Below are 57,671 nucleotides of genomic sequence, written 5' to 3'. Positions count from 1 at the left end.
ATGACAGAAGCGTATGACCCGCATGCCCATGACTGTGAGAGAGCAGCCTGATGTTCGATCTGTTGATCTCACCATTCGTTGAATTTGATTTCATGCGCAGGGCCCTGTTTGGCAGTTTCTGTATCGCACTGGGAGCGGGCCCTGTTGGTGTCTTTCTCATGTTGCGACGGATGAGCCTCACGGGAGATGCCATGTCCCATGCCATTCTTCCGGGAGCTGCCATTGGCTATCTGATTGCCGGTTTCTCTCTTCCCGCCATGAGTATTGGTGGTGTTATTGCGGGTATGATTGTTGCGGTTCTGTCCGGCCTTGTTTCCCGTTCAACCCATCTGAAAGAAGATGCCTCACTTGCCGCATTTTATCTGATCTCACTGGCGCTTGGTGTGGTTATCATCTCGCTGCGCGGCTCAGGTGTTGATCTCCTGCATGTTCTGTTTGGCTCTATCCTGGCTCTTGATGATCCCAGCCTCCTGCTGCTGACAGCCGTTGCCAGTGGTACCATTATCATTATCGCCTTGATTTACCGGCCTCTGGTTCTTGATTCTGTTGACCCGGTTTTCTTACGGTCCGTCAGTCGGTCCGGGCCGATTGTCCATCTCATATTCCTGAGCCTCGTCGTTCTTAATCTTGTCGGCGGTTTTCAGGCACTGGGTACTCTTCTGGTCGTCGGTATTATGATGCTGTCTGCGACAGCTGCACGCTTCTGGAGCAATGACATCACAAAGATGATTATCATTGCCATCATCATCGGTGCGCTAGCCGGATATGGCGGACTGCTGCTCTCATTTCATGCAGAACTGATTTCACCTGATGCACGTCAACTGCCTGCCGGCCCTGCCATCGTTTTAATTGCGGGGTTCATCTATATTCTGTCTGTTATTGGCGGCACGAATGGCAGCCTCATTCAGAAATTGCGCCCACGTAAACATCTGTCAGCATAAAGACCTGATGAAAGGAACACCCATGTTCTGGATCAGAAAACATATTTTAATCCCTTTAGTCAGCCTCCTGCTGGTTGCTCCCCTACTGACAACCGCAAACGCACAACAGAATGCTCCGAAGAAAATCGTCGCAACCTTTTCCATCCTTGGTGATATCGTACAGAATATTGCCGGAGACAGGGGCCAGGTATCGGTTCTGGTTCAGCCGGGCGGAGATGCGCATGTCTACTCGCCAAGTGCGACAGATGTCCGGACGATTAAGGAAGCAGATATTATTTTCGAAAACGGTCTGTCTTTCGAAGGCTGGATCAAACGTCTGATCTCATCATCTGGCACAAGTGCAAAAGTCATCACAGCAAGTAAAGGGATTACTCCCCTCGATATTCATCCGCACAGCCATGACGGGCACGATCATGCATCTGACCACAATCATCATGATGATACAGACCCTCATGCATGGCAGGATGTTGCAAATGTAAAAATCTATGTTGCAAATATCCGTGATGCGCTGATTGAGCTCGATCCGGAGGGCAAAGAAACCTATACCCAAAATGCTGATCATTATCTGGAAAAATTAGATCAGGTTGATCAGGAAATCCGCACGGTCATTTCAGCCCTTCCCATTGATCATCGCAAAGTCATCACACCCCATGATGCGTTCGGTTATTTTGCGAATGCCTATGGCATAACATTCATTGGTGTTCAGGGGATTTCTTCTGCATCTGAAGCATCTGCCAAAGATGTTGCCAAGATTATCCGTCGTATCAAAACCGAAAAGATTCCGGCTGTGTTTATTGAAACACTCTCCAATCCAAGACTCATTAAACAGATATCCCAGGAGACTGGAGCCAAGATTGGTGACCCTATTTTCTCTGATAGTCTGTCACCAAAAGATGGCCCGGCCCCTACGTACTTGAAGATGATGGAGTACAACATCAAAGCTCTTCAGAAGGCCCTTGCCAAATAGATTTTAATCACAGCCTCTTGAATAACCGGATTTCCATAACGACATTTAACGTCTAGAAATCTTATCCAAGTTTACATCTGCTATGCTGCGTTCTGCAGCTTTATGGAAACATCATGTCCGAGAAAATTCCTGTCACAGTACTCACCGGTTATCTGGGTGCTGGTAAAACCACCCTCCTCAATCGTATTCTCACCGAGAACCACGGAAAACGCTATGCGGTGATCGTCAATGAGTTTGGCGAAATCGGTATTGATAACGATCTGGTGGTCGGGGCAGAAGAAGAAGTCTTCGAGATGAATAACGGGTGCATCTGCTGCACCGTACGGGGCGACCTGATCCGCATCCTTGATGGACTGATGAAGCGCAAAGGCAAGTTCGATGCCATCATTGTCGAAACAACGGGACTTGCAGACCCTGCCCCTGTTGCCCAGACATTCTTCATGGATCAGGATGTTTCAGATACGGCCCGTCTTGATGCCGTCGTTACAGTTGCAGATGCCAAATGGCTTGCCGAACGCCTGAAAGATGCACCAGAAGCTAAAAACCAGATTGCTTTTGCGGATGTCATCCTGCTCAACAAAATTGACCTCGTCAGTGATGAAGAGTTGCAGAATGTTGAGCGTATGATCCGTGCTATCAACCCCTATGCCAAGCTGCATCGTACGAAGAATTGCGATATTGCTCTGAGTGAGGTTCTTGATCGTAATGCTTTCGACCTTGATCGCATTATGGAAATCGAACCTGACTTCCTCGAAGATGGTCATCACCATCATCATGATGACGATATTCAGTCGATCTCCGTTTCCTATGATGGTGAGGTCAATCCTGAAAAATTCATGCCATGGATTTCTCAGATCACTCAGGAACAGGGACCTAACATTCTTCGTTGTAAGGGCATTCTGGCTTTCCCGAATGAACCAAAGCGCTTCGTGTTTCAGGGTGTCCACATGATCCTTGATGGCGATGTCCAGCAGGATTGGAAGCCGGGAGAAAAGCGCGTTTCACGGGTTGTCTTCATTGGTCGCGATCTGGATGCAGAAGCAATTCGACTGGACTTTCTGGCAACAGTCGCCGAATAGTGCAGCCAACAGCCTATTGCAACGGAAAGATCAATGTCGTCCAACTCACTGCGGGATAACGTCAAACCTATCACTACCTCTGCCCATGTGGTAACCGCCTGCTGGTTGCAGGATAAGGCCGCCCTGGCACTTGCAGATGGCACCATCGTGCTGAGTAATGGCATTGAAGATGCCCATACCCTTGAAGCGCATCCCGATGGTGCTGTCCTTGTCGGGCATTCTGATGGATCGCGTCTGCTGACCGGTGGTGATGACGGGCGTATCGTTTCATGTGATACCTCAGGAAACATCAAGGAAGTTGCCCTCAAGCAAGGGCGGTGGATTGATGCAGTCGCTGCAAAAGCAGATGGCAGCTTTGCCTATAGCTCTGGCAAAGATGTCTTTGCGAATGACGGCAAAGGTAAAGAGAAAACGCTCTCTGTCCCCTCCTCTGCCCGCGGCTTGGCCTTTGCTCCCAAAGGACACCGTCTGGCAATCAGCCACTATAACGGTGTAACTCTATGGTTCCCGAACATTGAAGGAACGCCTGATATCCTTGAATGGAAGGGCTCACACCTTGATGTTGTCTGGTCTCCTGATGGCCGCTTTGTTGTAACCTCCATGCAGGAAAGTGCTCTGCACGGGTGGCGGCTGCAAGACAAAAACCATATGCGGATGACCGGTTATCCTTCTAAGACCCGTTCATTCTCATGGTCTAGTGATGGCAAATGGCTGGCAACCAGTGGTGCCGATGCTGCGATTGTCTGGCCCTTTGACAGCAAAGACGGCCCGATGGGTAAGCAGCCACGAGAATGCGGTGTCCGCCCGGCACGGGTCTCCTGTGTCAGCTTCCACCCGCGCGCACTGGTTCTGGCAGTGGGCTATGAAGACGGCTGCATCCTGCTTGTTCGCTTTACAGATGCCAGTGAACTGCTTGTTCGTGCAGAAACCAAAGGGAGTGCTGTCACTGCCCTTGCATGGGATAAACTGGGCATGAAACTTGTCTATGGCTGCGAAGATGGGCAAGCCGGTATCCTGACCCTTCCGAGCTGATGGCAAATGGCAGCCCTCTCCTCAATTTTTGGACGCTTCAGAGCCGCAAAGCCGGACCGTGAAACAATCCAGAAAATTAAACAGTGGGCAATGCTGCATCCAAAATGCACACCAGAGACCAGCCTTGCCGTCAATGAAATTGACTGTAATGATCCTGCCTGCCCCGGAGTGGAAACAATCATTCTGATTATGGCAAAAGGCAAAAAAACTCAGGCCTGCAAAATTCCAAAAGCAATGATAGATGTGCAGGCAGAAGATGTCGCTTCCGCGCTCGCTGAGGTCGAGATATAAGAAACGCGCCAGATCACTGACGCGTTTCTTATATTAATGAACGAGAATATTCCTGAACTGCCAGGGATCAGACGTATCAATATCTTCAGGGAAATACCCGGGTCGCCCTTCAAGCGGTGTCCAGTCTGTATAATAACCTTTGACTGATCCAAGATAGGGGCTCTGTACCTCAAGGCAGCGCTGGAAATCTAACTCATCAGCTTCGACAATCCCGCAATTCGGGTTTTCAAGCGCCCAGACCATTCCAGCAAGCACAGCAGATGAAACCTGCAAGCCTGTTGCATTCTGGAGGGGCGCCAGACGTCGTGCTTCCTCAATAGATAAATTAGATCCATACCAATAGGCATTCTTACCATGCCCATAAAGCAGAACACCCAGTTCATCTGCTCCATCAAGAATTTCATCTTCATTCAGAAGATGATGTTTCTCCTGCGGCTGCGCACTCTGACCAAACATCTCATGCAGCGAGAGAACAGCATCATCACAGGGGTGATAAGCGTAGTGACAGGTCGGACGGTAAACCACCTTATCGCCTTCTCTAACCGTAAAATAATCCGAGATTGAAATGGCTTCGTTATGCGTAATCAGAAACCCGTAATGAGCACCCGTGCTCGGTGTCCATGTCCGCACACGGGTATTGGCGCCCGGCTGCATCAGATAGATGGCAGCACCATTACCCTTGTCGTGCTGACCAGCATTATCCGGCAACCACTTTTCGTGCGTGCCCCATCCCAGTTCAGCAGGCTGCACACCCTCTGCAATGAACCCTTCAACAGACCAGGTATTCACAAAAACCTGTTCAGGCTTTGGCTGACGGGCACGCTGGGTATCGCGTTCAGCAACATGTATTCCCTTAATGCCAACACGTTGCATCAAAGCGGCCCATTCAGAGCGTTTCTGCGGTATGTCAAATGTAATGCCACTATCCCGCGCAATATTGAGAAGGGCCTGCTTCACAAACCATGACACCATTCCCGGGTTTGCACCACAACATGACACAGCTGTCATCCCACCCGGTGAGCGGCGCCTTGCTTCGAGAATAATCTCGCGCAAAACATAGTTCGTCCGATCGGCAGCACCTGCATCTTTATCGTAGTAAAAACCTTCCCAGGGCTCGGCAACTGTATCTATGTAAAGGGCGCCCAGCTGACGACAAAGTGTCATGATATCGCGGGAAGACGTATCGACAGAAAGGTTGATACAGAAACCCTTCCCCCCTCCGGCGGTTAACATCGGGGTCAAAATATCGCGATAATTTTCAGGAGTTAACTTGACCTGTTCGTAGCGGATACCTCGCTCATCTAACAGATAGCGATTATCATCCTTGGGATCGATAACGACCATACGGGTCTTGTCGAATTCAAAGTGACGTTCAAGTAACGGCAACGTGCCTCTTCCGATCGAACCAAAACCGATCAAAACGACCGGTCCTTCAATACGACCGTAGACGGGCCAAGCATCCATTCATTTTCTCCTGATATTTACTACACGCATCAAAGATGCGAACGCACCATAGTGCCTCCTGTGGTAATCACGGAGCCGCAAAACATACGGCCCCGCAATCAATGATATTTACTCAGATGACGTAACTTTTAAGCGGCGGAAAACCATTAAAAGCAACCGCCGAATAAGTTGTTGTATAGGCCCCTGTACCTTCGATCAGAACCTTATCACCTATTTCAAGTGAAACAGGCAGGAAATATGGCTCTTTCTCATAAAGTACATCGGCTGAATCACATGTGGGACCAGCAAGGATACAAGGTATTTTACGGTCACTGTCATGCTTGGTATGGATCGGGTAACGGATCGCCTCATCCATAGTCTCGGCAAGTCCGCCAAACTTGCCGATATCCAGATAAACCCAGCGGATATCATCCTCATCAGCTGACTTCCTGGAAATCAGCACAACTTCACTTTCAATGATACCGGCATTTCCAACCATACCGCGGCCCGGTTCAATGATTGTCTCTGGAATGTGATTTCCAAAGTGCTTTGACAGAGCCTCGAAAATTGCATTGCCATAGGCTTCAACAGCAGGAATGCTTTTCAGATACTTGGCAGGAAAACCACCACCAAGATTGACCATGGAAAGAGCAATACCACGCTCGGCACATGCCTTAAAAACTTGAGATGCAGACGCAAGTGCACCATCCCACGAGCCTGTATTACGCTGCTGCGAGCCAACATGGAATGAAATACCATATGCCCTGAGACCAAGGCGATGTGCATGTTCAAGGACATCAATCGCCATCTCTGGCACACAGCCAAACTTACGGGACAATGGCCATTCCGCTCCTGCCCCATCACACAGGATACGGCAAAAGACCTGAATGTCAGCAAGTGGAACACTCGCAGCCAGTCCGGCACGTTCGATCTTCTCGACTTCTACTTCACAGTCAACAGCAAACAAACGGACACCCAGCTCCAGTGCACGGAGAATATCGCGTTCTTTCTTGATGGTATTACCGAAGGAAATACGATCTGGTGTTGCACCGGCAGCCAGAGCCAACTCGATCTCAACAACAGAAGCTGTATCAAAGCATGAGCCAAGCTCAGCCAGAAGTGACAAGACTTCCGGTGCAGGATTAGCCTTCACAGCATAGAAGACCCGCGTATCCGGCAGAGAACGGGCAAACTTAATGTAGTTATCTTGAATGACTTCACGATCAACAACGAGGCATGGACCATCCTCGCGTCGGTTACGCAGAAACTCACGGATGCGCTCTGTCATGGCGCTCTCCCCACCAAAGGTTCAAACCGGCATAAAGCCGTAAATTGAAAATCAGACGGCAAGCCGCCCGGCGTCAACGAATACAGAAACAGGTTTCATCCCCGTGCGTTGGAGACACGGCGACTAAACCGGCCTATATCCGGCGATGCTGCCTTGGATTGGATGGGGAACTCCCGTCCGCACGCCTGGCAAAGATAAACAAGCCTCTTCGGTTGTCGGCATTTTGGAAGGCCGACAGAGACCAAAAAAGCCCGTTCGTCGTTACTTTAAGTCACGTCCCCCGTTTGAGAACGAGGTGCGCCGGTTTCGCCTCCGGCTGCCGGTTATGGTGTCGAACGTTTTCCATTCGGGAGGTTTTCCGGCCTCTTGTCCGGAAGTCCTCCAACCGGCACGCGACCACAGGCACGTGCGAAATTGGGCAATACGGCAAATAGGGTTGTTTACACGGGATATCAAGTGTTTTTTTAATTTCTTGAACTATTTTATCAGCAATCTTCAGCTTTTGTTCAGGGCTATATGGAAATATGTTCCCATAGTCCCAACACGAGATATATTTTTCTACCATGACATCTTCAAAACAGCTGGAAAATCAAGCATCTTTCCTGTCTCGCCGCTCAACCCTCAAAGGGTTGGCCGCATTGTCGGTCATAACGGCCGTTATTCCGGCAATTCCGGCACTGGCCCAGAAAGCTCCTCAAGGTAATGGCCCGGAACCTTTCCGCTTTGAAGATGTCCTGAAACGCGCCCGTGATGCAGCGAGTGCTCCTTTTGAAAGCAACCAGCCTGCATTACCAGAGCCCCTCAACCGGCTTGACTTTGACACCTACAGAAATATTCGTTTCCGTCCCGACAAGGCGCTTACAACAGGGGCAAACAGCCCGTTCCTGATGCAGATGTTCCATCTCGGATTCCTTTATCAGAGGCCGGTTACCGTCAATATTATTAAAGACGGCATCCCTGCTCCTGTTCCTTATCAGTCAAACCTGTTTGACCTCGGTGGGTTCAAGTTTGAGAAGCCACTTCCTGTCAATCTGGGGTTTGCCGGCTTCCGCCTGCACTATCCGCTCAATAAGCCCAATGTGAATGATGAGCTGATTGCATTTCTTGGCGCCAGCTACTTCCGTTTCCTTGGCCGTGACCAAAACTACGGCCTCTCCGCCCGTGGCATTGCCGTTAATATCGGTGAGAATGACCCTGAAGAGTTTCCAAGGTTTCGTGAATTCTGGGTTGAGCCGCAAAACAGCGATACAGCCTGCGTCACAATCTATGCAATGCTTGATGGGCCATCTCTGACGGGGGCCTATCGCTTCCGCGTTTATCCTGAAGATGAAACAACGATCGAAGTGACAGCAACCCTGTTCCCACGGAAAGAAATTACATCAATCGGTATTGCTCCGCTGTCTTCCATGTTTTTCCGTGGCGAGAATGATCGTCACGCTGCCGATGATTTCCGTCCGGAAGCCCATGATTCAGATGGCTTGTTGATGCAGTCTGGTAGTGGGGAATGGATATGGCGCCCACTTCGCAACCCGGACCGCAAGCGTGTATCATCATTCGTGGACAACAACCCACGTGGCTTTGGCCTGATGCAGCGTGATCGGGTCTTTGAAAACTATCAGGATCTGGAAGCTGCCTATCACAAACGTCCGGGATACTGGATTGAGCCAATTGGCCAGTGGGGTGAAGGTGCTGTTGAGCTGCTTGAATTACCGACAGACAATGAAACCCATGATAATACAGCCGCATACTGGCAGCCCAAGCAGCCATTGAAACCCGGTCAGGAAACGACGCTTTCCTATAAACTGACTGCTGTTTCCGCTTACAAGAAGCTGCATCCGGGGGGACGGGCCATCAATACATTCCAGACACCGGCAAGGGCCAGTGGTTCCAATGAACCGAGTGATCCGACAACAAGGCGCTTTATGATTGATTTTGCGGGTAAGGATCTCACCTATTACCTGTCTGATCCAAGCCTCGTCGAAATTGTGCCATCAACTTCAAACGGTAAGATTCTACGTACATTCATTGTACCGAATGAACATATCGGCGGCTTTAGGGCTGCTGTTGATGTCAAACTGGATATTGGCCAGTCAACAGACCTGCGTGTCTATCTGAAATCAGGCAACAGAACGCTGACTGAAACATGGACATATCCATGGGATGCCAGCTAACGCTATGCACCCAGTCGTCGCTCAAGGAATGAACTAACGACACGCAAAACGGCCTCAGGCCTTTCTCGATGAGGAAGGTGACCACACTCATGAAATATCTCCATTTCTCCCTGACAAAGAGGAGAACTGGAGATTTTCTCAGGATGGATGAGCGATCCATATTCGTCAAAATCACCGTGAATAGCGAATACCGGGCACCGGACCGCTGTAATGGCAGGCTCAAGCGTCCATGATGCAAATTCAGGTGAGAGCCAGCTCTTAACCCACGCATCAAGAACCCATCTGGCCTTTGTGCCATGGTATTTAGCCAAGCGCTCAACCTGCTCCGGTATTTCAAAAGCAAGCTGTGCATCTTTAATGCCTTCAACAGTCCGGTCTTCAACAAAGGCCTGCGCAGATTCCGTAATGACAGCAACGACACGATCAGGCATCGCGGCGGCGGCTGAAACTGCCATACCGCCACCAACACTATGTCCAAACAGGATTATCTGGCTAAGTTGAAGATGCTGGCGAAGAGCTGCAATCCCCTCAACAGTCTCCTTGCTGATAAAATCGAGATCAAGGTAATCCGAACGTGGATCAGAGTTACCAAAACCCAGCCGGTCATATGCAATAACGGTCCGTTTGGTTGCAGCCGACAATGCTGCCGGAAAGTCACGCCACAACTCTACGCTTCCGAGAGAGTCATGCAGTAGAATAATCGGCGCCCGTGTCTCCAGATTATCGGCATCTCCCCATATCCGGACAAAGAGCTTTCCCTTGTCTGTCTCAACAAAAGTGTCTTTTATCTTACCGGCAGCAGATATCGTGAAGGGCATATTTGTCTCGTCAAACTTGATAATTATTGGAAAAACGTTCCATTTCCGAGCAACCTATATCCAGAGAAACAATACGTCACGACGGCCTTTGGTCGCGTCCCGAAAAACAGGTTCTGTGTATACAGGCGGCATATTTATATTACGCCCGGGACAAGAACTTTACAGACAGCAACATAGCCATCTTTCGTATTTACCTATTCTATGAAACTATGTTTCAAATATTGAATACATTATTTACAGGGGGTGACTATGGATACCAAACGAAAACACCCGACTGAAAAAAGCCTAGGCCGTCTCATTATCCAGGCTGCCCGCCTTCATCGTAACCGCCTGAATAGCCGTCTGACAGATTACAATATGGTTGCCGGGCAAGAGCAGATCATGCAAATCCTGGCAACATCAGACAAGCCAATCAGCATCAGTGAATTGGCAGCATTACTTGGCGTAAAACCCCCAACTGTCTCAAAGACGGTTTCACGTTTATCCAATCTCAAACTGGTCAAACGACTTTCAACATCTCAAACAGATAACCGAGTTATCCATGTTGCTTTGACAAAAGAAGGTCAGAAGCAGATTGATTGGATCAATTCGCTCTGGGATAAAACAGAAGCAGAACTATCAGCAGGTTTTGATGAGAAGGATCAGCGTCGCTTACGAAAGCTCTTGCGCCGCATCATCCGTAATTTTTCGGAACCTGACACATCCAATGTGACTTCTTCTGACGAAGACTCTGCGACGTGATGCCCTGAAATCGCACGGCAGAATTGCAAAATAATACGTGATCAATCTGAGATAACTCGTATATCATGGCATAATCAAACGGTTATCCAATTATGCCAGCTATGGAGTTCTACCTTGTCAAAGATTGAGATATTACAAACCGGTGCCTTGATGCCGGAGCCTGACGCCAATCTTGAAAAAAACTTCATTATCCATCGTTTAGATAAAGCGACTGACAAACATGCCCTTGTGGCAGAAGTTGGTCCACGCATTCAGGGTATTGTCAGTGCCGTTGGTAAAAATCCGGTCACGGCAGATATCATGCGCCAATGCCCGCAGTTAAAAATCGTTTCAGGCTTTGGCGTCGGTTACGACAACATTGACACCGGCTATGCTGCTGAAAACGGGATTATCGTTACCAATACACCTGATGTTCTGAATGAAGAGGTTGCAGACACTGCACTTGCCCTTCTTCTTGCTACATTACGCCTGATTCCGCAGGCAGACAGGTTCGTCAGAGAGGGCAAGTGGCTGAAAGGCGGCTTCCCATTATCACCAACCTTGCGGGACAGAAAAGCGGGCATCGTCGGCCTTGGGCGCATTGGCAAGGCTATTGCCAAGCGACTTGAAGCGTTTGGTGTTTCCGTTGCCTATCACGGCCGCAGAAAACAGGATGATATATCCTATCCTTATTACGGTACTATTAAAGAGCTCGCAGCAGTAGTTGATACCCTGATCATTATTATCCCGGGTGGGAAAGAAACCTATCATGCGGTGAATGCTGACGTCCTGAAGGCTTTGGGTCCAGACGGTGTTCTGATCAATGTCGCACGCGGTACCGTTGTTGATGAGCAGGCTTTGATTACAGCTCTCAAAAACAAAACAATCCTTGCTGCTGGCCTTGATGTTTTCGAGAAAGAGCCACAAGTGCCGCAAGAACTGATTGACCTCGACAACACAGTATTGCTTCCCCATATCGGCTCAGCATCCGTACATACCCGTAATGCTATGGGGAATCTCGTTGTCAAAAATATCGAGGCTTTCTTCTCAGGCAAAGCCCCATTAACACCAGTACCTGAAACGCCCTGGAGCAAATAAAGCAATGGCATTGATGGTTATATGATACTTCCCTCCGAAGCATCACGCTATCCAGCCCGCTGTGACAGGTAGAACCCGCCTGTCTCTACATATAAAAAGAGCCGGGAAATTTCCCGGCTCTGATATGTGAATGAAGTCTCTTAAAAGCGTACAGAACGGGCCCGCTTAACTTGCGGGATGCTCTCGATCTCACGCAACAGCTCCTGCGTTACTTCTTGATCGACAGATGCCAGACAGATGGCATCACCGCCCTGCTTCTCACGACCGAGAGCAAAGGTTGCAAAGTTGACATTATTGTCACCCAGTAACGTTCCGAAGCGCCCAATGAAGCCCGGCTTATCGGCATTGCGCACATAGATCATGTTTGGTGTGAATTCCGCATCAACCGAGATGCTACGGATTTCCAGAACACGTGGCTTACCATCCTGGAAAACAGTACCACCAGCATCCCGGGACATATCCTCTGCTATAACAGTCACGTGGATAAAGCTGTCATAATCCTTCGTTCCCTTCTCACGGGTCAGCTCTTCAATCGTAATACCACGATCACGGGCGACAACTGGAGCAGACACCATGTTGACATCCTGAAGGAACGGCTTCAGGGCACCTGTTACAGCAGCAGATGTCAGCGCCCGGGTATTCATCTGGGCAACAGCCCCTTCATACTCAATGCGGATGCCCTTGATCGGTGCTTCCGTCAGCTGGCCCAGGAACGAGCCAAGGTTCTGAGCAAGAGCAACAAATGGCTTCAGACGCGGTGCTTCTTCAGCAGAGATTGATGGGAAGTTGACAGCATTGCTGATTGCACCCGACAGGAGGTAGTCAGACATCTGTTCAGCCACCTGAAGCGCAACATTTTCCTGAGCTTCACTTGTAGAGGCACCAAGATGCGGCGTGCAGATTACATTCGGCGTATTGAACAGCTCATTATCAGTCGCTGGTTCAACAGCAAACACGTCAAGGGCCGCACCTGCAACATGCCCATTCAGAAGAGCGGCACGCAATGCATTCTCATCAATCAGACCACCGCGGGCACAGTTAATAATACGAACACCCTTTTTCATCTTGGCAATAGCGTCGGCCGAAAGAACATTCCGTGTTTTATCTGTCAGCGGCGTATGCAGCGTGATGAAGTCAGCACGCTTAAGCAGGTCTTCAAGCTCAACCTTCTCAACACCAAGCTTAACAGCCCGCTCTGGTGACAGGAATGGATCGAAGGCAATAACTTTCATACGCAGACCAATCGCGCGGTCAGCGACAATAGAACCAATGTTTCCGCAACCAATAACACCCAGTGTCTTATTGGTAACCTCAACACCCATAAAGCGGTTCTTCTCCCATTTGCCAGCACGGGTTGAGGCATCAGCGGCAGGGATTTCACGCGCCAGCGACATCATCATGGAGATGGCATGTTCTGCTGTCGTAATCGAGTTACCAAATGGCGTGTTCATGACGATGATACCGCGCGCCGTTGCCGCTGGAATATCAACGTTATCGACACCGATACCGGCGCGACCAATAACCTTCAGGTTCTTGGCATTCTCAAGAATCTTCGGTGTGACCTTGGTGGCAGAGCGAATTGCCAGACCATCATAATTACCAATGATTTCGGCCAGCTTGTCTTTGTCCTTGCCAAGTTCAGGCTGAAAATCAACTTCAATGCCACGATCCTTGAAGATTTGGACAGCAGCAGGCGAAAGAGCATCAGAAATAAGTACACGGGGGGCCATAATAAACCTCACTCCATAAATTTCATGGGAAGCCTGCTTATGCAGACCATTGCAGGGGAGCACGCCACCTGAAACGGCAACAGCATGCATCCCTCTCGTCGTATTTGAAAAATCAGGCCAGCTTGGCTTTTTCTTGCTGGAAGGCCCAATCAAGCCATGGTGTCAGGGCATCAAGGTCAGACGCTTCAACCGTTGCACCACACCAGATACGCAACCCGGACGGCGCATCGCGATAGGCACCGATATCATAGGCAACGCCCTCTTTATCAAGCAGAGAGGCAATGCCTTTGGCAACCTGCGCAACCGCTTCCTCACCCTTAGCAACAACTTCAGCATCCTGAATTGAGAGACAGACACTGGTATTTGAAGCCGTTTTTGGATCTTTTGCCAGATTGGCAATCCAGGGCGTTTTGGCAACCCATTCGTTGATGACGGCAGCGTTGCGCTCGGATTTAGCAATAAGAGCTTCCAGACCACCGATTGATTTAGCCCACTCAAGAGCATCAATGTAGTCTTCGACAGTCAGCATCGAAGGTGTATTGATGGTCTCACCCTTGAAGATACCTTCAATAAGTTTTCCGCCTTTTGTCATACGGAAAATCTTCGGAAGTGGCCATGCTGGTATATAGTTTTCAAGACGTTCAACGGCACGTGGCGACAGGATCAGAACACCGTGGGCACCTTCACCGCCAAGAGCTTTCTGCCAGGAGAATGTCACAACATCAAGCTTAGAGAAATCAAGCTTCTGTGCGAATGCGGCAGAGGTTGCATCACAGATTGTCAGACCTTCACGGTCAGCAGCAATCCAGTCCGCATTTGGGACACGAACACCTGATGTCGTACCATTCCAGGCAAAAACCACATCATGGTTCTTGGTATTGACGGCTGTCAGATCCGGAAGCTCACCGTAAGCAGCTTTCTTGACAATGACATCATTGAGTTTCAGCTGTTTGACAACATCTGTAACCCAACCTTCACCGAAGCTCTCCCATGCAAGCATTTCGACTGGCTTAGGACCAAGCATTGTCCAGAGAGCCATTTCAACAGCACCAGTATCAGAACCGGGAACAATACCGATACGGTAGTCGGCGGGAACCTGCAGCACTTCGCGTGTCAGATCAATCGCAAGCGCAAGACGCGACTTACCGATCTTTGAGCGGTGCGAACGACCGAGTGATTCAGTTTTAAGATTAATCAGATTCCATCCAGGGCGCTTCGCGCACGGACCGGACGAGAAAAACGGCACAGCTGGCCGCTCTAAAGGCATATTCATCATTGTAACCATCCTTACAGATGGGCGCTCCTCGTTGGGGAGGAGTGTCCCGCGTACGGATATGAAGAAAGTACCTTCAAAGGTCAAGTAGAATTTTTACGGATTCTTATTTCAAAAATCACCACAACAACAATTACTAATCAAATACAATAACTTAGTCAGAAAATTCTTTTTGCATATTAGTAGACACTGGAAACTAAATCTTAGTTTCACACTTAAACATATGCATCATCAAATAATATCGGAATATTTATTTGGAATAATTTAGTTTAGAGAGTTCCAGAAAAATAATCTGGATATTGCTCCACTGCCAGACTGATGCCTGGCCGCAAATGCATCATGTGTTCCCGCATGGCGGCAGAAGCTGAAGCAGCATTCTTTTCAATGATTGCAGAAAGTATTTTCTTATGTTCAACTAGAACAATTTCCATATGACCTGGAACATTCAATGTTAACTGGCGAAAACGATCAACCTGCATTTTTGCATTCAGGATAATGCGCCAAATACCGGGGTATCCTGCAATACTTGCAAGAGCAGCGTGAAACTCCTCATCAGTCTTATGAAAACCTTTTTGATTGTGATTAATCACAAAGGCTTCTTGCTCTTTCAAAATACCTTCAATAGTTTCAATGCCTTCAGGCGTAATAATTTCACAAACACGCTCAACCACGGCGCATTCAAGTGCCTCACGCATGAACATTGCTTCTTCAAGCCCACCGAGAGGAATCTTCGATACGAAAGTACCAAAGCGAGGCCGTACCTCAATCAGCCCCTCTTCTGCAAGCTTCTGAACAGCTTCATGGACGGGTGTACGGCTTATACTGTGCTCAGAAGCAATATCTTGTTCGACAATGCGGCTTCCCGGAAGAATAGCCATGCCAACAATCTTCTGACGTAAATCCAGATAAACACGCTGGGCGGCACTGATTTTATATCGCACAGTTTTCTCCGTCCTCTTCCAGTCATTGCCATCTATCATGGCAATGACTGAATATCGTTCCTTCAATATTTTTATGAAGCAACTTTGGTAACGACCGCAACAATATCATCAACAACACTGTTGACCAGCGCCCTGTCTTCTCCCTCACCCATGACACGGATAAGCGGCTCGGTACCGGATGGTCGGATGACCAATCGACCATTGCGGCCAAGACGTTGTTCACCGGCTTCAATTGCGGCCTTAACATCCTTATTCTGCAATGGCTTCCCGCTGGAGTAGCGAACATTCTTGAGAATTTGCGGCATTGGTTCAAAGCAATGACAAACTTCACTCACCGGCAGATCGCGCTTTTTGACGACAGAAAGCAGCTGTAAGGCTGCCAGAAGGCCGTCCCCCGTTGTGGCATAGTCAGACAGAATAATATGGCCGGACTGCTCTCCACCCAGATTATAACCTTCCCTACGCATACATTCGAGAACGTATCGGTCACCAACGGCAGTACGTTCCATCTTCAGGCCCTGCCCTTCGAGAAAACGCTCTAATCCAAGATTGGACATAACTGTTGAAACGATACCCGGCTTTGAGAGCATGCCATCTTCTCGCAATGAGCTTGCAATCGCCGCCATAACCTGATCACCGTCGATCAGTTCACCTTTTTCATCGACAATCAGCACGCGATCAGCATCGCCATCAAGAGCAATACCGATATCTGCTCGTACTTCATGAACTTTGGCAACAAGCGCTGCTGGTGATGTGGAACCAACATCCCGGTTGATGTTAAAACCATCTGGCTTTACGCCGATAGAAATAACTTCAGCTCCCATTTCCCAAAGGGTTTCCGGAGCAACTTTATAGCCAGCACCATTGGCACAATCGAGGACAATACGCATTCCCTCGAGTTCAAGCTGCCGGGGAAGACTGCGCTTGGCAAACTCGATATAACGGGCATGTACACTATCAATACGTTTCGCACGTCCCAGTTCGGAAGGGCCCGCAAGCTTGGCAGTAATATCCTGATCCAGAAGCGCCTCAATCTGCATCTCAACTTCATCAGAGAGCTTATAACCATCCGGGCCAAACAGCTTAATGCCATTATCTTCAAAGCTGTTATGAGACGCAGAAATCATGACACCAAGGTCGCAACGCATTGAGCGCGTCAGCATCGCAACGGCAGGTGTTGGCATCGGTCCAAGCTGGAGCACATCAACTCCAACTGATGTAAAACCAGCAACAAGAGCGTTTTCAATCATATAACCGGAAAGGCGTGTATCCTTACCAATGATGACACGGTGGCGATAATCACCACGCTTGAATGCAAGGCCAGCGGCCTGTCCCACTTTCAACGCCAAGGTTGATGTGATTGTGCCATTCGCACGACCACGGATACCATCAGTGCCAAAGTATTTACGGCCCATGATTACGCACCTTATTTCACGAAAAATTATATAGGCAGAAAGCAGTACCAGCCCTGCCGGGTCAAGTAAGAAGGTATAAATTACCATCACACTTAATGTGAAAATATTACACCACTTATAAAAAGGCCCGCAAAACGCGGGCCTTTCATTAAGTCACCAAAGTGTCTTACGGCTGCGGCTGAGGTTCCATATCCTCGTCCTTATCATCATCCGTCTTGGCTGGCTTACCCCAGCCACCGGTAGACGGCACAGCCGATCCACGTGGTGTATTTGTCGGCTCATTATCCCGGACAGGAGGATTGCCCTTGATCAGCTCTTTGATTTCATCACCACTCAAGGTCTCGTACTCAAGAAGGCCCTTAGCCAGAGTTTCAAGATCTTTCTTCTTCTTGGTGAGAATTGTACGGGCTTCCTGTAAACCTTCATCAACAAGTCTGCGAACCTCAGCATCAATAGTTTGTGCTGTTGCCTCAGAAATATTCTGCTGACGTCCAACAGACATTCCTAAGAAGACTTCATCCTGATTCTCACCATAAGCAACTGTACCAAGCTCCTTAGAGAAGCCCCAGCGGGTGACCATCATCCGTGCAAGACGTGTGGCCATCTGAATATCAGCCTGAGCACCGGATGTGACTTTATTTTCACCGAAAGTCATTTCCTCCGCAATACGCCCACCCATCAATATGGCTAGACGCGAAGTCATCTGCTCAAAGCTCATGGAAATTTGGTCGCGTTCTGGAAGCTGCATGACCATACCAAGCGCCCGCCCACGCGGGATGATCGTTGCTTTATGAACCGGATCTGTCGCAACCACATTCAGAGCAACAATTGCATGCCCTGCTTCATGGTAAGCTGTATTTCTTTTCTCCTCATCGGTCATAACCAATGTACGGCGTTCGGCTCCCATAAGGACCTTGTCCTTGGCATCTTCAAACTCAAGCTTGGTTACAATCCGCTTACCACGGCGTGCAGCCAAAAGAGCAGCCTCGTTAACAAGGTTCATCAGATCAGCACCAGAGAAGCCCGGCGTACCGCGTGCAACAACCTTCAAGTCAACATCAGGAGCCAGCGGAACCTTGCGAACGTGAACCTTGAGAATACGTTCACGACCAATCACATCAGGATTGGGAACTGTAATCTGACGGTCAAAACGGCCTGGACGCAAGAGAGCAGGATCAAGAACATCCGGGCGGTTTGTGGCCGCAATGATGATCACACCTTCATTCGCCTCGAAGCCATCCATCTCGACAAGCAGCTGGTTCAAAGTCTGTTCGCGTTCGTCATTACCACCACCAAGACCTGCGCCACGGTGACGTCCGACAGCATCAATTTCGTCGATGAAGATAATGCATGGTGCATTCTTTTTGGCCTGCTCAAACATGTCACGGACACGCGAAGCACCAACACCAACAAACATTTCAACGAAATCAGAACCGGAAATCGTAAAGAACGGAACATTTGCTTCACCCGCAACAGCACGGGCGATCAATGTCTTACCAGTACCGGGAGGGCCAACAAGCAGAACACCACGCGGAATACGACCTCCAAGACGCTGGAACTTACCCGGTTCACGAAGGAACTCGACAATCTCCTGCAAATCTTCTTTTGCTTCATCAACACCGGCAACATCATCAAATGTTACCCGGCCCTGCGCTTCAGTAAGCAGCTTGGCCTTGGATTTACCAAAGCCCATTGCCCGGCCAGCACCCCCCTGCATCTGACGGGACATAAAGACCCAGACACCAATAATCAGCAGAACTGGAAGCATGTTGAACAACAGGGCAAGGAACCAGTTGGTATTACCTTCTGTAGGCGGGTTAGCCTTGATGGTCACACCCTTCTCTTCAAGCCGTGAGACCAGATTTGGATCATTCGGCGCATAAGTTGAGAAGCCACGGTTTCCATCACGGTACTTACCGGTAATCTGCTGGCCGACAATTTCGACCTCAGCTATTTTTCCGGCTGCTGCATCTGTCAGCAACTGGCTGTAAGGAATTGACCCTTCAGCAGAACGTTGCCCCTGCCCCTGAAAGGCAGAAACGAGGGCTAAAACAAGAAGGCCAATAACCACCCACAGGGCGAAATTACGCAAATTCGGGTTCATCTGTTGTTCGTCGTTCCCTGTACTTGGGGTAGAAAGCTTTCTGCAACAGCACAATATTGCAGAAAACATGTTGTCTGTTTTATGTCGTCTTCACCCTGAGCTGAACATCCGAGAAACCGTATATTCAGAAAGGCCCCACAAGGGTCGTAAAGATACATCATATACATTTAGGTGTTGTAACCATTCTTGCCAAGGGTGAAAGCCCCAACTGCGATGATTTGACGATCACGGTTAATGAGATTCCGCCCCCCTTCCCCGTTGCCGGACGGGTTCTTTTGCCAAGGTTAAAACACTATTTTTTTTCAGAAAAAGCATTACTCCTCCAAGGGTTCTGCGTTCGGCCAGGTTATTTTCCAGAGCAGATAAAAGGGCAGCAATATATCCCTCAACACGCTGCAGCCTCAGATGATCTTTTTTTCCTGAAACCTGTAAAATTGCCTGAACAAGCACCCTGAGAATAATTTCTTCAGGCTCCTGCCTTAACTTATTGAAGTCAAGCTCCAGATTATCTTCCGTTTTTTTAGATACCAGAGCCCTTTCAAAAGCCTCTGTAGCCTTCTGATCAAGAGCATTCTCTGCCCTTTCAATTCGTTCAGAAAGCACCATAAGTTTCTGTGCTGTCAGCCCTTCATCAGCCAGAACTGGGAGCAACTTGCGCCAACGCACACGCGTGTAATGGTCATTAACGTTGGAGGGGTCATTAATGAAAGGAATATCCCACTTCTCACATGTCGCAATAAGCCGTTGTTTAGAGATGTGGAGCAGTGGTCTGATATGCTTCACACCTTCCAGATCACGAACAATACGCATAGCCTGCAAGCCCGACAGGCCAGAACCGCGGGCCATCCGCATCATGAACGTCTCTGCCTGATCATCAAGCGTATGTGCAGTAAGTAAAAAATCTGCCCTTAAGTCATGACATAGCTTCAACAGTAATCCATAGCGCGCATCCCGCGCCATTTCCTGAATACCTGTTTCGGGCTTCTCACCTGTCCAGGTCAGCAAATGGAATGGCAGACCCAATTTATGGGAGATATCTTTAACCATCTCGGCTTCCTGCCGGGACTCTTCACGCAATCCGTGATCGACAGTTGCAATATGTATCTTGAGATCAGGGGCATATAGCTCATGGAAACGCGCAACGGCTGCCATTAACGCCATAGAATCCGGCCCACCAGAGACAGCAACCACAACGTGTTTTTTATTACCAATATGCCTGAAAATATCCTTCAGCTCATCATCCTGTAATGCAATGATTGGAGCGCCTGCCTCTGTATCTGTCATTCTACGCCTCAAGGACAGTTCGCACGTTTTTGCTCACGTACGACTTCATCCCTATAGGATGCGGAGGCTTTCGGATATTTACGAAGCGCTTCACTGAAAATAGCACAGGCCCTGTCCGCTGCTCCAATATTCACCAGAGATGATCCAAGCTTTAACAAAGCAGCTGGCGCTTTGCTTGAATTGGCATGCAATTTTGAGATTGCAAGAAACTGTTCACCGGCCTCCCGTGCACGATCCGTCAGGAGATATGTCTCACCAAGCCAGTACATCGCGTCGGGCACCCGTTCATCGCGCGGGTGTGACTGCAAGAACTGACGAAAGCCCATTTCAGCATCCTGATAATTGGTCTGCGTAAAGGCTGTGTAAGCCGCATCATAATCTGCTTTTGGATCTCCAGAGCCTGTTGCGGCGACACTCGGACCAACAGGGGCAGCAGGCTTGGTTGCATTTTCGGCACCCGGCCCGGCTGGCGTTTCTGGCGGTGTCTTTACCGGCTCTGAAACAGCGCCGCTTGGCATCTGGTAAGATGGCTTGTCCGCTTTAATTTCCTGCTCTGACAGAGGCCGTGAAGGCTCTGTTGTTCCAAGAGCCCGTGGTGCGCCGGGCGCATCAGGCTGAGAAGCCGGATCAAAAACATCACCCATACGGCGCTGAGAAGTAACGGGAACCCGCTCAAGAACAGGCTGCTCATTCACCCGAGCAGTAGCCGAATTGGTTTGTGCAGCAGTATTATTTCCGACGGGTGCTGCTGGAGCTGGAGCGCCACCGACACCTGCAGGCTGAGCACCTAAGGCACGCAACTGATCTTTCAGCTGCTGATTTTCATGCTGAAGCATCTCAATCTGCCCGGTCATCTGACGGACCTGTTGTTCCATCTCGCTCATGCGGACAACAATATCAGACTGATCTTCCTGCGCTTTGGCAGGAGCGCAGGCCAGAGCCAACAAAATAAAGAAAGCTGGTAAAATGCGATAAAACATTGTCAATTGATCCGCTCTATTCGTAGAAATATATAATGCTGGCAAAGCTGAACGCAAGCTGACCAAGAAGAACTGATAAGCCTTAAACAGGCATTTTCAAATAAAAAACCGGCGCACACGGCGCCGGCTTATCTCATCAGGAAGGCAACGTGGCTTATGAGCCAGCGCTACCATCAAGAACTGTGACCGAACGGCGATTCTGTGACCAGCAGGAAATGTCGTTACAGACTGCAACAGGACGTTCCTTACCATAAGCAATCACACGCATACGCGAAGAATTGATACCACGGGATGTCAGATAGTCACGAACAACCTGTGCACGACGGGCGCTGAGTGAGTAGTTGTACTCACGTGTGCCGCGTTCGTCCGCATGACCTTCAACAACAAAGGTATATTTCGGATACTGCTGCAGCCACTGAACCTGCTTGTCCAGAGTTGCTGTAGCCGTAGGTGTCAGGGATGTGGAATCTGTTTCAAAGAAAACACGGTCGCCAACATTGACGACAAATTCCTGCGAACTACCCGGAGCGGCGTAACCACCTGCCCCGAAACCACCGTTAGCGCCATCGGCACCATCTTTGGAACAGGCAGCAAGGGTCATCGCAACAACAATGGCGGCTGCCAGTTTTACGGGGCGCGATGTTAACATTCTCATGAACTCCTTCAACACGAAGATATTTGTTACCTACTCATACCCTTAGATGGTTAACCAGTCGTTTCATAAACGGTTCCGGATGCTTAAACCTTAGTCTTCAGGTCGAATAATTTATTCAAATCACGGTTATGGTTAATCGTTGGTAAATGCGGCGGAAAAGCGCCATTCTGAAGTGTAATCTGTGATCCTGTTTTATATTGTGACGCTGTTGCAGAAAGAGCACATTTTTCCAAGCAATAAAAAAGCCGATCAAAGGATCGGCTTTCTCAGGATTAATCAGCGACCATTGCCACTCAGCAGCGGTGACCATGTTGGGTCGGATGCTGACGTTGGTGTTGGCAATGGCATTTCTACGCGGCCTGTAACGTCGACCATGTAGAGACGACCACCACCCTGACCACCCGGGTCACGGAAGAAGATGATATACTGACCGTTTGGTGCCCATGTCGGACCTTCACTGTGGAAGCTCTCTGTCAGGATACGTTCTCCGGAACCATCAGGCTTCATCACACCAATCGCGAAACCGCCAGAACGCTGTTTTGTAAATGCAATATAATCACCACGTGGAGACCATGCCGGCTGAGAGTAAGAGCCTTCACCAAACGAAATACGCTTCTGGCCGGAACCATCCGTATTCATGATGTAAATCTGCTGACGACCACCACGGTCACTCTCGAAAACAATATTGCGCCCATCAGGTGAGAAAGATGGCGATGTATCAATAGCCGCGGTAGAGGTCAGGCGCGTTGTTGTACGCGAACCAAGATCCATCATATAGATATTGGCATTACCACCCTGCTGCAGGCTCATAACGATGCGTTGCCCATCTGGTGAGAAGCGCGGACTTGCCGTCATGTCCGGGAAGTTGCCAACAACCTGACGAGCACCCGTCTCAAGATTAATCAACTGCACACGGCCCTGCTCACCATGCTTCTGGGCCATAAAGGTGATGTCCTGTGAGGTTGGCGAATAACGCGGCGTCACAATCGTAGCTTCACCCTGCGTAATATAGCGAACGTTTGCACCATCCTGATCCATCACAGCCAACTGTTTGCGACGGTTTTCCTTTGGCCCGGTTTCCGCAACATAGGCAACGCGGGTATCAAAGAACGGACCAACACCAGTAATCTTGGTATAGACGGCATCAGAAATGATATGCCCGATACGGCGCCAGTAGCTAGGGTCTGTAAAGTACTGCTGACCTGTAATCTGCTGACCTGTAAAAGCATCATAGAGACGGAACTCGGCTTTCAAACGGCCAGAACCATCACGCGAAACGCGCCCGGTCAGAATAGCTTTAACGCCAGTATCGTTCCAGACACCTGCTTTTGGTGGAACCTCAAACGAAGGGCGCTCAGGGAAACGGCTCTTATCGACAACGATAAAATAGCCAGAACGCGTCAGGTTATTGGTAATCACACCTGCTACCTGACGTCCAAGTTCGCCATCGCCAGAAAAGTCAGCAATCGCAATTGGCGTCGGCTGAATGTTACCTTGAGTAACATCAACATCTAACTGAGCAGATGCAGGGATACTCCCCATGGCCATCGCCAATCCCAGTCCGAGAGCAGCTAATGCTGTCAGAAGCGAAGATTCTTTCAACGGCTTTTTGGTACTGATAATAGCAACCATATCTATTAACTCATCACATTTCTGAAGGATTAAACCTAATATTCAGCTCTTTCCAAGTAGTGCTATAATAAGGAGCAAACTGAGCAGGAATCTGTAGTGGTGTGCATTGCTGAACTGCACGAATAGCACTCTCCGCAGCTAAAGATACTAAAGCTGGATTACCACCTTCAGAACCAGTCATCTGTGGCAGACCAATAAGAGCACCGTCCGGTTGGACATAAAACCGGATTTTAACAACAGGTTTGACAATAACGGATTGCACAGCAACTGGTACATTCCAGCATTTTTTTAGCTGTGTCATGATAATACCAACTAATTGCTGCTGCATGCTTGGACTTAACTTCGCAGCACTACCTGTCGCGGTCCCAAGCGATGAAGTCCTGTTCACCTCACGGCCAGAAGAACCTGTCGATCTTGAAGCTTCTTTCGAGTTCAGAGCAGAGGATGCATCGTCAAACAGTTTTGCCATTTCGGCATCACGCTTGGCTTTCGCCTGCTTTTCAGCTTTTTCCTTATCGGCTTTTGCCTTGGCCTCAGCCTTCAGCTGAGCCTCTTTGGCAGCCTTCGCTTCCGCTAATTTCTTGGCAGCCTCTTCAGCCCTTTTCTTTTCAGCCAGCTTACGCTCTTTTTCCTGCTTGGCTTTCGCTTCAGCCTTAGCCTTTTCCTCAGCCTTCTTTTTCTGCTCAGCAATCTCAGCTTCCTGCTGCTGCTTCAGCAAAGCCTCAGCATCAGCCTGAGACTGTTTGTCTGGCTCTTTTTCCGGAGGAGGTGGTGGCGGCGGTGGAGGTGGCGGCGGAGGCTCACTTTTCACGGGCTCCGGCTTATCATCAACCTCCATATCCTCTGTACGCTTGGACGTAGATAAGAGGTCACTTTTATCTTCGCTGTTATCTTTCTTCTCAACGACATCAGACTGGCGAACAGCAACTTCCTTCGGGTTTTCCTGAACTTTATCAGCCGTCAGTTCACCACGTGTAATTGTCCCGAGCATATCCTCAGAAATCACATCAATCGGAACAGCCTCTACGGCATCAGGGAAGCTGGCAGCAGGCATGCCGAAAAGCAGTATCGCAAGCGCTGATACATGCAGCACTCCCGATACAATAATTCCCGGCTCTGTCTTCTTAAAGTTCAACACGAAGATACCTGCTTTTATTCCTGTTTACTGCTCGGTTGCGGTTACAAGGCCAACCTTGGAGTAACCACCACCTGTCACTTTAGCCATAATCTGGGCAACACGGCCGTAATCAAGTTTCTTGTCTGCCCGAATAAAGATGCGTTCTTCAAAGCCGTTCTTGGAAGACTGAGCCAGTTTGTCGAGCAGGGTTTCATCCTGAATTTCATCATCACCGACGAAAATCTTGCCGCCTTCCTTGAGGCTGACAACCAGAGGCTTAGCATCCGCATTTAGCGGCGTTGTCCCACCTTTTGGCAGATCAACCGGCACACCTGATGTCAGCAATGGTGCTGACACCATGAAGATGATGAGCAGCACCAGCATCACGTCGATAAATGGTGTCATATTGATTTCGTTGATGGCACCACCACCCCGACGACCTCGACGGCTGCGGCGACCTCCTCCAACTGAACCAAAATTAACAGACATACCCGTTCTCCCGCCTTAGGCAGCCAGTGCAATGCGCTCGTCAATCTGGCGAGACAGAATGGCAGAAAATTCATCAGCAAAAGCTTCAAGGCGTGACTGCAACTTGGAAACCTCAGCCTGCAGTTTGTTGTAAGCCAGAACAGCCGGAATAGCGGCAAACAGACCAATAGCTGTTGCAAACAGCGCTTCAGCAATACCGGGCGCAACAACAGCCAGACTGCTGTTCTTGGAGGCAGCAATCGAGGTAAAGGCTGTCATAATACCCCAGACCGTACCAAACAGACCGATGTATGGGCCTGCTGAACCGATTGAGGCAAGAAACAGAAGACGACCTTCAAGACGCTCAACTTCACGCTGGATCGTTACATCGAGAACTTTATCAATACGCTGCCCAAGGCTCTGAACCGAACGGCCGGAACCTTCAAAAGAGCGCTTCCACTCATTCATGGCTGCAACAAACAGTGAAGCCAGACCTGTCGTCGGGCGCCCCTGCAAATTGCGATAGAGATCTTCCAGAGACTGACCAGACCAGAAAATTTCTTCAAAACGATCCATTGCCGTTTTTGTACGGCGGAACAGAAGCGTCTTGTCGATAATGATCGCCCAGCACCAGATCGAAGCACCTAAAAGCCCCATCATGACGAGCTTGACAACAAAGTGTGCTGACCAGAACAATCCCCAAAGGGTAATGTCATGAACTGCTTGTGTAGCCGTCTGGGCAATATCGGCTGGAGGCATTTGTTTTAATCCTTAAACATACGTACCGGATTGGCTGCAATCTTGCTGGCTGACCGGAAAAATTCTTTATGCTAGCTCGTTCGTCCCTAAATCTGTCGAAAATAAGGGCAAACGAAATGAATCATCCTGAGTCGTTAACTCTAAATGCCCTTTTGCCATCATTATGGTTAAAGCTTGGTTAGAAATTATCGGTTGAGAGACAATTAGTAGAAATAAAAATTACGGCGCTCATGAGGAGCGCCGTAGCAATGGAAACATTTAATTAGCTCAAAAGCTTACATCTTAACCCCAAGGCCCACGTCTACGGGTGTTCGGCTGCCCTGATGGTGGCGGTGTATAGTTTGAGCGGGTAGCAGTTCCGCTTAATCCCATCTGCCTTGCCTGCTCAGTCAGGGCTGCAATACGGTTTTCTGTTGCCGGGTGGGTGGAAAACAGATTATCCACCCCGTGACCGGACAACGGATTGATAATGAACAATGAGGCTGTCGCAGGATGATTCTCTGCCTCAGGATTTGGAATATGCTGTACACCGCTCGCAATCTTCTGCAATGCGGATGCCAGCGCCAGCGGATTACCTGAAATCTCACCGCCTTCCCTATCTGCTTCATATTCACGTGAACGGCTAATGGCCATCTGGATAACCATTGCGGCAAGCGGAGCTAAAATTGCAGTTGCAATCACCACAATAGGGTTTGGGCGATCATCTCCACGGCCACCGAAGAAGAAGCCGAACTGCGCAAGCGATGAAATTGCACCAGCAAGTGCGGCACTGATTGTCATCGTCAGGGTATCGTAGTGCTTCACATGCGCAAGTTCGTGGGCCATGACGCCTGCCAGCTCATCATAGGTCAGCTGCTGCATAATACCTGTTGTTGCGGCAACAGCTGCATTTTCAGGGTTACGTCCTGTCGCAAAAGCATTCGGCTGCGGGTTATCGATAATATACACTTTTGGCATTGGCAGCCCGGCACGCATGGCAAGCTGCTTGACCATGTTATAAAATTCAGGTGCCTCGTGCTCGTTTACCTCACGTGCCGAATAAGCACGCAAAACCATTTTATCGGCATTCCAGTAGGTAAACAGATTCATGATAACCGCCAACCCAAGCGCAATTATCATGCCACCCTTCCCGCCAAGCAAAAACCCTGCCGCCCCGAAAAGCGCCGTCATTCCTGCCAAAAGAATTGCGGTTTTGGTGTATTTCATCAAATAACTCCAATCTTATTCAAGGACTTCGTCACCCCTCTTATGTAGGAATGCATCCGTATGAATTACAACAAGATGAAGTAGAAATTATGGTAACGGGCTGATCGATCAAGCACCAACCAGCTTTTTGCCCATCAGAATATCACGCAGATGATCTGGTATGCGGGCAGGACGATCACCAGCAATAGCCGCAACGCGTACCTCACCTGTCACAAGAACCTCATCTCCACGCCTGATCTTCTGATCGATAATCAGTGATGCACCACGAACTTCACGTGTATGGGTTTCAACATGCAAGAGATCGTCCATCACTGCCGGCTTGAAATATTCAATCGTCATACGACGAACAGCGAAGAAAATGCCTTTTCCATCCGCATGCAGCTCTGACTGACCGACACCTGCAAGACGAAGAGAATCTGTACGACCGCGCTCCATGAAGCGCAGATAATTGGCGTGATACACAATGCCTGAGAAGTCCGTATCCTCATAGTAGACACGAATAGGAAGAATATGGACATCATCGCGGAAATATCCCGCCAAACCGGCGCCTGGATCTTTCACATCACTCATCATCGCCCCCAGGGAAAAGTCCGAATTGTGTGGCACTTGGCGGGGGCTCTTTCAGGCCCAGATGCCGATAGGCATGCGGGGTCAGAATGCGTCCGCGTGGTGTTCTCTGCACAAATCCAAGCTGGATCAGATATGGTTCAATAATTTCTTCAATTGCATCGCGGGGCTCTGATAAAGCCGCAGCAATTGTCTCAATACCAACAGGGCCACCACCAAAAGACATGGCAATTGTATCAAGATACTTGCGGTCCATCAGATCAAGCCCAATAGGGTCGACATCAAGCAGGCGCAAAGCACCATCTGCCAGCGAGCGGGAAACTTCACGCGCGCCCTCGACAATCGAGAAGTCACGAACACGTCGCAACAGACGACCGGCAATACGCGGTGTCCCACGTGAACGGCGGGCAATTTCTTCTGCCCCCTCTTCACTCATGTTAACGCCAAGAACACGTGCGCCACGCTTCACGATCAGCAACAGCTCTTCAATCGTATAGAACTCAAGGCGGATTGGAATACCAAAACGATCACGTAATGGCGTTGTCAGCAGACCGGCACGGGTCGTAGCGCCAACCAGCGTAAACTTTGGCAGATCAATTTTAACCGAACGCGCGGCTGGGCCTTCACCAATGATCAGATCTAGCTGGTAATCTTCCATTGCCGGATAGAGTATCTCTTCAACAGCTGGGTTGAGACGATGTATTTCGTCGATGAAGAGAACATCCCGCTCTTCCAGATTGGTCAGCTGGGCAGCCAGATCACCGGCTTTTGCAATGACTGGGCCGGATGTTGAGCGGAAGTTGACGCCAAGCTCACGGGCAACAATTTGCGCCAGTGTTGTTTTACCTAACCCCGGAGGGCCAACAAACAGAACGTGATCAAGTGCATCGCCACGCGCCTTTGCCGCATCAATAAAGATTTGCAGATTGGCCCGGGCCTGTTTCTGACCAATAAATTCATTCAGAATGAGAGGGCGGATAGAAGTATCCGTATCATCCTCACGCTGCTCCGGGGTTAAAAGGCGATTATTCTCTGCCACGTTTTCCGTCTCAAATCTCATTTACAAACAGCTGTCGATTCGACAGATGATTGTCATGTATAGCGCATATCACAAATGGGTACATATCATGAACGATGCATTTCCTGTAAGCGCTTTTTCTGTTGTCCCTCAGAATTGAAGTTTGATGGCTCCAGCCATGCTTCATAAATATGCTTCAATTCAGGCCATTCACTATCAATAATTGAGAACCAGGCCGTATCGCGGTTTTTACCTTTGACAACCAGATGCTGGCGAAACAACCCCTCATACTGGAAGCCAAACCGTAATGCGGCAGCCTTGGAGGGCTCATTCTGATTATCGCATTTCCATTCAAAACGACGATAGTCCAGTGTCTCGAAAACATACTTCATCAAGAGATAGATGGCTTCTGTCGCCTTACGGGAGCGTGACAATTTGGGGCCAAAGACTACACAGCCAACTTCGGTTGAACCATTGGCAGCATCAGTCCGCATTAATGCAAACAAGCCTTCTGGGCGCATGGTTTCGTTATTGACAATTGCGTAGAAAACAAAATTTTCCCGTTCTAAAAGAGCAGCAAACCAGTCATCAAAGTCATTACGCGTCTGCGGAAACTGGTCTGGCAGATATGTCCACAAATCAGCAGAGAGCGTTTCCTCAAAGATATCATCCGCATGTCGCGAAATACTTAAAGGCGCGAGGGTTACATAACGACCAACAAGCGTGGTAGTTTCCGGGGACTTCCTTTTTGTCCATGTTTGAAGATCACGCATTATATTCTCCCTCAAGCGGTAAGCAGAGGGTAGCCACCATCTGATAGAAGTAAAGTGGAAAGTCCCATGGCCTGCCCGGAGCTCACAACATCACGCCTCAAACTCCGGAAATGGAAAGCAGAAGACTTTGATGTCTTTGCAGCTCTCAACGCAGACCCAGAGGTGATGCGTTATTTTCCCGATACCTTAACCCGCACTGAGAGTGATGCACTTGCAAACAGAATTCAGGAGCAAATGGAGCAATCTCCATTGGGACTGTGGGCGCTGGAGCTTAAATCCAATAATCGTTTTATTGGCTTTACGGGCTTGGCTATTACCCGGTTCGAGGCCCATTTTACGCCCTGTACAGAGATTGGATGGCGTCTGACAAAAGCATATTGGGGGCATGGGTATGTTACAGAAGCGGCACAAACTGTTCTTGAATACGCTTTTACCAAACTGCACTTACCAGAAGTCGTATCTTTCACCGTATCAGAAAACCAACGCTCCCGCCGAGTGATGGAACGGTTAGGGATGCATCACAATCCTACCGAGGATTTTGACCATCCGGCATTGCCAAACGACCATCCTCTCCGTCGGCATGTTTTGTACAGGCTCAATAAAAAAGCGCAGTGACAGAACCACTGCGCTCGCCATAAAGCAAGTGATCAGCCACGCAGTTTTGCAACCGCGTCCTTTGCCAGTTTGACGATACCATCAAAATCACCGGCATCAATCATCTTTGACGGCGCAACCCATGTCCCGCCAACACATGGGACATTTGGAAGTGTGAGATAATCAGGCGCAGAATTGAGATCAATACCACCTGTCGGGCAGAAAGTCAGATGAGGAAGCGGGCCATTGATAGCCTTCAACCATGATGTTCCACCAAACACGGAAGCCGGGAAGAACTTCAAAGCTTCAAAACCCAGTTGCGCAAGTTCAAGTGCTTCTGAGGGAGTTGAGCAGCCTGGCATTACCGGAATAGCGGCCTCAGCTAGAACTTCAGCCATACGATGCGTTGTTCCCGGTGTAACAATCATCTTGGCACCAGCATCAACCACAGCCATGACCTGCTCTGCATTAATCACTGTACCAGCTGCAACAACAGCTTTTGGGACAGCCTTGGCAATCTGTCGAATGGCTTCCATGGCCGCACCGGTACGCAGGGTAATTTCAACAACCGGCAACCCGCCTTCAACCAGCGCTTCAGCAAGAGGAACGGCTTTTGAGGCATCGTTAATAGTGACAACCGGGATAACCGGTCCAAGTTTGGCATAGGAAATGATTGTCTGAACCTTAGTCTTCATATTATTCCCCGTTAAACGAACAAAAGCCTGTCCTTCTCTACTGCATATCACTCTCTTAGAAAATGGTACACCAAATCAAGACAGATGGATAAATTCTTCCTATCAATTCTAATATATCAGAACAACATCTATTACATGTGACGAAACCGCACCGGCTATCTGATGTCATCACAACACACTCAGGATAATGCAGCTCTCATATGCGGAAGATCAAGATGAATTTCAGGCCCCAGAGGAACAATACCTGTCGGATTAATAGCCCGATGGCTGGCATAATAGTGGGTCTTGATGTGCATGAAATTGACCGTATCCGCGATACCATCCTGCTGATACAGATCCCGCAGATAACCTGAAAGGTTCTCGTAATCGGCAATGCATTTTTTGTTACATTTGAAATGACCGAAATAGACAGGATCGAAACGGACCAGCGTCGTAAACAGGCGCCAATCTGCTTCTGTTACAGTATTGCCGAGCAGATAACGCTGTCGTGACAGCCGATCATCCAGCTTATCAAGCATCGCAAACAGATGGGTAAATGCCTCTTCATAGGCTGTTTGGGACGTTGCAAAACCAGCCCGATAAACGCCGTTATTGACCCGCGGGTAAATTTCATCATTCAGGAGGTCAATTTCAGCTCGCAAACCTTCCGGATAATAATCCCCCGGCAGTGCCCCAACCTTATCAAAGGCTGAATTAAACATCCGAATAATCTCTGCGGATTCATTTGAGACAATTGTCTGCTGTTTCTTATCCCACAGCACAGGAACCGTTGCCTTGCCGGTATAATGATTATCTGCCCTACGGTAGATTTCGTACAGATAATGGGCATGGTTCAGCTCATCGGGCACAACACCCGGAGCCTCTTCAAAGGTCCAGCCATTTTCAAGCATCACAGGGTTCACCACTGAAACCGTGATAAACTTATCAAGCCCTTTCAGAGCTCTGAAAATCAGTGTTCTGTGAGCCCAGGGACACGCGAGTGAAACATAGAGATGGTAACGTCCGGCCTCTGCCGAAAATCCCCCCTGACCAGTTGGCCCCGGAGCACCATCAGAGGTAATCCAGTTTCGGAATGAGCTGGCAGCACGGACAAACTGCCCCTTGTCATTGTTCGTCGCAACGGGTGTCTCAGAAACCCATTTTCCGTCAATCAGCATGCCCATGCTTACCTCTCCACTCTGTTATTCAATATGAGAGAGTTATAGCGCATACAAGCTTGCACTGGTGCAGTTTCCTGTTTGCACCAGTACAAGATAAACAGTTCTGTGAAAGTTTACTTCTTCCACTCCCGGAAATATCCGGCAAGAACCGCTTCAAGTTCCTGTCCGATAGTTGCGTAAGCCTTATCCGGCAGATTGGCCAACGACGTACGGACCGACCATGGAGGACCATCAAAGCCGCCACCATTCAGAAGCACTGTTCCATATTCCTCAGCCAGTCGGATCAGAATATCAATTGGCTCAAAGTTCTTCTTGAGATAATTCGCAAAAGCCTTGCCATGCTGCTTCTCAGCAACAATCAGGATATCCGTTTCGGTATAATAACCAGCTCGCAAATCATTCTTGATTTCTTTTGCCTCAGTAAATCCGCTCCAGAAGCTATTCAGACGATCACGAATAATCTTCTTGGTCAGGCTCTTGTAGGCATTTTTCTTGTCGCAGAGACCGAAGAGTGAAAACAGCGTCATCTGTACTTGCTGTGGCAATGACAGACCAGCGGTATGGTTCAGCGCAACACGACGGCTGTCCGCAACCATCCGATCGATGAACTTCATTTTTTCCGGTGTCAGTGTCAGCGATGAATACCGCTTGTTGAGAGCCTTTTTGTCACTTTCCGGCAAGGCAGCTATCATTTTGTCAAAGATATTATCCTGATGCACGGCAACGACACCAAGACGCCAGCCCGTTGCACCAAAATACTTTGAGTAAGAATAGACACCAATCGTATTCTGAGGCAGATCAGCCATCAGAGAGCGGAAGTTATCGACAAAGGTGCCATAAACATCGTCCGAGATAATAATAAGGTTCGGGTTTTTCTTCCGAACGATCTCAACGAGACGATCTATGGTTTTCTGCTGAACGGCAACCGATGGAGGATTACTCGGATTTGCGATAAAGAAGGCCTTAATTTTAGGGTCAGCCAGCTTATCAATTTCGCTGTCCGGGTATTGCCAGGAATGCATACCGGAATCATCCATGGCCTCCGCATCAATACGTACCAGCTTCAGCCCATACTGTTCCAGCTGTGGCATTTCGATATAAGGCGTGAAAATGGGTGTTCCAACCGCAATCTTGTCGCCCCTCTTCAACAACCGGTTAACCTGTAGGGTATCAAAGATATAGCACATAGCGGCCGTACCACCTTCGACAGCAAACAGATCATATTTGCCCTTAGGTGGTTTGCTCTGACACATTTCCTGCATGAGGTAGGCATGCGAGACAATTTCGGCGTGTTTCAGCATTCGTCCGGGGACAGGATAATTGTCACCGATAATACTGTCTGTCAGCTCATAGATAAAATCATCGGCATCAAACTTCAGTTCTGAAACACCGTAATCGATGGCCTTTTTAAGGAAGCTGGCACCATCACCGTTTTTATCGGCAAAGTACTTTTTAAATCTTTTGGCAATGCCATCCTTTTGAGGCATCCCGCCAAGATCCTGAGCTTCCCACACCCGGCGGGATTCACTCAAAGCAAATTTTCCAAGAACAAAGAATGCCTCACGCGCCGTTGTTGCGATCCAGTTTGGATTGCCGCGACCGGCATTCAGCATGGCGCCGGCACTCGCGCCAACCATTTTCTCATGCTCCTGAGCCAGATGGATAAACTTATCCTTCAGTTCAAACGGAGAAAGCTTCTCCAGTATTTTCTCCTGTTTACGCGTGATCTTTTCAGGTGCTTTCTTGGTAGCCATAGTATGCTCACTTGTTTTCAGGTTTCATCAGTTCCGGCACAGCCTGTGCAGGAAACGGGTCTCATTCATCAGGAAAGAAGAATAACGATAACCATGCCCCAGATGGTCAGAAGCGTATTTCCAACGGCATAGGTCACGGTATATCCAAGGCTCGGAATCTGGCTCTTGGCTCTTTCACAAATCATACCAAGGGCAGCTGTTGTCGTACGCGCTCCGGCACAAATCCCGAACAGAAGAGCCGGGTCAAAACGGAAGATATATCTCCCGATATACATGGACAGAAACAGCGGAACTGAGGTGACAAATACGCCCCATAGAAAGAGACTGATTCCAAGTGCTTTCAGTCCAGCGACAAAACTCGGGCCTGCAGAAATCCCAACAACCGCAATGAAGATGTTCAGGCCAACAGAGTTCATAAACCACAGGGTTGAAGACGGAATACGCCCGAATGTCGGGTGAATGGAACGCAACCAGCCAAAAACCAGACCGGAGATCAATGCACCACCCGCCGTAGATAATGTTAACGGCACACCGCCAACTTTAAACACAACGGCACCAATTAATGCGCCAATGGCAATAGCCGCACCAATAAAGGCGACATCCGCAACCGTGGAAGGCTTATCAATGTAACCTATTGTTTTTGCTGCTGCCGTAATTTCACGTGTCGTACCGACAAGCTTAAGAATGTCACCACGGTGAATGGTTGTCTGTGGCAGAACGGGAATGTTAACAGCCGTTGCCCCTCGGGTAATGGTACGCAGAAAAATACCGTGAGCGGCAGGTGTACCAGAGAGCTCTTTGAGTGTTTTGCCATCAATCTCCTTACTGGTGACATAAACATCAACGCCTTCTTCAGCGATATTCAGCAGCTCCGTATCTTCCACTTCCTGAATGATGTGGCTGATGCGGTCAACCAGAACATGCTGGCGTGCAAAGATAGCAAGAATATCACCGGGCTGAATAACAGTATCAGGCGTGGTCTCGATTATTGCGCCATCCCTGCGGATCCGCTCGACGAAAAACCGTTCTCCCGGAATGGAATGTTCAACATCAACAATTGTCCGGCCAATTTCACTGCTGAATTCCTGAACCTTATAAGCCCGTAACAGATATTGATGCCATAAAGCACCTTCATCATCCTGCCCCGAGCTCTGGGTGGCCCCACCCATCTCGGCTTCATAACGCTTACATTCTGCCTCAAGATTAATGCCCATAATCTTGGGACCAATCTGGGCCAGAATAATCGCCGAACCAATGGTGCCGAAAATATAGGTTACGGCATAAGCAACCGGAATGGCATCAAGCATCTCTTTTGTCTGATCAGCGGGCAGATTCAGACGAACAATTGCATCATTAGCCAGTCCCATGGAGGCTGAAATGGTCTGGGCACCAGCAAATAATCCGGCGGAGTAACCGAGGTCATAACCGGCTATCTTGGCAGCAACATAGGCAGCAGCAAGACATAGCACACAGACAACGGCAGAGAAAATGGCCTGAGGAATTCCGTCTTTTGCCAGCCCGCGGACGAACTGAGGGCCAACCCCGTATCCAACAGCAAAAAGAAAAATCAGAAAGAAAACTGATTTCACATTAGCTGAGATCGTCATCCCGAGCTGGCCAATCAGAATGGCACTTAGTAAGGTTGCCGTCACCGCCCCAAGACTAAAGCCACGATATGACTTGCCACCGACATAATAACCTATGGCAAGTGATAGAAAGATTGCAATTTCAGGATAAGTACGAAGTGTTTCGATAAACCATGACCACATAGTGAACCCCACAGCTCCTTGCAGATGCTGCTTGCCATATTGAATGAATGCTTGGGGCTAACGTTGAACTTGGCTTTTAGTTCAGTTTTTTATTCCACAAAAATAAAACACCGGATAATCACTTATCCGGTGTTTCAAAAAAGTCTTCACCGGCCATCAAAACTGGACACTGGAATGTGCAAGGCTCTGGGTTTCTGGATGACGGGCCATATAGGCATGAATGAATGAGCACTCAGGCAAAACCTTGAGATTTTCTTTCCTCGCTTTTTCAATACAGGCAGCTGCAAGCATTGTACCATAGCCGCGGCCACCAAATTCCTTGGGTACAAGGGTATGTGTAAAAGCGATCACATCACCTGTAATTTCATATTCGGCAACGGCAAACAGACCATCAGCCTTAATTTCCAATCGGCTTTCGTCCTGATTGTCATGAACCTTGATATCGGTTTCAGACATTGCACTCTCCTAATTAAAACGGCGAAACGGATAATATCCTGTCATCAATCTAGTGCTGTTCTGCATTTTATAGCATAGCGAACAAACCGGAATGTGCGTTTCCACAAAATAGAAATGAAATGTGCCACAACTAAAGTCGTCTAGCGGAAACCAAAGATTGGGAGCTTAAACGGATAAAATCGAGGAAAACTTCGTGACCGCAAGCCCCATATTTATCCCGGCAATTGTCTGCTCCGTAACAATCTTATTATGGGCGACAGCCAAATTACCCGAGTATCTGACGGCATTGATGTTTTTTGCCGTTGCAATGGTTCTCTCGCTTGCGCCCGCGGATATTATCTTTGCCGGCTTCCGTTCATCTGCTTTCTGGCTGATTCTGAGTGGCTTTGTGCTGGGAACAGCACTCAAGAAAGTCGGACTGGCTGATCGCGTTGCACGTCTTCTGGCCGCGCATATCAGTGGCTCATGGCCACGTATGGTTGGTGGTATTGTATTGCTCACCTACGCGCTTGCCTTTGTCATGCCATCCAATATGGGACGTATCGCTCTCCTGATGCCAATTGTTATGGCTCTGGCTGACCGAGCAGGATTGGGGGCCGGAACCTCCGGACGTCACGGTCTGGCCCTTGCTGTGGGCTTTGGCACATTCCAGCTATCCGCCAGCATCCTTCCTGCCAATGTGCCCAATATGATTATGGCAGGTGCGGCTGAGAGTGCTTATCAGGTACACTTCTCCTACCTCTCATATCTTTTCCTGCATATGCCTGTTCTCGGAATACTCAAAGGTCTGGTACTGGCAACCTGTATCTGCATTATGTTTCCAGCATCCCCTGCTCCCATCCAGGTTACTGAAGACACCAAGCCAATGAGCAGAGCCGAGAAAAGACTGGCGATTATGCTGATCATTACACTCGGTCTCTGGATGACCGATACTGTCCATGGCATTCAGCCGGCATGGGTCGGGCTTGCGGCAGCCTGCCTTTGTCTCTTGCCAAAAATCGGTTTTCTTAATGAAGAAGAATTTGCAAAGGGCATCAATATCAAAACCTGTATTTTCATTGCAGGCATTCTGGGGGTTGCAACCTATGTTGTTTACTCAGGGCTTGGGCAGGCTATCAACGATTACCTGCTTGGTTTTCTTCCTCTTGATCCGGCTTACCCATTCCGTGATTTTGCTTCACTTGCCGGTCTCACTACGATACTGAATTTTGTTGTTACGGCGAACGGTGTTCCGGCCCTTTACACACCTCTGGCACAATCACTGGCAGACAACACCGGCTTCTCATTGGTGACTGTTCTGATGATACAGGTAATCGGTTACGCAACCCCTGTCCTGCCATATCAATCTGCACCCATAGCTGTTGCTATGGGAATGGAACGTGTGCCAATGCGTGATGGAATGAAACTGTGCCTTGCCATTGCGCTGATCACTTTTCTCGTCCTGCTGCCGATTGATTATTTCTGGTTTTCTTTGCTTGGCTGGATATAGCAAAAAGCCCGGTACAAACCGGGCTTTTTTGATTTCACGTAGCTGACTTTCAGCCTTTGCGATTAACACTCAAACCAGCGAAACTCTGGCAAACAGGCATCATCTGCATTGTGTTGATGTTGACATGAGCCGGTAAGGATACAACCCAGTAAGCAGCCTCAGCGATATCATCAGGCATCAATGGATCAGTACCAGCATAAACAGCAGCAGCCTTCGCATCATCACCAAGACGAACATTCGAAAACTCTGTACCGCCCACAAGGCCGGGCTCAATATTAGTGACACGGATAGGTGTTCCGGCCAGATCAGCACGCAGGTTCAAGCTGAACTGATGTACGAAAGCCTTTGTTGCCCCGTAAACATTGGCACCGAAATAAGGCCATTCACCAGCTGTTGACCCCATGTTAATGATGTGGCCCTTACCACGCTCAACCATACCCGGAAGAATAGCGTGTGTGACTGTCACCAGAGCCTGACAATTGGTGCGGATCATCTCGTCCCAATTATCGAGACTTGCCTTCTGTGCAGGCTCAAGCCCAAGGGCAAGCCCGGCATTATTAACCAGAATGGTAATATCAGCGAAGTCTTTCGGAATAGCACGAATACCAGCCATCAGGGCTTCACGGTCATTAACGTCAGCTGCAATGCCATAAAACTTGTCTGCACCAAATTGCTTTGTCAGCTCATCAAGACGCTCACGCCGACGTCCAACGCCAACAACACGAATGCCTTCTTTTATAAACCGCTCAGCAATTGCGCGCCCAAAACCTGCTGTTGCACCTGTAATCAATGCGACCATAACCTGCTCCTAATATGTCAGCGAGAAGCTAAACCTGATTAACCCATACTACATGCTGTAGAATTTAAACAAATAATCATACGCCAGAATGATACCTGAACTGCATCACCTGCACAGTTATTCACCCCAGCGCGGTAAATTTTCCAGATCACACCCTAAGAGATCCAGCGCACGCCCAACACTATGCCGTACAATATCATCCACAGTCTGCGGACGATGATAGAAAGCCGGGACAGGTGGCATGATGATGCCTCCCATCTCAGTTACCAGCTGCATATTCCTGATATGTGCCATGCTGAGGGGTGTCTCTCGGGTCATCAATACGAGACGCCGTCTGTCTTTCAAGACAACATCCGCAGCCCTTGTCAGGAGATTATCACCAGAAGCATGGGCGACAGCAGCCAGCGTGCGCATTGAGCAGGGTGCAATCAGCATCCCCATTGTCCGGAATGACCCGCTTGCGATCGATGCTCCAAGTTCACTGACAGGATGGACAACATCTGCCAGTGCATCGACATCACTGCGTGAATATTCTGTTTCCAGCTCACGGGTTCTCTCGGCCCCTTCTGAAACAACAAGATGAACCTCAATGTCTAAAGGACGGAGCAATTGCAGCGCACATATTCCATACTGGAATCCCGTTGCACCACTGATACCGACGATAATACGTTTAGGAGCCACCATTGAGGCCTCACTGGTTATTATTATTTCTCAAGGAGCGCTGATAATCCGCTTTCTTGAACAGACGTTAGCTTGCTGAATGTGGTTATGGCAAGATGATACGTTATTGGCAAGAAACGTCATCAACTCTAGCGTTCTCTTGATAATCACCACACATCTATACTTCATAAATAACAGGCCATTTTTCGTACTGATAAGCGACGTGTATCTGCACACAGATGGTCGAACAGAACAATAATACATGAATTATGTGTTTAAAAAAATATTCACTATTTTTAAAGGTGATTTATGAAGAAACTTGTCGCGACCAGTCTCCTCGCCTCTACTTTATTATCATCTGCAGCATATGCAGGTGACTTAAATGTGAAGGTCTACAATCCCGGTGACAAAGGGATTTTCTCAGTCACCTCAACGATCCTGTATGGTGATAAAGACGCTATTCTTGTTGATGCCCAGTTTCAAAAGCAGCATGCTGAGAAGCTGGTTTCCATGATTAAGGAAACCGGAAAAGAACTGAAGGCCATCTACATTTCCCAAAGTGACCCTGATTTTTATTTTGGCCTCGATACTGTCAAAAAAGCCTTCCCGAATGCCAAAGTCTTTTCAACCGCACAGACAGCTTATCTCATCTCAGCCTCTAAAGATGATAAGCTTGCAGTCTGGAAAGATAAGCTGAAAGAAGATGCCCCTCAGGAGCTAATCGTCCCCGAAGCCATCAAAGGTAAACTGACCCTTGAAGGTGTTGATATTGATATCAAGGAAGACAAGAAAGACCCGGCCCATAGCTATCTCTGGGTTGCCCCACTGAAAACAGTTTTAGGCGGTGTTTCAGTTTCAACCGGCTCTCATCTCTGGCTTGCCGATGCGCAGAGTGAAACGGCTATCGACAACTGGATTAGCCAGATCCAGAGCATGAAGGCCCTTAACCCATCACAGGTTATTCCCTCCCATTACAAAACAGCCGACTATTCTCCAGAAGCGCTTACTTTCGTTGAGGGCTATCTCAAGAATTTCAAACAGGCCATTCAAGAAAATAAAAGCTCTCAGGATATTATCTCTTATATGACCGAGAAATATCCTGATCTACCCGGCAAAGCATCACTTGAAATGGGTGCAAAAGTTTACCGTGGAGAAATTCCTTGGGATGTCAAATCTCCTTATCCGGCCATCGGCAACACTGTGAAGGTAGACTTTGCAGGCACAAAATTTGATATCAATTTTGCCGACAACAAAACGATGTCATTCATCGGGACCGATGGTGTCTTTAAAGGCTCTGCTGACACCGTGACTTATACACCTGTTGAAGTCGCCAAGAACGTGTTCATGGTCTATTGGCACGAGCCAAAGAGTGGCTCAAACGTGACCCATGTTCAGGATTACAATAAAGGTATTGTCTATACCAATATTGCGAGAAAAGACGGAAACTTCGTCAATCTGAAAGGAACGCTGAGAGTTTCTGAATAACAGTCAGTTCAAATCGGCCGGCCCTCTTGAGCAGGCCGATTTACCCTGCTTATTACGTGATATAATTTGCAAAGCGTTTCCATTCTCAATACAGAAGGGTCTCTTCGCTTCAGAGCGACCACTCTTTTTGCAAATTTAAAATGTCAGTATCTCCCCCAACATCAGACGAAAACATTTACTGGAAGCGCAACCTCGCCGTCTGTCTTGTTGGCTGCCTGACCACAATCATCGCCATGACCATCATGATTCCTTTTCTTCCGCTTTATGTGGAAGAGCTCGGTGTCACGGGCCATGCCAACATCGCCCAATGGTCGGGAATTGTATATGGCGCAACCTTCTTCAGCGCCGCTCTTGTCGCGCCACTCTGGGGACGACTTGGTGACAGATACGGCCGCAAGGTTATGCTGGTTCGCGCCAGTCTTGGCATGGCGATCGCAATGTCTTTGATCGGTATGGCAGAAAATATCTGGCAGCTGTTTTTCCTGCGGCTTTTCGCAGGGCTTGCCGGTGGCTATGCATCAGGTTCTGTCATTCTGGTTGCATCACAAACACCAAAGTTCCGCTCAGGATGGGCCCTTGGCCTGCTCTCATCCGGCATTATGGCAGGTAGCCTGATTGGGCCATTGATTGGGGGCACCCTGCCTAATTATGTCGGCCTGAAGCAGACATTCTGGTTATCTGGTGCGATTATCTTTCTGGCTTTTCTGGCAACTGTCTTCCTGATAAAAGAAGAGAAGAAAGACCCCACAAAACCAAAAATAAAGAACAAGTTCCGCTGGAGTGACATTCCCGATAAGAGACCCGTTATCGTGATGTTCTTCATTGGCTCTTTGCTGATGTTCGCCAATCTGACAATTGAGCCGATCATCACGCTCTATGTTGCCCAGATTAATACACCACCTGATCAGGTCGTCTTCATATCAGGGCTTGCCATGTCAGCAGCCGCATTGGGGAGTATCCTGTCAGCCTCAAGACTTGGCCGCTTGGCCGATAGAATTGGGCCCAATATCGTTATTACAATTGCCCTGCTGGCATCTGTTATTCTGCTCATTCCGCAAGCTTTCATCTCCAGCAGCTGGCAACTGATTTTTCTGCGCTTTCTGATGGGTCTTGCTCTTGGAGGTCTGCTCCCCTGCGTGACCAGTGTAGTTCGCCACAGCGTACCGGATAATATTGTTGGTGGTGTTCTCGGCACTCAAATCTCGGCCCAATATATCGGTCAGGTTCTTGGTACTTTATTCGGGGGCTTTGTCGGTGGGCACATTGGTATCAGTGCAGTGTTTATTGGGACATCAGCATTGATGGCGATAGGCGCTGCACTCATGTTGTTTGTTCCCAAACCCGGCTATCATAAAGAACGATAGGCACGGATTAGCCACACGTTACGTTTTCTTCTCAATAACAGGTCAAAGAGACAGATGAGCACCTTATTTTATGAAGATTTTCATGTGGGCTGGACGGAAACTTATGGCCCGTTGAAAGTGACACAGGATGCAATCATCCGTTTCGCTAAAGAGTATGATGACCAGCCATTTCATACAGATCCAGAAGCAGCAAAACACACGTTTCCCGGACGCCTGATCTCTTCGGGCTGGCACAGTTGCGCGCTGGCGAACAGGTTACTTGTCGAACATCTGTTTCTCATAACAACCAGCCAGGGATCTCCGGGCATTGAAGCGGCAAGGTGGATATCACCTTTATATCCGGATGATGAGGTTCATCTTACCGTCAGTGTCATCGAAGCCCGTACCTTAAAAAGCCGTCCGACCCTTGGCATGCTCAAGATGTCACTGGAACTGAAAAAACAGGATGGTTCCCTGTCAACTGTGATGACCGGAACAGTATTTCTTAAACGCCGTCATCCGGATGAGGAATATTACCAGCTGGAAAACCTTACTTTCCCTGCAAAAAAAGCTGATAGTGCGGCTGAAAAACCTATCCCACAATCTGCAATCCTGTTTCTGGAAGAGTTTATACCAGGTACGACTTTTGATCTTGGCAGTCATCTCTTCTCTTCAGAAGAGATCATCCGCTTTGCCAGAGAGTTTGATCCTCAATATTTTCATACAGATGCGGCAGCAGCTAAAGATAGCCTGTTCGGAGGTTTATGCGCCTCGGGCTGGAATACGGCTGCAAACTGGATGCGCCAAACCTCCAAGCTCGCCAGAAGACTGGAAAAGGAAATGCTGGAGGCAGGAATACCCGTTCCAGCGCAAGGCCCATCCCCGGGCTTCACAAACCTGAAATGGCTGAAACCTGTTTTTGCCAATGATACAATTAGCTACTGCACAACGGTCACCCAAACCCGGGCAAGTGCCTCGCGTCCCGGCTGGGGCCTTCTCTCCTGCCATAATACCGGCAACAACCAGAATGGAGAACGGGTTTTTGAATTCGACAGCATCGTCTTTCGACAGATGAAAAGCCGTTAAATTTTAAACGACTGTTTTATACGAAGGCACACTATCAGGTTATCGAGAGCGTGCCTTATTTTTTGAATTACTCAGCAGGTACCAGTGCTTCACGAACCAATGGACCGGGAATTGGTAAAACGGACTTACCAAATGCTGTATTGGTTACAATGGCAGAGCTGAAATAAACCGCAATCATACCCGTCAGCAACAGGGACCATGCCGGAACAAATGCCAGAGATTTATCCAGCAGACCGATATCAATCAGGGCAATGAACGGCAAAGCAATATCAAGCAGTAACACAATCATAATCAGCGGCAGCGGCGTTTTGAAAAAGGCGGGTGTCCAGCCCCACAAAACAAGGGTCAGAGCGAGCCAAGCCCAGCCATCAATGCGGCCATCAAGCGTCACGCCTTGCAGGCCGTACTGAAACTTGAGGAACATCTCGATACCACCAGCCAGCATAAAGAAGCCGGAGAAGAATAAAAATGTATTACCGCCTGTGCCATTGTTAGACTTCAAATCAAGAAGCCCGACAACGAATTGGATAACGAAACCACCAATCATCCAGCAGCCCAACAATGGCAAAGCTGAAGGACCAACATTACCTGACAGCAAGGCATAAAAACAGAAACATGCAACAGCAAGGGCAACGAGCCCTGCTGGTGTCGGGTTCGCCCATTGGGTTGCTTGAGAGTTCTGACTCATGTTTATCTCCCTAGATAATGGCGTTTATTTTTATCTGCCATGAGTGGCAGAATACGCCTTATGTTATTGTTTACAGATAATCCTTGAGGTGGTGTCGCCCCGCATCCCGACGGGATTAAGAATGCCCCAAGAATTCACGACCAAATAGTACAACAGTTTACTGATCATGCCTGTTCTTGATTTCAAATATAATATTGTATTATTTTGTTAAAAACAGCATGACGAAGAACCATTATTGTAATATATAAATCTTATTACAATAATAATTCATACGTGTCTTTTGATATCATTTTTCAGAAAAAAATAATAGTTTAGATCAATTCGTAAAATAGTTTTACATTTTGAGACAGAAACAAAAAACGTTACAATTCTTCACGGATAGATAAATAACTCCATATTATTCTGTGAAAAATAGAATTTCACATCTCATTAATCAGGAAAAAATCCTATGCTAAAAGTCATTGCTCAAGACTTCATCAAACCAGAAGCCATAGAAATCGTTTTACCGTTATATCGCGAGCTGGTTGAAAAAACCCGGCAGGAAGAACTCTGCATCTCGTATGAGTTATTTATTGACCAGAAAGATCCTGGTCACTTTGTTTTCATTGAAGAATGGCCTGACAAAGCTGCCCTGGACGCACACTGTAATACCGGGCACTTCAAACGTCTTGTTCCCATGATCAATGCCTACCAAAGACAAGATTGCATCATCACCCTTATAGATGCCTTTGCCTAGGAGGATAGCAACCTATCACTAAATCACCTTGACAAAATAGAACAAAACAAGTACAAATATTTTCAAGTTAAGTCGATTCTTAACGAGACCTCCAACTAAAGAAGCCCGTCTTACGATGAGTCCGCCGCATCTCTCATCGTAAGGCGGGCTTTCCTTTTATTGGTCTAAAATCAGTATTGCAGTAATGTATAAACGTCGACGCCTGCAGCACGAACCTTCTCAGCACCGCCAAGATCAACCAGATCAATAATAAAGCTGCTGGCAATAATCTCCGCACCAACACTTCTGAATAATTGAATGGCAGCTACAGCCGTGCCACCTGTCGCGATCAGATCGTCAACCAGGAGAATACGATCACCTGCCTGAGCCGCATCAACATGGATCTCAAGCTCATCTGTCCCGTACTCGAGTTCATAAGACATACTGACAGTTTTATAGGGCAACTTACCCTTCTTACGGACAGGGACAAACCCCGTACCAAGACGATAGGCAAGTGCACCACCAACCATGAAACCACGCGCTTCAATGGCTGCAACTTTTGTAATGCCCTGCTCAAGGAAGGGCTCAGCCATACCATCAATTACCCGCGCGAAGCCGGTTGGGTCATCCATCAATGTCGTAATATCACGGAAGGTCACACCCGGAATCGGGTGATCAGGCAGGCTTCTGATCATACTTTTCAGATAGCTTGAAAGCTGACTATTTTCGCCACCCATTGATCGTCTCTCTTCCATAGATACAGAGGTCACCCCTCTTCTCTATTAAGACTTAACGTAGAAAAAAGCAGGATGGAAGACGGGAGCAGTGCTCCCGTCATGTTTGTTCATGCCTTTCTATAGCTAAAGGTGTCCATCATCCCCGTCACCATGTGGTAGAGGTGATGGCAATGGAAAGCCCATGTCCCCGGATTCTTAGCATCAACGGAAATAGTCACCGACCGATTTGGTGGAATATTCACTGTATCACGCCAAGCGCCTGACAGCCGTTTTCCATCAATCGCAACAACCTGAAAATGGTGACCATGCAAATGCATGGGATGGGCCATCATGCTCAAGTTTCGCATTGTAATTTCAATACGGTCTCCCATCTGCACAACAATTGGCCTTTTCATGTCCATCGTCCATGTATAGCCATCCATTGTTCCATTCAGATCAACATCAGCTATTAGAGTCGTGAACTTTTCAGGAACGACCCTTTTACCCCGCAACTGCTCTTCAAGCATCAGATCAAGAACAGGCCCAGCAATATCAGCGTCTGTCACAAGCTTGCTGATGGCAGCACCTTTGGGCTGAAGGAAAATACCCGTTCGTTGTACAGCCCCTTCCCGCAGCGCAAGGATAGGGAAAGCCTTTTTACCCTTTGGCAGCTGCACACGGATATCGGCGCGCTGCCCCATGGCAAGCGGGAAACGTGTTCCCGAGATTTCGTTTACAAGTTCCTCACCATCAACGGCAATAAGCTGCCCTGTCAGTTCCCCAAGATCAACTGTGAACCCGGTTCCTGAAGCACCATTGATAATACGCAGACGAACCTGGCCCCCATCTTCAACCTGAACAACTTCAGGATCATCCAAGGTTCTGTCATTGGCCAGATAGGCATCATACTCGATATCATTGATATCCATGGTCATCATGTCATGCCCGCTGGCAGCTCCATCATGCTGAACCGCTGGCGCACCATGTCCCTGATGGCCTCCCATATCATGCTTCATCGGCATATTATGGCCGCCCATATCATGACCTGAGCCATGGCTCATGGCATGACCACCGTCCTTGCGAAGATTGGCAAGCAGCTCTTCAGCCGGCGTGAATGAAAAATCATGGAGCAGAATAACCACTTCCTGCTCATCACGCTTCATATCTTCTTTAGAGCGAACAATCAGGGGAGCAGCCAACAGGTTCTGCTCCTGCAGGGTATGCGCATGCATCCAATGGGTACCGGTATTATGGATGGCAAAATCGAAAGAGCGATCAGCCCCCGGAGCAACCATTGGCAATGGAGCATCAGCAACTCCATCACTTTCCCATGGGGGTGTTAATCCATGCCAGTGAATGATTGTTGGCTCTGATAGTTCGTTCTTGAAAAGCACATCAAACGATTGGCCCTGTTCAAAAACAAGACCATGCTTACCTGCATCATCGACAAGGCCAAAAACCTTGGCCGCCTTACCATTGACCTCAATCGTTCGATGTATGGCCTTCAAAGTTTTCTGTTGTTTTGATTGGGCAAAAACTGAAAGCGGGGATGTCATTGCCATGGCAGAAACACCCAGCAGGCTTCCCTGCAAAAACTTGCGTCTATTCATGATAGTTCTCTTTTCCTGTTCGAAAATAATAAATATTCCTGCCTGACAAGATGCCGGGCAGTTTGTTTTCAGGAAAAGTTTCGGGGTGGAGGAACAGCAGGCGAAACAGCAACAGAATGCAGGTCGCGCTTCATGTCAGAGAACAAGACATCTGCTTCCATTAATACAACATCTGCCTGAAGGCTTGGCAGGGCAACACTGCAATGGCTTAGACACTGCTGCATGCAGGAAGCAGGCATTGCATGCTGAGACTGTTCGGTTTCTGAGCAGCAGTTCTGTATCTGCTCATTGTGCATAAGCGAAATATCATGCGGATGATGAGCAGCCTGAGCAGAAGATAAAAAAGGCGCAGCAATGGGTTGCACAAACCACATCAGAAGCGCCAACAAAACGAATATTGTTTTTAACCGGATAAGCCCCGCAGAACCTGAAGCTCTGCGGGACACTATTCTTTTATCAGGCATGCTCTTCAGCATGTGCACGTTTCCAGATTTTCTTCTTGGTGAAGTACATCAGGCCGGACATCACAATGAGGAACAGAATAGCCTGCATACCAAGACGCTTACGGGCTTCCATATGCGGGTCAGCAGCCCATACAAGGAATGCCGCAACATCCTTGCCGTACTGGTCAATCGTTTCCGGAACAACAGCACGACCATCCGCATTCTTCGGATATTCGACCTGTCCGTCATGAAGCGGCTGCACCATGGCGATTGCGTTATTTAAGAAATACTTGTTGTAAGCAACGCCAGAAAATCCTTCTGGTGGATGCTCAACATAACCCGTCATGATGGCATGGATATAATCCGGTGCCTGCTCCTGATACTGGCTGAACATATCAATAATGAACAGCGGGAACCCACGCTCATAAGTACGTGCCTTACCCATCAGGGACAGATCAGGCGGAGCCTTACCACCGTTGGCGTAAGCAGCCTGAGCATCGTTGGCAAATGGTGATGGGAAACGGTCAGCCGGACGACCCGGACGCTGGAATATTTCACCTTCATCATTCGGCGTTGCATTGGTGACCTGATATTCAGCAGCAAGCGCCTTAACCTGCTCTTCTGAGAACTCAGGACCACCTGGCTGTGCCAGATTGCGGAAAGACAGATACTTCAACCCATGGCAGGCAGAGCAGACTTCACGGTAAACCTTGAAGCCACGTTGCAACTGTGCACGGTCGAAAGTACCAAACGCACCGGAGAAGCTCCACTCCTGAGCAGGAGGAATAGGTGCACCCTCAGCAGCTTTTGCTGAAGTACCTCCGATAAGAGCTGCGCCAAGTGTTGCGAGAAGCGCACCGGCGACAAGAAGATTTTTCTTTGTCATAGTTCTATCCTCACGCTTCACTTAAGCAGTCTTGTTAGGGAGTTCTGCCGAACCCGCAGGTTTAGCAGAGCCATTCTTTTTGAGGACAGCCTCAAAAATTGAATCTGGCAGCGGCTTTGTTTTCTCGATTTTGCCAATGATCGGCAGAAGCGCGAAATGAGCAAAATAGAGAAGAGTGAATATCTGCGATGCAGTTGTGTAATTCACGATATGCCAGCTTCCAATCATCCAATCACCATCTGTTGGCTTGGAACCAAGCCAGCCAAGGATGATGCATGTCAGGAAAAACAGCCAGAAGAATGGCTTATAAAGCGGACGATACTTCGTCGAGCGCACTTTCGAGTTGTTCAGCCATGGCAGGAAGGCCAGTACGACAATGGCACCGAACATCGCAATAACGCCACCAAGCTTCGAGTCAATCGTATAGAAGCCAAGCGGAATCTGGAATGTCACAGCACGCAGGATTGCGTAGAATGGCAGGAAGTACCATTCAGGCACAATATGTGCAGGCGTCACACTCCGGTCTGCTGCAATGAAGTTGTCAGCGTGACCGAGATAACGCGGCATATAGAAAGTGAACCATGCGAAGAGGATCAGGAAGACAAATACAGCGAAGAAGTCCTTCGTTGTGTAGTAAGGATGGAATGGAAGTGCATCCTTCTTTGTCTTGATCTCGACACCATCAGGGTTGTTATTACCTGGTACATGCAGCGCCCAGACGTGGAGGATAACAACACCACAGATCATGAACGGCAGCAGGAAGTGCAATGAGAAGAAGCGGTTCAGCGTTGGATTACCAACCGCATAACCACCCCACAGATAGGATACAACCGTTTTACCAACGCCCGGGATAGCCGAGAAGAAGTTCGTAATAACCGTTGCGCCCCAAAGGCTCATCTGTCCCCATGGCAGCACATAACCAAGAAAGGCCGTTGCCATCATCAGAAGATACAGAATAACGCCCAGAATCCAGAGAATCTCACGGGGAGCCTTATAGGATCCATAGTAGAGACCACGGAAAATATGTACGTATACGGCAAGGAAGAACATGGATGCGCCAACAGCATGCAGCGGCTGAATAAGCCAGCCATAGCTCACATCACGTAAAATATGTTCAACCGAGCTGAAGGCGAGATCAACATGCGGTGTGTAGAACATTGCCAAAAATATGCCGGTCACGATCTGTGACACCAGCATAAAGCAAAGAATAACACCACTGGTCCACCAGTAGTTCAGGTTACGCGGCACCGGGAAAGAAACACCGGCAGAATGCATAAAGCCAAGCAGCGGCAGGCGGCTTTCAAACCACTTGGCCAGCTTGCTTTTCGGCGTATATGAAGGAAAGAAATCGTGGCTCATGAGTTTCAACCTATTTCTTTGATCAGGCCGCAGGAGCCGGAGCTTCATCAGCAACGCCGATTACAATCTGCGTATCTGACATGAACTTGTATTCCGGAACCGGCAGGTTACTTGGCGCTGGGCCAACACGAACACGACCGGATGTATCAAACACCGAACCGTGACATGGGCAATGCCAGCCCTTGTAAGGACCTTCATGACCATTTGGAACGCAACCCAGATGGGTGCAGTTGCCAAAGACGATGAGCCATTGTTCATGACCTTTTTTCACACGCTGGTCATCAGGTTGAGGATCAATCAATGTTGCAACATCAACATTCTCCGCAGCCTCAATTTCTTCCTTCGTGCGGTGACGAATGAAGATCAGCGTATCACGCCAGAAAACTTTTACGATCTGGCCTTCCGCAATAGGAGCTAGGTCAACTTCCACCGGCGCGCCCAAAGCAATGGTATTAGCGTCAGGAGCCAAAGATGAAATAAACGGCCAGACTGTACAGGCCGTACCAATAGCTGCAGCGGTACCAGTTGCGATGAAAAGAAAATCGCGCCGTGTGGGTTCAGCGTTTTTCACTGTATCTGCCACTTGGCTCTCCCTGTAGTAAGAAATTTAACAGGACCCTTGCACAGGAGGCCTTACGCCCCTGTACACACCCAGCTTCCATAGAAGCATGGACGCGCGACAAACCATCTACCTGCGACGGGTCGTCGCGCACTGGGTGCTCTTTGACACGCCGAAGTTAATCTGTCCATAGCAGTTTGGAATTGTGATAACTCAATAATAAGACCTATTATCTAGTAAAAACAATTAATACGTTGAAAAAGCAGTAATTTTTTCCTAGTTTTTTAACCTAAAGCGTTAGATCGTTTTTTTCGGGAGTCACAGGAAATAATGAACAGAAAACCGCGACTTGCCCTCTATCAGCCGGATATTCCGCAAAACACAGGTACGATTCTGCGTCTTGCAGCCTGTCTGGATGTCGCCGCGGACATTATTGAGCCTGCCGGTTTTGATGTGTCTGACAGAAACCTGAGACGCTCAGGTATGGATTATCTTGAGCGCGCGAATATTCATCGCCATATTTCATGGCAGGCATTTGAGGACTGGCGCCGGCAAAATGATTATCGGCTTGTATTGGCAACAACAAAGGGTGCCATTCCCCATACTGAGTTCAGTTTCTCCAAAAACGATATCATCCTTATGGGCCGTGAATCAGCAGGTGTTCCGTCTGAAGTCCACGCGGCATCAGATGCCCGCATTATCATTCCCATGCGAAAAGAAACCCGCTCTCTCAATATTGCTGTCAGCGCAGCAATAATTCTTGGAGAGGCGTTGCGCCAGACAGCAACTTTCCCTATGGATGCCCTTATCCCCAATACCGAGGCCTCTGATGACTTATGATCCGGCAACCATTCAAGCTTTAAAGAAAGATGCAAGCGAATGGTTCTCGACCCTGCGTGATAATATTTGTGCTGCTTTCGAGAAACTTGAAGCAGAAGCACAGGGGCCATTTTTTAAAGAGGCGGATGAGGGGGGGCATTTTGAACGGAAGCCATGGACACGCCTTGATGCGGACGGAAATCCCGGTGGCGGTGGTGTGATGTCAATGATGCGTGGGCGCGTTTTTGAGAAAGTTGGCGTCCATATCTCCACAGTTCATGGCGTACTTGCACCCGACTTTCGCAGCCAGATTGATGGTGCAGAACATGATCCCCATTTCTGGGCAGCAGGTATTTCACTCATTGCCCACCCATGGAATCCACATGCGCCAACGGCACATATGAACACCCGTTTCATTGTAACAACACAAGCATGGTTTGGTGGAGGAGCTGACCTGACCCCGATGCTCGCATCAAAACGGGATAAGACAGAAAGTGATAGTGCCTTTTTCCATGATGCCATGCGCAAAGCCTGTAGTATGCATGCGCCAGCAGGATCATATGAAAAATTCAATGACTGGTGTGATGAATATTTCTACCTGAACCACCGGAAAGAACCACGCGGAACCGGTGGCATTTTTTACGATCGTCACTGGACCGGAAACCCACAACAGGATCTGGCCTTTACAAAAGATGTTGGCAACGCATTTCTGGAAGCGTATCCGGAAATCATGCGTCGCAATATCAGCAAGGAATGGACAGAAGCAGAAAGAGTTGAGCAGGAAACCCAGCGCGGGCGCTATGTAGAATTCAATCTGTTACAGGATCGTGGCACTCTGTTTGGCCTGAAGACCGGCGGCAATATTGAATCTATTCTGTCTTCAATGCCGCCGCGCGTTCGCTGGCCTTAATTCAGCACGCGTTTCAGCAGATTTTCAGAAACACCTTCTCCCTGAGGGCATGCGTCCTCAAACCAAAGACTACGTGCCCGCTCCATTAACCGGCCAACTTCCGGCCCTTTAGGAATGCCGTGCTCAAGGAAATCTGCACCACGTAAAGGAAAAACCGGAACAATTTCCTGTCCTGAAACGTATCGTTCAAGAAGGGTCAATGCATCAGGCGTAATATAACGACCCGGCTCTCCTTTCAGTGCTTCAAAAACACGAAGCACACACAACGCAGATTTCTGGACAACAATGCGCCGGATATCGTCCACTTCCCAGATATCTCTTCTGCTCTCTACTCTTTCAAGAACCAGAGCATAATTATCAAGAAAGCGTTGTTCATCATTGGACAGGCGTAATAGCTCGCGCAACCTGTCAGCATCCTCGCGAACAAGGACGGCATAGGCTGCCAGCTTCTCAATTGAAGCAGCCTGTCGGGGAAGACGGCGCCCGCGTGCAAGCAAAACGACACCGTCAAGAATACGCAGCAGAATACCGCTATCCGCCATATATTCCATGGCGCTGACGCTCCCCTCTCCCGCCAGAAGCTTCAGCAGCTCAACCCGAATGCGTTCAGCCGATATCTGAGCCAGACCATGGCTTCCAGAAATAGATGCCAGCAGCCCTTCAGGATCTGGAGCGCCACGCCCATACACGGCATGAAAACGGAAGAAACGAAGTATCCTGAGATAGTCTTCACGAATACGTTGATGAGCATCACCGATAAATCGGACACGCCGATGTTTAATATCCTCCAGACCCTGAAAATAGTCATGCAGGGTCCCAGAGATATCCATCGACAAGGCATTCATCGTAAAGTCGCGACGTATGGCATCTGCTTCAAAACTACGGCCAAATCTCACAACGGCATGGCGGCCATCTGTTTCAATATCTTCCCGCAGGGTCGTAATTTCAAAAGGAATGTGGTCAACAACGACTGTTACAGTGCCATGGTCAATCCCTGTCGGGATAACCTTCCAGCCTGCCTGTCGTGCCCGGTTCATGACAACATCAGGTAAAGCCGTTGTTGCCATATCAATATCAGCAATCTTGTCGCCCATCAGCGCATTACGGACAGCCCCACCAACAAGACGCGTTTCTTCTCCCCCACCATTCATCACCGTCATGACAGCCTGAACAGCAGGAAGAGCAAGAAGCTCCTTTATGGCAGGAAGACCGGCTTCTCTCATTCGCGATAATGTCCTGGCACAAGTTGCCCATTTTCCATATGAGCAGGAACCCACACACGTGTTTCACGCGGTGCCGTTATACCGGTCACAAGAAAAGCAATAATCACACACACCAGACCGGCAATAGCCAGCTTTGGAATATGCGCACTCCAGCTATCCCATTTGGCCGGGTTTCTCTTGCGCGCAAAAAGGTAGCAGGCATAGCCAACAAAAGGCAGCAAAAAGAAAATCAACTGACCAAACACAATACGCGTCATGAAGTAAAAAGCCTTTCGTACATGTTATGAATAATACCTGCCGTCACACCCCATATATAACGCTCCTGATAGGGAATTGCATAATAGTAGCGTTTCATCCCCCGCAACATCCGTGAATGTAACTCGTGTTTTTCTGGATTCATCAGAAAGGCAAGCGGAACCTCAAAGGCCTCGTCAACCTCATCCGGGTTCAGCTGCATCACAAAATCCGGAGCAACTTTGGCAACAACCGGAGTAACAAGATAGTTTGTAACGGACAGATAAAAATCAAGATAGCCCAAAAGAGACACCTTATCCTGAGGTAGGCCAATCTCTTCATCTGCCTCACGTAAAGCTGCGGCATAGAGGCTCTTGTCCGTTTCATCAACCCGCCCGCCCGGAAAAGATATCTGCCCTGAATGCTCCCGTAATGAGGAAGCACGAACGGTCAGAAGTACTGTCGGTTCAGGACGCATCAGAATGGGCACCATAACAACAGCAGGTTTTGGATTGCCAAAACCTTCAAACGGCATCTGATGCGCCACCTGCAACGTATGATCACCCCGGATAAGGGCATGATTATCCGCCACCTCCGACGGCTCAGCTCTGAGCAGTCTCTTTGCTGCCAGATCTAAAAAGGCATTGTGATCATTTAAAAAAGCAGACATTCTGGTCTATCGGTTCTCTTTAAAAATCATTCCATCACTAAGATAGTATATAGTGATGATGAACCCTAATCGCAGGCAAGTAATTTTTACTCCCCAGACTTTTAGTCATGGTTTAACAATAACTCTGCCCTAAAGTGGTAATACAACAACCTCAACCGTTAAACAGGTATCAAAGGAACCCCTGATGGCTACCACAAAAACAACAGGTGAAGCTCTGTCAGATGAAGATATCGCCAAGACGGCAGAAGGTGTTATCCAGATGGTGGGAGAAGCACGTTCCGCCCTTCAGACTGTGGTTTTTGGCCAAGACAAGGTACTTGATCTGACACTGGCCACGATCATCTCTGGCGGACACGGCTTACTGGTTGGCGTTCCCGGTCTCGCAAAAACCAAACTTGTTGAGGCCCTCGGCATCGTTCTCGGGCTCGACAATCGCCGCATTCAGTTCACACCTGATTTGATGCCGGCTGATATCCTTGGCTCCGAAATTCTGGATGAAGACGCAGATCACCGCCGCTCTTTCAGATTTGTCAAAGGGCCAATCTTTACCCAACTGCTGATGGCAGATGAAATCAATCGTGCCAGCCCGCGGACTCAATCAGCCCTGCTTCAGTCCATGCAGGAACATCATGTATCCATCAGCGGTCAGCGATATGATTTACCCCACCCTTTTCATGTTCTGGCAACCCAGAACCCGATTGAACAGGAAGGGACCTATCCCCTCCCGGAAGCACAGCTTGACCGCTTTCTGATGCAGATTGATATCACCTATCCAGACAGGGAAGCAGAGCGTCGTATTCTCATTGAAACGACAGGCGCATCCATATCATCATTGAAGCCTGTTCTCACCTCACAAGACCTGATTGCAGCACAGAAACTTGTCAGGTTCATGCCAGTTGGCGAGAAGGTTCTTGATGTCATCCTTGATCTGGTCAACCTTGCCCGTCCGGGCGAAGAGAACACCGAATTTGGCAAGTTGCTTGCCTGGGGTGCGGGCCCGCGTGCCAGTCAGGCTCTCTCAGTTGCGGCCCGTGCCAAAGCCCTGATGGAAGGGCGTCTTGCACCATCGGTTGATGACGTCATTACTCTGGCAGAGCCAATCCTCAAACACCGTATGGCACTGACATATTCTGCACGGGTGGAAGGTGAAACAATCTCCAGTCTCATTTCGCGAATGATAACCCGCATTAAGGGCTGATTTCAGTGATCAAGGGCCGTTTTATCAATCATCAGGCAAGCGATCATGTCGTGCAGGGCCATGAACTTGCAGAACGGCTGCCTGCCCTTATTGCTGATAGTAAACGTGTGGCCTCTTCAATTCAGCACGGCGTACATGGTCGCCACAAAAATGGCCCGGGAGAAAACTTCTGGCAGTTCAGGCCTTTTACAGCTGGAGAACCCGCAAACCTGATTGACTGGCGTCGTTCCGGTCGAGACCACAAGTTATATGTTCGCGAAAGAGAATGGGAAGCGGCAAGAACATTCTGGTTCTGGGTCGATCTTTCCCCTTCCATGTTTTACGTATCGGATCTGGCAACGGCAGCAAAAATTGACAGAGCGATTGTAATAACCCTTGCCCTTGCCCATAGCCTTGTTGAAGCAGGCGAGCGGGTTGGCCTTATCGGATTAACACCTCCGATTGCATCACGTCAGGTTATGGATAGATTTGCAGAAAACTTTGTTCTTTCCGGCAAAGAAGGAAAAGCGCCTGATCTTCTGTCTGCTCCTCTGCCTCGCAGAAATGAAGTTATTCTGGTTTCTGATTTTCTTATTCCCGTTGAAGAGATGGATAAGACATTATCACGCCTCTCGAGCCAGGGTGCCAAAGGCCATTTACTGATCATCAGAGATCCGGTTGAAGAGACGCTCCCCTTCGAAGGACAGGCCATTCTGTTTGAACAGGAAAAGCAGATATCCTTGCAGGTCGGCGATATCGCCGTATGGCGACAGAACTATCTTGAGGCACTTGCAGCCTTCAAGAAAGCCTTGGAGCAAACTGCACAAAACTATTATTGGCAGACGATTGAGCATCATACGGATCGCCCGGCAAGTGAAGCAGCATTGACCATGCTGACGCGCTTTGGGACCTCTGGCTCTTTATCAGGGGATAATCCATGAGCGCTCTCCCCTTGATATTCTCTGCACCATTTGTGCTTCTGGCATTATTGGCCCTACCTGTTATCTGGTTCCTGCTGCGGACAGTACCTCCAGAGCCTCAACGGATCGCCTTTCCACCCTTACGGATTTTTTCAAAAATACCGGAGAAACAACCGGTTGCTGCACGCACTCCCTGGTGGCTTTTGGTCATCCGAATGCTGATCTGTGGCCTTCTTGTTCTGGCTTGTGCTGGCCCAGTCTGGAAACCGGCACAAACGACACCGGGCAATGGCCCAGTCCTGATTTTAATTGATAACGGCTTTAGCTCAGCAAAAGCCTGGGAAGAACGTGTCTCTCAACTAGAGCAAACGGTTCGTGAAGCCTTGCAGAGCAACAGGCTTCTTGCCGTACTTCCCCTTGGCAACCCGGTCAGGGAGATCGAGCTTCAAAATCCAGACAGAGTTCTGGCAAGTTTAGAGACCATTCAGCCACTTCCCTATGCGATTGACCGATCTGCACAGCTTCCGGCCATCAAAGAGTTTCTAACGCAGAATACGAATGCAACTGTCATCTGGCTCAGTGATAACCTGACCCTGAATGGGAGTGATGATTTTCCGCAAAAGCTTGCAGAATTAAACCCGTCGGCTTCACTCATTCTGCTCAGGCAACGCACAACAGAGACGCTTGCCTTAACGGCTCCCGATACAAAAGAGAGCAACTTAAGTGTACGCATCATCCGTGCCACACCAGATGCCCCAGAAACAGGCCGTATTCTTGCCAGCGATGGTAGAGGTAATCTGATTACAGATATGCCTTTCACATTTACAAAAGATGCAGCCACAGCTTCTGTTACATTTGATATTCCCAATGATCTCCGAAACCGGATTTCACGTCTGGCAATCATAAATGAGAAATCAGCAGGCGCTGTCTACCTCCTTGATAGCAGCCATAATCGGCCAACAATCGGCATCTTTTCAGGGGGATCAGCCGAGCAGGCCCGTACGCTCCTCTCTCCGGTCTATTATATTAAAAATGCCCTGCTCCCTTTTGCAGACATACGGGATAACGGGAATATTGATGAGCTTCTTTCGCAGAAGCTTGATGCCCTTGTTGTGGCTGATATCGGAGAACTCGACAGCCAGACAACAAGACAATTGAAGGATTTTATTACACAAGGCGGTCTGTTGATCAGATTCGCAGGGAACAGGCTCTCTGCCGGAAACGATGACCTTCTGCCTGTTAAACTGCGATACGGTGACCGTAATCTTGGTGGCGCCCTTTCATGGAGTGAACCAAGAAAGATTGCCGCGTTTGCAAAAGAAAGCCCGTTTTCAAGCCTGACGATCAATGATGACATCAAGATTAAAAGACAGGTTCTGGCCGAGCCAACACCTACACTTTATGAGCAGACATGGGCTGCCCTTGAGGATGGCACCCCGCTTGTCACCGCAGCAAAGAACGGCAAGGGAATGATTGTCCTTTACCATGTGACAGCAACACCTGCATGGTCTGACCTTCCCTTAAGCGGGCTGTTTGTTGAAATGCTGCGTAAAACAATCCAGTTTGCAAAAACATCAGACAAGAGCATTTCTGACAATAACAGCGCCTCACTCCCGCCGCGATTATTGCTCGATGCTTCTGGTAATTTTGTTCAGCCGGGAGCAACCGCGCCGTATCTTAAG

The 57,671-nt window shown here is 48.7% G+C and carries 56 protein-coding genes (2 of these 56 cut by a window edge); 20 read left to right on the top strand and 36 right to left on the bottom strand.

Going from position 1 to position 57,671, the window contains the following annotated elements; all coding sequences use genetic code 11:
* The 6 genes from aztA to WJT86_RS08680 all read left to right on the top strand — a co-directional run.
* On the top strand, positions 1-51 hold the 3' portion of the coding sequence (aztA, locus tag WJT86_RS08705) for a zinc ABC transporter ATP-binding protein AztA (RefSeq protein ID WP_346337176.1). The gene continues 699 nt to the left of window position 1, outside the view; only the last 51 of its 750 coding nucleotides appear in the window; the start codon falls outside the window, past its left edge; it ends in the stop codon at positions 49-51.
* Positions 51-941: a metal ABC transporter permease gene (locus WJT86_RS08700; protein WP_346337175.1), complete on the top strand. Its 891-nt coding sequence runs from the start codon at positions 51-53 to the stop codon at positions 939-941. Before aztA ends, WJT86_RS08700 begins: the two co-directional genes overlap by 1 nt.
* Positions 942-963: 22 nt before the next feature.
* Positions 964-1,908 (top strand): metal ABC transporter substrate-binding protein, encoded by a 945-nt coding sequence (locus WJT86_RS08695; RefSeq protein ID WP_346337174.1) that lies wholly within the window; start codon positions 964-966, stop codon positions 1,906-1,908.
* Between the two features lie 113 nt (positions 1,909-2,021).
* Entirely contained in the window at positions 2,022-2,987 is a 966-nt protein-coding gene (locus WJT86_RS08690; protein WP_346337173.1) for a CobW family GTP-binding protein, read from the top strand.
* Positions 2,988-3,020: 33 nt separating this feature from the next.
* On the top strand, positions 3,021-4,019 hold the full coding sequence (locus WJT86_RS08685; RefSeq protein ID WP_346337172.1) for a WD40 repeat domain-containing protein: 999 nt from the start codon (positions 3,021-3,023) through the stop codon (positions 4,017-4,019).
* Positions 4,020-4,025: 6 nt separating this feature from the next.
* Positions 4,026-4,310, top strand: a complete 285-nt coding sequence (locus WJT86_RS08680; RefSeq protein WP_346337171.1) for a hypothetical protein — start codon at positions 4,026-4,028, stop codon at positions 4,308-4,310.
* 33 nt (positions 4,311-4,343) lie between these two features.
* Here WJT86_RS08680 and WJT86_RS08675 read toward each other — a convergent pair whose 3' ends face one another.
* Together WJT86_RS08675 and WJT86_RS08670 are read right to left on the bottom strand one after the other, a co-directional pair.
* Positions 4,344-5,774, bottom strand: a complete 1,431-nt coding sequence (locus WJT86_RS08675; protein WP_346337170.1) for a homospermidine synthase — start codon at positions 5,772-5,774, stop codon at positions 4,344-4,346.
* 112 nt (positions 5,775-5,886) lie between these two features.
* The gene (locus WJT86_RS08670) at positions 5,887-7,041 is read right to left on the bottom strand and encodes a type III PLP-dependent enzyme (protein WP_346337169.1); all 1,155 of its coding nucleotides are present in this window, start codon (positions 7,039-7,041) and stop codon (positions 5,887-5,889) included.
* Between the two features lie 563 nt (positions 7,042-7,604).
* Here WJT86_RS08670 and WJT86_RS08665 point away from each other — a divergent pair.
* On the top strand, positions 7,605-9,212 hold the full coding sequence (locus WJT86_RS08665) for a glucan biosynthesis protein (RefSeq protein WP_346337168.1): 1,608 nt from the start codon (positions 7,605-7,607) through the stop codon (positions 9,210-9,212).
* 2 nt (positions 9,213-9,214) lie between these two features.
* Here WJT86_RS08665 and WJT86_RS08660 read toward each other — a convergent pair whose 3' ends face one another.
* Positions 9,215-10,030 (bottom strand): alpha/beta fold hydrolase, encoded by an 816-nt coding sequence (locus WJT86_RS08660; RefSeq protein ID WP_346337167.1) that lies wholly within the window; start codon positions 10,028-10,030, stop codon positions 9,215-9,217.
* Between the two features lie 249 nt (positions 10,031-10,279).
* On the opposite strand from WJT86_RS08660, the gene WJT86_RS08655 reads away from it, so the two are divergent.
* Complete coding sequence (locus WJT86_RS08655) at positions 10,280-10,771, top strand: MarR family winged helix-turn-helix transcriptional regulator (protein ID WP_346337166.1); 492 nt, start codon at positions 10,280-10,282, stop codon at positions 10,769-10,771.
* Between the two features lie 114 nt (positions 10,772-10,885).
* Positions 10,886-11,848, top strand: coding sequence for a 2-hydroxyacid dehydrogenase (locus tag WJT86_RS08650; protein WP_407066936.1), 963 nt, complete (start codon positions 10,886-10,888; stop codon positions 11,846-11,848).
* Positions 11,849-11,988: 140 nt separating this feature from the next.
* Here WJT86_RS08650 and serA read toward each other — a convergent pair whose 3' ends face one another.
* The 16 genes from serA to WJT86_RS08570 all read right to left on the bottom strand — a co-directional run bounded on the left by serA (position 11,989) and on the right by WJT86_RS08570 (position 29,770).
* Positions 11,989-13,578 carry a phosphoglycerate dehydrogenase gene (serA, locus tag WJT86_RS08645; protein ID WP_346337165.1) on the bottom strand — a complete coding sequence of 530 codons (1,590 nt, stop codon included), beginning with the start codon at positions 13,576-13,578 and terminating at the stop codon, positions 11,989-11,991.
* A gap of 112 nt (positions 13,579-13,690) precedes the next feature.
* On the bottom strand, positions 13,691-14,863 hold the full coding sequence (locus tag WJT86_RS08640; protein WP_407066935.1) for a phosphoserine transaminase: 1,173 nt from the start codon (positions 14,861-14,863) through the stop codon (positions 13,691-13,693).
* A gap of 257 nt (positions 14,864-15,120) precedes the next feature.
* Positions 15,121-15,792, bottom strand: coding sequence for a GntR family transcriptional regulator (locus tag WJT86_RS08635; protein WP_346337163.1), 672 nt, complete (start codon positions 15,790-15,792; stop codon positions 15,121-15,123).
* A 71-nt stretch (positions 15,793-15,863) separates the two neighbouring features.
* The gene (gene glmM / locus WJT86_RS08630; RefSeq protein WP_346337162.1) at positions 15,864-17,207 is read right to left on the bottom strand and encodes a phosphoglucosamine mutase; all 1,344 of its coding nucleotides are present in this window, start codon (positions 17,205-17,207) and stop codon (positions 15,864-15,866) included.
* Between the two features lie 166 nt (positions 17,208-17,373).
* A complete protein-coding gene (gene ftsH / locus WJT86_RS08625) occupies positions 17,374-19,311 on the bottom strand; it encodes an ATP-dependent zinc metalloprotease FtsH (protein WP_346337161.1) in 1,938 nt (645 codons plus the stop codon).
* A 231-nt stretch (positions 19,312-19,542) separates the two neighbouring features.
* The gene (gene tilS / locus WJT86_RS08620; RefSeq protein ID WP_346337160.1) at positions 19,543-20,595 is read right to left on the bottom strand and encodes a tRNA lysidine(34) synthetase TilS; all 1,053 of its coding nucleotides are present in this window, start codon (positions 20,593-20,595) and stop codon (positions 19,543-19,545) included.
* Positions 20,596-20,603: 8 nt separating this feature from the next.
* Complete coding sequence (ybgF, locus tag WJT86_RS08615; protein ID WP_346337159.1) at positions 20,604-21,575, bottom strand: tol-pal system protein YbgF; 972 nt, start codon at positions 21,573-21,575, stop codon at positions 20,604-20,606.
* A gap of 154 nt (positions 21,576-21,729) precedes the next feature.
* On the bottom strand, positions 21,730-22,224 hold the full coding sequence (gene pal / locus WJT86_RS08610; RefSeq protein WP_346337158.1) for a peptidoglycan-associated lipoprotein Pal: 495 nt from the start codon (positions 22,222-22,224) through the stop codon (positions 21,730-21,732).
* 282 nt (positions 22,225-22,506) lie between these two features.
* Positions 22,507-23,862 (bottom strand): Tol-Pal system beta propeller repeat protein TolB, encoded by a 1,356-nt coding sequence (gene tolB, locus WJT86_RS08605; protein ID WP_346337157.1) that lies wholly within the window; start codon positions 23,860-23,862, stop codon positions 22,507-22,509.
* 13 nt (positions 23,863-23,875) lie between these two features.
* Positions 23,876-25,000, bottom strand: coding sequence for a cell envelope integrity protein TolA (gene tolA / locus WJT86_RS08600; protein ID WP_346337156.1), 1,125 nt, complete (start codon positions 24,998-25,000; stop codon positions 23,876-23,878).
* 24 nt (positions 25,001-25,024) lie between these two features.
* Complete coding sequence (locus tag WJT86_RS08595) at positions 25,025-25,468, bottom strand: ExbD/TolR family protein (protein ID WP_346337155.1); 444 nt, start codon at positions 25,466-25,468, stop codon at positions 25,025-25,027.
* A 15-nt stretch (positions 25,469-25,483) separates the two neighbouring features.
* Positions 25,484-26,206 (bottom strand): protein TolQ, encoded by a 723-nt coding sequence (tolQ, locus tag WJT86_RS08590; protein WP_346337154.1) that lies wholly within the window; start codon positions 26,204-26,206, stop codon positions 25,484-25,486.
* Positions 26,207-26,488: 282 nt separating this feature from the next.
* On the bottom strand, positions 26,489-27,412 hold the full coding sequence (htpX, locus tag WJT86_RS08585) for a zinc metalloprotease HtpX (RefSeq protein ID WP_346337153.1): 924 nt from the start codon (positions 27,410-27,412) through the stop codon (positions 26,489-26,491).
* Between the two features lie 108 nt (positions 27,413-27,520).
* A complete protein-coding gene (gene ybgC / locus WJT86_RS08580; protein ID WP_346337152.1) occupies positions 27,521-27,982 on the bottom strand; it encodes a tol-pal system-associated acyl-CoA thioesterase in 462 nt (153 codons plus the stop codon).
* Positions 27,975-29,018, bottom strand: coding sequence for a Holliday junction branch migration DNA helicase RuvB (ruvB, locus tag WJT86_RS08575; protein WP_407066934.1), 1,044 nt, complete (start codon positions 29,016-29,018; stop codon positions 27,975-27,977). The genes ybgC and ruvB overlap by 8 nt, the downstream gene beginning before the upstream one ends.
* Positions 29,019-29,104: 86 nt before the next feature.
* A complete protein-coding gene (locus WJT86_RS08570) occupies positions 29,105-29,770 on the bottom strand; it encodes a GNAT family N-acetyltransferase (RefSeq protein ID WP_346337150.1) in 666 nt (221 codons plus the stop codon).
* Between the two features lie 66 nt (positions 29,771-29,836).
* Between WJT86_RS08570 and WJT86_RS08565 the strand changes: the two genes are divergently transcribed.
* A complete protein-coding gene (locus WJT86_RS08565) occupies positions 29,837-30,385 on the top strand; it encodes a GNAT family N-acetyltransferase (RefSeq protein WP_346337149.1) in 549 nt (182 codons plus the stop codon).
* A 32-nt stretch (positions 30,386-30,417) separates the two neighbouring features.
* On the opposite strand, the gene eda is transcribed toward WJT86_RS08565, so the two are convergent.
* The 5 genes from eda to WJT86_RS08540 form a co-directional block, all read right to left on the bottom strand.
* Positions 30,418-31,059 (bottom strand): bifunctional 4-hydroxy-2-oxoglutarate aldolase/2-dehydro-3-deoxy-phosphogluconate aldolase, encoded by a 642-nt coding sequence (gene eda, locus WJT86_RS08560; RefSeq protein ID WP_346337148.1) that lies wholly within the window; start codon positions 31,057-31,059, stop codon positions 30,418-30,420.
* A gap of 179 nt (positions 31,060-31,238) precedes the next feature.
* On the bottom strand, positions 31,239-32,222 hold the full coding sequence (locus tag WJT86_RS08555) for a glutathione S-transferase family protein (protein ID WP_346337147.1): 984 nt from the start codon (positions 32,220-32,222) through the stop codon (positions 31,239-31,241).
* Between the two features lie 110 nt (positions 32,223-32,332).
* Positions 32,333-33,973: a bifunctional aspartate transaminase/aspartate 4-decarboxylase gene (locus tag WJT86_RS08550; protein ID WP_346337146.1), complete on the bottom strand. Its 1,641-nt coding sequence runs from the start codon at positions 33,971-33,973 to the stop codon at positions 32,333-32,335.
* 68 nt (positions 33,974-34,041) lie between these two features.
* Complete coding sequence (gene aspT / locus WJT86_RS08545) at positions 34,042-35,742, bottom strand: aspartate-alanine antiporter (RefSeq protein WP_346337145.1); 1,701 nt, start codon at positions 35,740-35,742, stop codon at positions 34,042-34,044.
* 156 nt (positions 35,743-35,898) lie between these two features.
* A complete protein-coding gene (locus tag WJT86_RS08540; RefSeq protein WP_346337144.1) occupies positions 35,899-36,198 on the bottom strand; it encodes a GNAT family N-acetyltransferase in 300 nt (99 codons plus the stop codon).
* A 193-nt stretch (positions 36,199-36,391) separates the two neighbouring features.
* Here WJT86_RS08540 and WJT86_RS08535 point away from each other — a divergent pair, with 193 nt between their 5' ends.
* Positions 36,392-37,687 (top strand): SLC13 family permease, encoded by a 1,296-nt coding sequence (locus WJT86_RS08535; protein ID WP_346337143.1) that lies wholly within the window; start codon positions 36,392-36,394, stop codon positions 37,685-37,687.
* A 49-nt stretch (positions 37,688-37,736) separates the two neighbouring features.
* On the opposite strand, the gene WJT86_RS08530 is transcribed toward WJT86_RS08535, so the two are convergent.
* Positions 37,737-38,486 carry an SDR family NAD(P)-dependent oxidoreductase gene (locus tag WJT86_RS08530; protein ID WP_346337142.1) on the bottom strand — a complete coding sequence of 250 codons (750 nt, stop codon included), beginning with the start codon at positions 38,484-38,486 and terminating at the stop codon, positions 37,737-37,739.
* Between the two features lie 117 nt (positions 38,487-38,603).
* The gene (locus WJT86_RS08525; protein ID WP_346337141.1) at positions 38,604-39,170 is read right to left on the bottom strand and encodes a UbiX family flavin prenyltransferase; all 567 of its coding nucleotides are present in this window, start codon (positions 39,168-39,170) and stop codon (positions 38,604-38,606) included.
* Positions 39,171-39,455: 285 nt separating this feature from the next.
* Between WJT86_RS08525 and WJT86_RS08520 the strand changes: the two genes are divergently transcribed.
* The 3 genes from WJT86_RS08520 to WJT86_RS08510 all read left to right on the top strand — a co-directional run bounded on the left by WJT86_RS08520 (position 39,456) and on the right by WJT86_RS08510 (position 43,060).
* Positions 39,456-40,631, top strand: coding sequence for an MBL fold metallo-hydrolase (locus tag WJT86_RS08520; protein ID WP_346337140.1), 1,176 nt, complete (start codon positions 39,456-39,458; stop codon positions 40,629-40,631).
* A gap of 140 nt (positions 40,632-40,771) precedes the next feature.
* Positions 40,772-41,995, top strand: coding sequence for an MFS transporter (locus tag WJT86_RS08515; protein WP_346337139.1), 1,224 nt, complete (start codon positions 40,772-40,774; stop codon positions 41,993-41,995).
* Between the two features lie 54 nt (positions 41,996-42,049).
* On the top strand, positions 42,050-43,060 hold the full coding sequence (locus WJT86_RS08510; protein ID WP_346337138.1) for a MaoC family dehydratase: 1,011 nt from the start codon (positions 42,050-42,052) through the stop codon (positions 43,058-43,060).
* Between the two features lie 67 nt (positions 43,061-43,127).
* On the opposite strand, the gene WJT86_RS08505 is transcribed toward WJT86_RS08510, so the two are convergent.
* Positions 43,128-43,748 carry an acetate uptake transporter family protein gene (locus tag WJT86_RS08505; protein WP_346337137.1) on the bottom strand — a complete coding sequence of 207 codons (621 nt, stop codon included), beginning with the start codon at positions 43,746-43,748 and terminating at the stop codon, positions 43,128-43,130.
* A gap of 448 nt (positions 43,749-44,196) precedes the next feature.
* Between WJT86_RS08505 and WJT86_RS08500 the strand changes: the two genes are divergently transcribed.
* Positions 44,197-44,484, top strand: a complete 288-nt coding sequence (locus WJT86_RS08500; protein WP_346337136.1) for a putative quinol monooxygenase — start codon at positions 44,197-44,199, stop codon at positions 44,482-44,484.
* 170 nt (positions 44,485-44,654) lie between these two features.
* Here the strand turns inward: WJT86_RS08500 and WJT86_RS08495 are convergent, their stop codons facing one another.
* From WJT86_RS08495 to petA, 6 genes are all read right to left on the bottom strand, one after another.
* Positions 44,655-45,200 carry an adenine phosphoribosyltransferase gene (locus WJT86_RS08495; protein ID WP_346337558.1) on the bottom strand — a complete coding sequence of 182 codons (546 nt, stop codon included), beginning with the start codon at positions 45,198-45,200 and terminating at the stop codon, positions 44,655-44,657.
* 107 nt (positions 45,201-45,307) lie between these two features.
* Entirely contained in the window at positions 45,308-46,789 is a 1,482-nt protein-coding gene (locus WJT86_RS08490; protein WP_346337135.1) for a multicopper oxidase family protein, read from the bottom strand.
* A 68-nt stretch (positions 46,790-46,857) separates the two neighbouring features.
* Complete coding sequence (locus WJT86_RS08485; RefSeq protein ID WP_346337134.1) at positions 46,858-47,265, bottom strand: hypothetical protein; 408 nt, start codon at positions 47,263-47,265, stop codon at positions 46,858-46,860.
* On the bottom strand, positions 47,246-48,118 hold the full coding sequence (locus tag WJT86_RS08480) for a cytochrome c1 (protein ID WP_346337133.1): 873 nt from the start codon (positions 48,116-48,118) through the stop codon (positions 47,246-47,248). The genes WJT86_RS08485 and WJT86_RS08480 overlap by 20 nt, the downstream gene beginning before the upstream one ends.
* 21 nt (positions 48,119-48,139) lie before the next feature.
* Positions 48,140-49,477: a cytochrome b gene (locus tag WJT86_RS08475; protein WP_346337132.1), complete on the bottom strand. Its 1,338-nt coding sequence runs from the start codon at positions 49,475-49,477 to the stop codon at positions 48,140-48,142.
* A gap of 22 nt (positions 49,478-49,499) precedes the next feature.
* Positions 49,500-50,060 (bottom strand): ubiquinol-cytochrome c reductase iron-sulfur subunit, encoded by a 561-nt coding sequence (gene petA, locus WJT86_RS08470; RefSeq protein ID WP_346337131.1) that lies wholly within the window; start codon positions 50,058-50,060, stop codon positions 49,500-49,502.
* A gap of 306 nt (positions 50,061-50,366) precedes the next feature.
* On the opposite strand from petA, the gene WJT86_RS08465 reads away from it, so the two are divergent.
* The gene (locus WJT86_RS08465) at positions 50,367-50,876 is read left to right on the top strand and encodes a tRNA (cytidine(34)-2'-O)-methyltransferase (RefSeq protein WP_346337130.1); all 510 of its coding nucleotides are present in this window, start codon (positions 50,367-50,369) and stop codon (positions 50,874-50,876) included.
* Complete coding sequence (gene hemF / locus WJT86_RS08460; protein ID WP_346337129.1) at positions 50,866-51,765, top strand: oxygen-dependent coproporphyrinogen oxidase; 900 nt, start codon at positions 50,866-50,868, stop codon at positions 51,763-51,765. The genes WJT86_RS08465 and hemF overlap by 11 nt, the downstream gene beginning before the upstream one ends.
* Here the strand turns inward: hemF and WJT86_RS08455 are convergent.
* The 3 genes from WJT86_RS08455 to WJT86_RS08445 are packed head-to-tail and all read right to left on the bottom strand — an operon-like array spanning position 51,762 to position 53,814.
* Positions 51,762-52,988: a CCA tRNA nucleotidyltransferase gene (locus tag WJT86_RS08455; RefSeq protein WP_346337128.1), complete on the bottom strand. Its 1,227-nt coding sequence runs from the start codon at positions 52,986-52,988 to the stop codon at positions 51,762-51,764. The genes hemF and WJT86_RS08455 overlap by 4 nt on opposite strands.
* On the bottom strand, positions 52,985-53,245 hold the full coding sequence (locus tag WJT86_RS08450) for a DUF6111 family protein (protein WP_346337127.1): 261 nt from the start codon (positions 53,243-53,245) through the stop codon (positions 52,985-52,987). Before WJT86_RS08450 ends, WJT86_RS08455 begins: the two co-directional genes overlap by 4 nt.
* Complete coding sequence (locus WJT86_RS08445) at positions 53,242-53,814, bottom strand: CoA pyrophosphatase (RefSeq protein ID WP_346337126.1); 573 nt, start codon at positions 53,812-53,814, stop codon at positions 53,242-53,244. The genes WJT86_RS08450 and WJT86_RS08445 overlap by 4 nt, the downstream gene beginning before the upstream one ends.
* A gap of 262 nt (positions 53,815-54,076) precedes the next feature.
* Here WJT86_RS08445 and WJT86_RS08440 point away from each other — a divergent pair, with 262 nt between their 5' ends.
* The 3 genes in view from WJT86_RS08440 to WJT86_RS08430 are tightly spaced (at most 5 nt apart) and all read left to right on the top strand, a layout consistent with a single transcriptional unit that may run on beyond the window.
* A complete protein-coding gene (locus tag WJT86_RS08440) occupies positions 54,077-55,090 on the top strand; it encodes an AAA family ATPase (protein WP_346337125.1) in 1,014 nt (337 codons plus the stop codon).
* 5 nt (positions 55,091-55,095) lie between these two features.
* Complete coding sequence (locus tag WJT86_RS08435) at positions 55,096-56,010, top strand: DUF58 domain-containing protein (RefSeq protein ID WP_346337124.1); 915 nt, start codon at positions 55,096-55,098, stop codon at positions 56,008-56,010.
* On the top strand, positions 56,007-57,671 hold the 5' portion of the coding sequence (locus WJT86_RS08430; RefSeq protein ID WP_346337123.1) for a DUF4159 domain-containing protein. 1,101 nt of this gene lie beyond the right edge of the window; only the first 1,665 of its 2,766 coding nucleotides appear in the window; the start codon lies at positions 56,007-56,009; the stop codon falls past the right edge of the window. The genes WJT86_RS08435 and WJT86_RS08430 overlap by 4 nt, the downstream gene beginning before the upstream one ends.

The sequence above is a fragment of the Hohaiivirga grylli genome (genome assembly GCF_039655745.1).
In the GTDB taxonomy this organism is placed as follows: domain Bacteria; phylum Pseudomonadota; class Alphaproteobacteria; order Rhizobiales; family Beijerinckiaceae; genus Hohaiivirga; species Hohaiivirga grylli.
The sequence above is the reverse complement of the archived record's forward strand: the minus strand, read 5'-3'. Positions and strand labels throughout refer to the sequence as shown.

What these genes read in the sequence shown, in the direction of transcription:
- WJT86_RS08530 (WP_346337142.1), bottom strand. Translation starts at nt 38,486, where the DNA reads ATGGTCGCATTGATTACAGGTGCAACAGCAGGTTTTGGGCGCGCAATT.
- WJT86_RS08675 (WP_346337170.1), bottom strand. Translation starts at nt 5,774, where the DNA reads ATGGATGCTTGGCCCGTCTACGGTCGTATTGAAGGACCGGTCGTTTTG.
- WJT86_RS08495 (WP_346337558.1), bottom strand. Translation starts at nt 45,200, where the DNA reads ATGGGTGGCGAAAATAGTCAGCTTTCAAGCTATCTGAAAAGTATGATC.
- htpX (WP_346337153.1), bottom strand. Translation starts at nt 27,412, where the DNA reads ATGAAATACACCAAAACCGCAATTCTTTTGGCAGGAATGACGGCGCTT.
- WJT86_RS08695 (WP_346337174.1), top strand. Translation starts at nt 964, where the DNA reads ATGTTCTGGATCAGAAAACATATTTTAATCCCTTTAGTCAGCCTCCTG.
- WJT86_RS08700 (WP_346337175.1), top strand. Translation starts at nt 51, where the DNA reads ATGTTCGATCTGTTGATCTCACCATTCGTTGAATTTGATTTCATGCGC.
- WJT86_RS08515 (WP_346337139.1), top strand. Translation starts at nt 40,772, where the DNA reads ATGTCAGTATCTCCCCCAACATCAGACGAAAACATTTACTGGAAGCGC.
- eda (WP_346337148.1), bottom strand. Translation starts at nt 31,059, where the DNA reads ATGAAGACTAAGGTTCAGACAATCATTTCCTATGCCAAACTTGGACCG.
- WJT86_RS08480 (WP_346337133.1), bottom strand. Translation starts at nt 48,118, where the DNA reads ATGACAAAGAAAAATCTTCTTGTCGCCGGTGCGCTTCTCGCAACACTT.
- WJT86_RS08475 (WP_346337132.1), bottom strand. Translation starts at nt 49,477, where the DNA reads ATGAGCCACGATTTCTTTCCTTCATATACGCCGAAAAGCAAGCTGGCC.
- WJT86_RS08685 (WP_346337172.1), top strand. Translation starts at nt 3,021, where the DNA reads ATGTCGTCCAACTCACTGCGGGATAACGTCAAACCTATCACTACCTCT.
- tolB (WP_346337157.1), bottom strand. Translation starts at nt 23,862, where the DNA reads ATGGTTGCTATTATCAGTACCAAAAAGCCGTTGAAAGAATCTTCGCTT.
- WJT86_RS08665 (WP_346337168.1), top strand. Translation starts at nt 7,605, where the DNA reads ATGACATCTTCAAAACAGCTGGAAAATCAAGCATCTTTCCTGTCTCGC.
- WJT86_RS08465 (WP_346337130.1), top strand. Translation starts at nt 50,367, where the DNA reads ATGAACAGAAAACCGCGACTTGCCCTCTATCAGCCGGATATTCCGCAA.
- aspT (WP_346337145.1), bottom strand. Translation starts at nt 35,742, where the DNA reads ATGTGGTCATGGTTTATCGAAACACTTCGTACTTATCCTGAAATTGCA.
- tilS (WP_346337160.1), bottom strand. Translation starts at nt 20,595, where the DNA reads ATGACAGATACAGAGGCAGGCGCTCCAATCATTGCATTACAGGATGAT.
- WJT86_RS08550 (WP_346337146.1), bottom strand. Translation starts at nt 33,973, where the DNA reads ATGGCTACCAAGAAAGCACCTGAAAAGATCACGCGTAAACAGGAGAAA.
- WJT86_RS08485 (WP_346337134.1), bottom strand. Translation starts at nt 47,265, where the DNA reads ATGCTGAAGAGCATGCCTGATAAAAGAATAGTGTCCCGCAGAGCTTCA.
- WJT86_RS08655 (WP_346337166.1), top strand. Translation starts at nt 10,280, where the DNA reads ATGGATACCAAACGAAAACACCCGACTGAAAAAAGCCTAGGCCGTCTC.
- tolQ (WP_346337154.1), bottom strand. Translation starts at nt 26,206, where the DNA reads ATGCCTCCAGCCGATATTGCCCAGACGGCTACACAAGCAGTTCATGAC.
- ftsH (WP_346337161.1), bottom strand. Translation starts at nt 19,311, where the DNA reads ATGAACCCGAATTTGCGTAATTTCGCCCTGTGGGTGGTTATTGGCCTT.
- WJT86_RS08640 (WP_407066935.1), bottom strand. Translation starts at nt 14,863, where the DNA reads ATGGTTACAATGATGAATATGCCTTTAGAGCGGCCAGCTGTGCCGTTT.
- WJT86_RS08680 (WP_346337171.1), top strand. Translation starts at nt 4,026, where the DNA reads ATGGCAGCCCTCTCCTCAATTTTTGGACGCTTCAGAGCCGCAAAGCCG.
- WJT86_RS08565 (WP_346337149.1), top strand. Translation starts at nt 29,837, where the DNA reads ATGGCCTGCCCGGAGCTCACAACATCACGCCTCAAACTCCGGAAATGG.
- hemF (WP_346337129.1), top strand. Translation starts at nt 50,866, where the DNA reads ATGACTTATGATCCGGCAACCATTCAAGCTTTAAAGAAAGATGCAAGC.
- WJT86_RS08595 (WP_346337155.1), bottom strand. Translation starts at nt 25,468, where the DNA reads ATGTCTGTTAATTTTGGTTCAGTTGGAGGAGGTCGCCGCAGCCGTCGA.
- serA (WP_346337165.1), bottom strand. Translation starts at nt 13,578, where the DNA reads ATGGCCCCCCGTGTACTTATTTCTGATGCTCTTTCGCCTGCTGCTGTC.
- WJT86_RS08690 (WP_346337173.1), top strand. Translation starts at nt 2,022, where the DNA reads ATGTCCGAGAAAATTCCTGTCACAGTACTCACCGGTTATCTGGGTGCT.
- glmM (WP_346337162.1), bottom strand. Translation starts at nt 17,207, where the DNA reads ATGGGCCGTAAATACTTTGGCACTGATGGTATCCGTGGTCGTGCGAAT.
- WJT86_RS08500 (WP_346337136.1), top strand. Translation starts at nt 44,197, where the DNA reads ATGCTAAAAGTCATTGCTCAAGACTTCATCAAACCAGAAGCCATAGAA.
- WJT86_RS08525 (WP_346337141.1), bottom strand. Translation starts at nt 39,170, where the DNA reads ATGGTGGCTCCTAAACGTATTATCGTCGGTATCAGTGGTGCAACGGGA.
- WJT86_RS08570 (WP_346337150.1), bottom strand. Translation starts at nt 29,770, where the DNA reads ATGCGTGATCTTCAAACATGGACAAAAAGGAAGTCCCCGGAAACTACC.
- WJT86_RS08440 (WP_346337125.1), top strand. Translation starts at nt 54,077, where the DNA reads ATGGCTACCACAAAAACAACAGGTGAAGCTCTGTCAGATGAAGATATC.
- ybgC (WP_346337152.1), bottom strand. Translation starts at nt 27,982, where the DNA reads ATGAGTGATGTGAAAGATCCAGGCGCCGGTTTGGCGGGATATTTCCGC.
- WJT86_RS08670 (WP_346337169.1), bottom strand. Translation starts at nt 7,041, where the DNA reads ATGACAGAGCGCATCCGTGAGTTTCTGCGTAACCGACGCGAGGATGGT.
- WJT86_RS08520 (WP_346337140.1), top strand. Translation starts at nt 39,456, where the DNA reads ATGAAGAAACTTGTCGCGACCAGTCTCCTCGCCTCTACTTTATTATCA.
- WJT86_RS08505 (WP_346337137.1), bottom strand. Translation starts at nt 43,748, where the DNA reads ATGAGTCAGAACTCTCAAGCAACCCAATGGGCGAACCCGACACCAGCA.
- WJT86_RS08490 (WP_346337135.1), bottom strand. Translation starts at nt 46,789, where the DNA reads ATGAATAGACGCAAGTTTTTGCAGGGAAGCCTGCTGGGTGTTTCTGCC.
- ybgF (WP_346337159.1), bottom strand. Translation starts at nt 21,575, where the DNA reads ATGTTTTATCGCATTTTACCAGCTTTCTTTATTTTGTTGGCTCTGGCC.
- WJT86_RS08450 (WP_346337127.1), bottom strand. Translation starts at nt 53,245, where the DNA reads ATGACGCGTATTGTGTTTGGTCAGTTGATTTTCTTTTTGCTGCCTTTT.
- WJT86_RS08555 (WP_346337147.1), bottom strand. Translation starts at nt 32,222, where the DNA reads ATGGGCATGCTGATTGACGGAAAATGGGTTTCTGAGACACCCGTTGCG.
- WJT86_RS08455 (WP_346337128.1), bottom strand. Translation starts at nt 52,988, where the DNA reads ATGAGAGAAGCCGGTCTTCCTGCCATAAAGGAGCTTCTTGCTCTTCCT.
- pal (WP_346337158.1), bottom strand. Translation starts at nt 22,224, where the DNA reads ATGTTAACATCGCGCCCCGTAAAACTGGCAGCCGCCATTGTTGTTGCG.
- WJT86_RS08510 (WP_346337138.1), top strand. Translation starts at nt 42,050, where the DNA reads ATGAGCACCTTATTTTATGAAGATTTTCATGTGGGCTGGACGGAAACT.
- WJT86_RS08540 (WP_346337144.1), bottom strand. Translation starts at nt 36,198, where the DNA reads ATGTCTGAAACCGATATCAAGGTTCATGACAATCAGGACGAAAGCCGA.
- WJT86_RS08660 (WP_346337167.1), bottom strand. Translation starts at nt 10,030, where the DNA reads ATGCCCTTCACGATATCTGCTGCCGGTAAGATAAAAGACACTTTTGTT.